Below are 57,671 nucleotides of genomic sequence, written 5' to 3'. Positions count from 1 at the left end.
AGACTGGCAATGAGGTCAGGGGGTACATTGGCGATGGCAGTCAGTGGGGTGTACGGACGCACTACATCGTCCAGGAGAGACCGGCAGGCCTTGCCCATGCGGTGCTCATGGCCAAGGACTTCCTGGGGCAGGACGACTTCGTGATGTACCTCGGTGACAATCTCCTCAGTCAGGGGGTACGGGAGGCCATCGGACGATTTAACAAGGGCAGACCCGATGCCCTTATCTTCCTCAAGGAGGTCGATGACCCCAGACGTTTTGGGGTGGCATGTCTGGATGCCGCGGGTAATGTCACAAAGTTGATAGAGAAACCACAGGAGCCGCCGTCAAATCTGGCACTGGTGGGGGTCTACATCTTTTCAAACAGGATATTCAGCGCCATTGCCCGTATAGAGCCTTCTCATCGGGGTGAGCTTGAGATCACCGATGCCATCCAGGAGCTTTTAAACATGGGATATCAAGTAGAGAGTCAGGTGCTCACCGGCTGGTGGCTGGACACCGGTAAGAAAGACGACCTGCTGAAGGCAAACACCATTGTCCTGGATGAGTACACCAAACACAGCATCAGGGGCAACGTAGACGCCATCAGTGACATAGAGGGACGGGTCACCATTGCCGAGGGTACCAACGTCATAAACTGCAAAATCAGAGGCCCCGTCAGGGTGGGCAGGGATTCAACCCTCGAAAACGCCTTCATAGGTCCTTTCACCAGTATCAGCGACGGTGTCTCTATAAAGAACTCCGGCATCGAACATTCGGTGATACTCAACAACTCCGTGATCGAGGGCATAGAGAGACTTGAGGACAGCCTGCTGGGCAGAAATACCAGGGTGGTCAAAAATCCCAACTGCCCCAATGCACTGAGGTTGTCGATCAGCGATGATTCCGTTGTCGAGGTGTAATTTGAGAGATGGCGTGGTGTTGTTTTTATGTTTAAAGTAAAAACCTTACAACTTACCCGCCACTGCCAAAGGCCGCAACGGCCAGGGATATCAAGGCAACAGCCGTTGTCCCTACGACGAACTGTGCGACATGTGCCGTAGTGAGCCTCACACATAGGGACTCTGCCACACCTATGGCAACGGCTGTCAGCAACATACCCGCCACATACAGGGAGATACCCGCAAGTGCAGATGTTGTCGGCGGCATCAGCATGGTAACTGCAAGAGAGGCGTATATGGTAAGTTTCAGGGCTGTGGCCATACGCATCATAGCCAGGTCAACGCCGCTGTAGTGTAACGGGGCGGAGTTGTTGAGGATGGTGAGTTTATCGGGGGTTGTCTGATCGTCAACCGGCATCAGGCCCGCCTCTACAGTGGCCGATACCATGAGGACTACCACGGCGCATATGGTGGCAACGGGGGCTGTGTTTTGGCAGAACTCAACAAAGGACACCCTGGCAGTGCGCATCGCCACAACAGCCATGATCATAAGAAATGCAGGCTCCATCAGTGCGGCAATGTAGACGTATCTGCCCGCTGTCAATGCCACGCTGTTGCTGTTGGTGTCAAGGGTGGCAAGGACGGCAAAAAACCTCCCCAGGGCAATAGTATAAGCAAAAAACAGGAAATCACCGTTAAAGGCCACCAATGCCCCGGTGGTTGCCCCACCGCTGCCAGTGGGCACCACGACAGCGGCAGACATCACCGTTGCAAGCGCCGCTGACGGGGCAAGTCGAAAGACCCATGAAACATCAGGATTGAGCAACCGGTGTGGTTGTCGCAGGAGCTTGACAATATCCCACACTGGCTGCAATACCGGCTCCCCATACCTGCCACAGTACATCGCCCTCACCTTGCCAATGACCCCAACAATGACCACCGACAGCAAAAGCATCAACACGTATCTGAAAAACTCTGTCATCGCTTAAAATAGCATATTAAATCCGACAATATCAAGAGGTATGCCCCCCAATCAGGGTACACCTGCTATCCATCGTGTCCTTATTTAAAAAGCATGGCAGAGGGGCAGTAGAAAATAATTATTGCAAAATATTTTAATAGGTGATAGACTGTTACATATGAATCAAAAAAAGCAATAAAATCAAAATTGGAGTGACTAAACATCGATATAGTTAATAACTATTACAACCAATATGTCTGATACTATTTTTCATCAAATTACAGATACTACAGGAGTCCCCCCCACGTGGATGAGTTAACACCGGAAGCGTATCGGATCAAGCTGGCGGTTTTTGAAGGCCCCCTTGATCTGTTACTATCGTTGATCAAGAAAAACAAGATAGACATATACGATATCCCGATAGCGTTTATAACCACACAGTACCTGCAGGAGTTGGAAGTCATCAGGGAGCTGAACCTCGACATAGCGGGTGACTTTCTGGTACTGGCAGCCACGCTGATCTACATAAAGTCACGGATGCTATTGCCCGTGCAGGAGCAGGAGGCCGCAGAGGAAGAAGACCCTCGCCTGGAGCTTGTACAACGCCTGATCGAGTATCAGTCCTTTAAGGAGGCCGCCTTCTCTCTGCGAGAAATAGAAGAGAAATGGGAATCCGTATTCATCAAGGAACCATTTGCCGGCTACAAAGAACCCACCCCGGGGGATGACGTCGCTGAGGGACAAGAGGCAACTGCCGGCTATACCCTTGTCAATCTTAACATATATGACCTGTTTGAAGCCTTCAGGAACGTATTTGAGACCAAACCTCCAAGGACCGTACACATTGCCAAAGACACCTTGACCATAGACGATAAAATTGCTATTATTATAAGAAGACTTGAAGATGCCGGTGGCAGACAGATAGAATTTAATGACCTGTTTGCCGGGGAAGTAACACGGTTAAACGTAATAGTGACATTTCTGGCGCTCCTTGAGATGCTCAAAGGGGGGTATATACACATATATCAAAAGATGGACTTTGGAGAGATATGGATAAAAAAACGACACGAGAGACAACAGCACGACGCACTTTAACGGCACCGTGGATAAGATTTAACGCCTGCCGCTTTAGGCGGTGCTTTATACGATACGGGATACTGTCATGCTTGTTTGCGGGGTTAATCGCCTCTGGCGCCTGTGCAACATCAAACAATGCAAAGCAGGTAAAGGCACACTTCAACATAGGTGTTGCCAAGTTACATGAAAACGATATACAGGGTGCATTTGTTGAGTTCAAGAAGGCCCTGGAACTTGATCCCAATGACAAGGAGTCACTCAACGCCCTTGGCCTTGTCTACCTCCAACTGGAGGACTACGATCAGGCACAACGGTCTCTGCTGAAGGCCATACGTTCCGATTCCAAGTACTCGGAGGCATATAACAATCTTGGCCTTGTCTACGTAAAACTCAACAAGTGGAAAGAGGCCTCGGAAGCCTTTTCGGACGCCCTTAAGAACCCCCTATATGCCACTCCCGATAAGGCCTACAATAACCTTGGATTCGCACAGTACAGGCAGGGAAAATATACCGAGGCCATTAGCGCCTTTGACGAGTCCGTCAAACGCAATGATACCAGTCAGACACCACTGTACGGGTTGGCATTGGCAAAAAATGCCATAGGCCACTACGGCGATGCCTCTGTGTACCTGTTCAGGGCAATAAAACTCGACCCCGTCTATGCAGGCAACGTGAAAAAGGCTCATGAGGACTTCACCAGAAAAAGCCTTAAGGCAAGCAAGCAGGAGCAAAAAGACTACACTGATTTCATAGAGATACTAAACTATTAAGAAATACCCTCAGTGGGCATTATGTTCAGCGTCAGGTACGAGGCGGCACTGAATAAAGGAGGCTTAAGTGTTAAAGAAGATAAAGGTCAATGATCTCAAAGTTGGTATGTATGTGGTACTGCCAACATCGTGGTTTAATCATCCATTTTTGAAGAGCAGCTTCGTCCTAAAAGACGAGGGGGATATAAGCAAGATCATCAAGGCCGGCATTGGTGAGGTCAACATAGATACGGCCAAGGGAGTGCCCGTTACCATTGTTGAGACCCTTAGTCATGACGCCCCGACTAGCTTTAAGGCGCCAGAGACTTGGGAGCCAGAAAAGCTGGTGCCAGATGAACTGAGGGAGGCGGTGAGGGATACCACGCTATCGGCAGATAAAAAGGCCAGGGTCGTCTACAGCTCGGCCACAACCATCATGGCACGACTGCTGGATGACCCGCGGGCAAAGAACATCTCCGCCGCAAAGGAGGGTATCAACCACATTGTTGACATAATAATCTCTGATGACCTGACCTCCCACAATCTGTTGCAGATCACCAGTCATGACTACTACACCTACACCCACTCTGTAAACGTCGGTCTGTTGTCAATCCTGCTGTCAAAGGCGCTCTTTAAAGGCTCTGACGCCCACAACATGCATGAGCTTGGCGCCGGATTCTTCCTCCACGACATTGGCAAGGTGAGGGTGGCCCCGGAGATATTAAACAAACCCGGCAAACTGACGGAAGAGGAAATGATGAAGATGCGCGCACACCCCTATCAGGGCTACAAGATACTGTCGGAGACCAATCAGCTTACGCAGGAGTGCAGGTACATCGTATTGCAGCACCACGAGCGGGCAGATGGCACCGGCTATCCCAAGCGCCTCAAAGCGGACGACATCCACCTCTATGGCCGCATCGGGTGCATCGCCGACGTCTATGACGCCCTGACCTCAAAGCGTTCCTATAAGCCATCCATGTCACCCTATGATGCCCTCAGACTCATGAAGGAACAAATGATTGACCACTTCCACAAAGAGCTTTTTGACAAGTTTGTCCTACTCTTTTTGTAGTTGTTAAGCAGAAGAGTATAAGTAGCTATAACAACAGAAGAAAAGAAGGAGGGCGGTTTACGGCAGGGGCGGGTGCGAAGAAGTCCCCTTGACCCCATAAAAATGCCGTGTGTTTTGTACTTAACCAAATCGAAACGCTCCATATATGTAACATTGACAAACGGTTATGAATAAAGTGTATAATTATGTATAGAATTCATCAAGGAGGCAATTAATTAATAATATGAGATTATATGACTATGTCGATATTGAAATAGAGGATGCGACATATATTGAAGAAAAGATAAGAGACTGGATAAACCGTTTAGAGTCATTATACCGGCAAATCGATACATGGTTAAAGGGATCCCCTGGCGTTAGAGTTGAGCGAGCTGAGATGCTTCAAATGGAAGAGGAGATGATGAGAAGGTATGGTGTTAAGCCACAGTTAATTCCTACCCTCAAACTTATATCAAAGAAGGGGTATGTATCTTTCTTCCCGGTCGCTCTATGGGTTGTAGGTAGCGATGGCAGGATTGATATCAACACTAAAAATAAGCATCTGATACTTGTTGATATGAGAGATAATAATACAGAAGAAAGCAATTGGCAAGTTACTAACATCGAGTATAAAAGAAAGGGGTTGGTTTCTTTTGATAAGCTTTTTTTTCTTAAGCTATTAAAAGAAATGGCTCTTTCTCAAAGTGAGTGGGTAATGGTACAATGAGGGTAAAACATGTAAGGAGAATAGAGTTATGGAAATGTTGGAGAATTTATTTGAGCAAGCACTAAATATACAGTTACCGTGGAAGGTAACATCTATAGATTTCAAGAAAGTGGAAAAGGTGATAGATATACATATTGATTTTACAAGAGGTAGTATATTCAAGTGTAGTAAGTGTGGAAACAATTCTAAAGCTTATGACACAACTGAAAAGAAATGGCGACATCTTAATTTTTTTGAATATGAGAGTTATATAATAGCAAGAGTACCAAGGACTGATTGTAATGAATGTGGAGTTTTACAGATAGAAATACCTTGGGCTCGTAGTGGTGCTGATTTTACATATTTATTTGATTCTCTAATGATGATTCTTTGTAGAGAAATGCCTGTAAACAAAGTGTCTCAAATTGTAAAAGAAGATGACAACAAACTATGGAGGCTCATGCATCATTACACATAGAATTAATGCCGTATCTGAATTTACAAACTATAAGAGCATTTCATATACGTGAAAATTTTCAATCAATTTATACAGAACAGACACAAGAAGAATTTGAATTAAAACTACATAAGTGGTATTTTTTGGGCAACTCATAGTCGCTTAAAGCCTATATATGAAGCAGCCAAAACAATAAAAAGGCATTGGTCAGGAGTAACGAGATGGTATGAAAGTAGAATAAACAATGGAATATTAGAAGGACTTAATAGTCTGGTACAGGCAGCTAAAGCAAAGGCAAGAGGTTATAAAACATTCAAAAACATAAAGACTATTATCTACATGCTAACAGGTAAGCTGGATTATACTAAGATTGGGCTACCCACTTGAAATGAAAAGGAACCACTATTTGAAGATAAAAACCAGCCTACATATTGGGGCAATCGTGTCTATCGTTACGGTGATACTGATTGCAGGCATACTCCTCCATGAGAGGACTCTGGATGATGAGATAACTAACAAAAGCCGTATAACCGAGCGTTTGGTTAAGGGCGTCTTTGAGATGAACATATTGATCTATGATTATCGGATATACGAGGGTCATACAAGAGAGCGGGTACGTATGCAGTGGCAGTCAAAATTCGCCTCTATCTCGGGTCTCCTTGATATATTGGAGTCCGGTAGCAGTCCCAATAACCTGCAGAAAAGGGGGCTTATAGGTGAACTGCGCGACAATATCAACAAGATCAAAATACTTTTCAACGACATGGAGGCAATTAATGGCAGCGAAGCCGGGGAAGGGGATAACTTCTTGTATTCCGAGATGAAGGATAGGATATTCTCCCAAATCATGGGCAGATCGCATACTGTAGTATCGCTCTCATCCCAGCTTTGCGATATGAACTATAAGACCCTGGACAATATTCATGACAAGTCGCATATTCTTATCATCATATCCATAACCTTCCTGATGTTGTTTGCAATAATTTTTTCCTGGTTGATCAATCGAGGGATCGGCAGACCCATAGCCAGGATCAATATGGGGCTGGAGAACCTGGGAACAGGCAACCTGGATTATAAGATTGGTATTGCAGGGGACAACGAGATAAGCCGGATAGCAGTCTCGATTGAGGCGATGGCTACCAAACTCCGGGAAACAACAGTCTCCCGCGACATACTCACCGCAGAGATAGAGGAACGTATAAAGATCGGCAACAGACTTAAGCGGCTCTCGGAGGCCACTACCGAGGGGATTGTAATAACGGACAAAGGACACATTGTGGACGTAAACGAGCAATTCGCAACGATGTTCGGCTACACAATCGAGGAGATAAAGGGAATGTCTGCCACAGACCTTGTCGCACCCGGGGAGCGCGACAAAGTCAGAAACGTTATATCCTCGGGCTATGAGCAGTTATATGAAACGACAGGGCTTAGAAAAGACGCAACGACACTCGATCTGTTGATATGTGGAAAGATGTTGCCCCTTGAGGGCCCTTACATGAGGATAACGGCCCTTAGTGATATAACCGAATTCAAGGCAAAGGAAAAGGCCATGATAAAGGCAAGAGACGAATGGGAGAGAACCTTCAACGCCATCCCTGATCTTATCATGCTGCTTGACCGTGACCACAGAATCACAAGAATTAATGAAGCAATGGCGAAAAAGTTAGGCTTTACCTCCGACAGAATAATAGGCAAGGCCTGCTACGAGATCATGCATGTACAGGATAAACCGATAGATGTATGCCCCTATCAGAGGTTGCTCAAAGACGGTCATGAACATACCGTGGAGATTTATGATGAGCACCTGGATGGCTATTACCTGGTCACCGCAACCCCGCTGTACAACCCTGACGGTATGTTTTATGGTTCGATACACCTTTCACGCGACATAACCGCCCTGAAGATCGTACAAAACGAGCTTGAGGTCAAGACCTACACCCTCGACCGCCTTAATAAAAATCTTGAAGAGCTTGTCAAAAACAAGGTCAACGAGATTAGACAGAAGGAGCAGTTGTTGATACAGCAGTCCAAGATGGCGGCCATGGGCGAGATGATGGCCGCCATAGCCCATCAGTGGAAACAACCATTAAACGCCGTGGCCGTCATTATCCAGGACCTCGAGGATGCATACCGCTATGGAGAGATCGATGAGGCTTATATCTCTGACACGGTAAAGAACACAATGGCACAGGTCAATTTCATGTCCAATACGATTAATGAATTCAGGGACTTCTTCAAACCGTCCAGGGAGAGAGAGACCTTTGATCTTATCAGGATCACGGCAGATGTGTTGTCGCTGCTGTCATACCAGCTCAAGGTCAATACGATAAACTACCGGATTAACTGTCACATACACAACAGGTCGTTTAGTCATTACACCGAGGTAGTCCCATGTGAGGCCACCACGGTGACAACATACAAGAACTATCTCGCACACGTTATCCTCAACATAATAAACAACGCCAAGGATGCCATCAACGAAAGAAAACAAAAAGACTTGCTATGTAAAGAGGGTATGCTCTGCGTTGATCTATACAAGGATGGTGGCACACTAAGGATGGAATTTAGTGACAACGGCGGTGGAATCCCCGATGGAATAATCGACAAGATATTCGATCCTTATTTTACGACCAAAGAAGGTGAAAAGGGCACAGGTATAGGATTGTACATGTCAAAGATGATAGTAGAGGATTCTATCGGTGGAAGGCTTTACGTCAAAAACATCGGAGATGGGGCCGTGTTTACAATAGAACTAAGCAGTGCTCCAGAGGGGTAGTGGTGGAGGATGCAGCAGATTTTAGACTATAACAACCCGGAGCTTATCTACGAGAGTTCAAATTCGCTGGTGTATCGGGCGATACACAAGGATACACGGCAGCCTGTCATCCTGAAGCGGTTGCGAGAGGACTATCCGCTGCCACACAAATTGGCAGGGTTTCAGCGGGAGTATGAAATTGCCCGGTCATTTGACGACCCAGGGGTTATCAAGGTCTATGCCCTGGAGAAATATCACAACACCTGGTTTTTGATCATGGAGGACTTTGGGGGGCAATCCCTCGATGGTATGATATCCTCCAGCGGGCTGGATGTCTCAGGGTTTTTGCCCCTTGCAGTGCAGATGGCCGATTGCCTGTCGGTGGTTCATCGCCGGAGGGTCATCCACAAGGACATCAACCCGTCCAACATCCTGTGTAATCCCGGGACCGGCCAGGTCAAACTGATTGACTTTGGCCTGTCCACCGCCCTTCGTAGCGAAACGGTGTGCCCTTTGAACCCCAATGTCCTGGAAGGAACTCTGGCCTATATCTCTCCCGAACAAACCGGCAGGATGAATCGTCCGGTAGATTATCGCTCTGACTTGTATTCCCTGGGGGCCACCTTTTATTTCATGCTATTTGGGACTTCACCATTTGTCAGCGCCGACCCCATAGAGCTGGTGCATTGCCATATAGCCAGGGAACATATATGTCCACCCAATGCCAATGTCCCCGACATGCTGGTGGGGATCATCGGACGATTGATGAACAAGACCGCAGAGGCACGCTATCAGAGCGCACTGTCGCTGAAACATGACCTGGAAATCTGCCGTGGGCAATGGGAAACCTCACAACGGATCACGCACTTTGTCCCGGGAGCAAACGACCACTTTGAACAGTTTCACATCCCCCACAAGCTCTATGGCCGGCAGAGAGAAATACGGGTTTTGCTTGATAGTTTTAAACGCACACAGGCAGGTAAGTCCGAACTGGTACTGGTAAGCGGATACTCAGGTATTGGAAAGTCCTCCCTCGTTGCGGAAATCCACAGGCCAATAGTAGAGAAACGTGGACATTTCATCTCAGGCAAGTTCGATCAATACCAACGCAACATACCCTACTCTGCCTTGATTGAAGCATTTCAAACCCTCCTGCAGCACATTCTGACCGAACCCGAGTCAGTGATAGTCTCCTGGAAAGAAAAAATACTCGCGGCGGTGGCAGACAACGGACAGTTGATCGCAGAGATAATCCCCGAGCTGGAACTGGTCATTGGCAAGCAAGAGCCACCGCTGCCCCTTCCCCCAACAGAGTCCCGGAATCGTTTCAACTGGTGTTTTCAACACTTTGTGGGCGTCTTTGCTACGCCCCAACATCCGCTGGTTCTGTTTCTGGACGACTTACAATGGGCAGATATGTCTTCGCTGAAACTGATCGAACTCCTGATGACCAACGAGGACAGTCGTCATCTTCTTATGGTGCTGTCCTGGCGCAGCAACGAAGTGGACAACGCCCATCCATTGACCCGAACCCTCCTGGAGATACGACAACGACAGGTGGCGATACACTCCGTGGTGCTGGATGCACTGGAGGAGGCCAGCGTCAATAAAATGCTTTCCGAAACACTACATCGTCCCGAGTCAGAAACCCTGCCGTTGGCACAACTGCTGCTTAAAAAAACCGGCGGCAATCCCTTCTTCCTCAGAAACCTGCTTACCTCCTTGTATGAGGATGGCCTGATTAAGTTTGCCCCCTCGGCATTGAGCTGGAGCTGGGATATGTCGGCAATATTACAGGCAAGCATATCGGAAAATGTCGTGGATTTCATGATAAAACAGATCAGGAAGCTGACTCCTGTCACCCAGGATATCCTGAAGTCCGCCTCCTGTCTGGGCAGTACCTTTGGTTTAAAGATGTTATCGCTGCTTCATCGGAAAGGTATGAAGGAGACATTTGGTGAACTGTGGGAGGCCCTTGAGGAAGAACTGGTACTCCCCCTGGATAATGCGTGGAAATTTATCTCCGACACGGAATCTCGGTGCATTCTTATGCGTTTTGCCCATGACCGTATCCAGCAATCGGCGGCATCACTCTTATCACCGCAACAGACTGCAGAACTCCACTTTACTATCGGTTCCCTGATGATACAACACATGGACAAGGAAAAAGAGGAAGAACACCTCTTTGAGATCGTCAACCACTTCAATCAGGCATTGCACCTTGCCACAACAGCGGAGGACAAGACCAAAATCCGCTTGCTGAACCTCAGGGCCGCCCGCAAAGCCAGACTGTCTCTGGCCTATGAGACCGAATTCCACTGCATGAAGTCGGCACAGTCGCTGCTGAATAAAGATGCCTGGAACACATCCTATCAGGAGACCCTGAGTATCTACACGGAGACCACCGAGGCGGCATTTCACATCGGGGACTTTGCCGGGATGGATGCCGCATCAGGGGAGGTTCTCACCCACGCAGAGGCATTTCTGGATAAGGTTCCGGTCTATCTGCTGCAAAGCAACAGGCGTATCGCAGAGAATCACCAACGTGATGCCATCGTAATGCTGCTGCCTGTGCTGGCAGAGTTGGGAGTGCATCTGCCTGCAAATCCGACAATGTCCGACGTCCAACAGAAAATGGCCGTGGTGACAACAAAGCTCTCCCGATATTCCCTCGATGCACTCCTTGAACTGCCTGTCGTCAACGAACCCCACAAACTGGCTGCCATACGGATCATGACCAACGTGATCCCCTCTGCGTGTCGTGTAGACCCTGTTTTGTTTTCCCTTATGACCCTGGAATGTGTGGAGCTGGCAGTCGCCCTGGGGAGTAATCCCTTGTCCTGTCTGGTGTATGGGGCCTATGGGATACTACAAACCGTGCTTGGTGATTTTGATTCAGGCTACCGGTTTGCCCTGCTGGCAAAACAGATGATAGAACGCTTTAATGACAAGACCATCAAGCCAATCGTGTTTAATGTCTGGTATGCCTTCATCCAGAATCACAAAGAACACCTGCGTCAGTCGGTTGCGGGATTACAGGAGGTACATTCGTTAGCGATGGCGGTGGGCAATTTTGAGTTTGCCGCCATCCCGATCCATTTTCTCTGCTGTCATAGTCTGTTTTTGGGGAAAAACCTGATTGAACTCAGAGATGAAATGGCCCATCACATCGATGTAATGCGTAAGATCAACCAGATACTATCGGTGCGTCACACACAACCCTGGCACCAGATTGTCCTAAACCTCATCGAGGCCCCGCAGGACCCCTGGCAACTCCAGGGAAGCGTCTGTAATGAGTCCGAATTCCTGCCGATGCTGCAACAGGTCGAGGACCTCTATGCCATGCAGTTGTTCTACTTTTCCAAGGCCATGCTGGCCTACTGGGGGGGACGCTATCAACAGGCACAAGGGCATATAGTCCTGGCAGAGCAATACCTGGATGCGGTGGCCGGCACGTTTCTGACCGATTCCATGTTCTGGTTCTATCGCTGCCTGATAACCCTGGCCCTTTACAACAAGACAACCCCTGAGATGCAGGCAAGAATCCTCTCAGACGTAAAGAGCTGGCAGCAGAAGGTACGCCATAGTGCCGACCATGCCCCCATGAACAACCTGCATCGCCGCTACCTGGTAGAGGCCGAAGTTGCACGAGTCCTGGGCAACATCTCCGAGGCCGAAGACGCCTACGACAACGCCATCGAAGAGGCACAGCTCAACGAGTACCTCAGCGACGAGGCAATGGCCAATGAGCTGGCCGGAAGGTTCTACCTCAAACGCGGCAAAAACAGGATCGCAAAGGTCTACCTGATGCAGGCCCGCTATCTCTACGAACTGTGGGGGGCAACCGCCATTGTGCAACGCATGGTGCGTCAATATGGCGGCCTGGTGGAATTACGAAACACCCCAACGCAGGACTTTAAATCTTCCGCTTCAAATTCCCCTGATAGTTCAACATCTTCGGAGAGTCACCCCCATTGCAGTGTCCTGGACATATACACCCTGTTAAAGGCCTCCCAGACCATCTCCGAGGAGATACATCTGGAGGGGCTGCTTGAGAAGATCATGCGGATCATGGTTGAAAACGCCGGAGCTCAAAAGGGCGTCCTGCTACTGAAGGAGGACACACGGTGGCAGATACAGGCACTTGTGGAGACGACATCCAATAAGGTTGAGATATTTCAGGGGATTGACCTGGAACTGGAAGAGGGGTTGCTTGCGCGTTCGGTCATTCAGTATGTCATTCGCACGGCACAGACGCTGTTGTCAATCAATGCCTCGCGGGATGTGCGTTTCATGCGTGACCCCTATGTGCGGCAACACTCGCTGAAGTCAGTCCTGTGCGAGCCAATCATGCACCAGGGGCAATTTAGCGCAATCCTGTATATGGAAAATAATCTGACCGTTGGCGCCTTTACCGAGGACCGCCTGGAGGTGCTGACGATACTCAGTGCACAGGCAGCTATCTCCATCGAAAACGCCAGACTTTATGCCGGCCTGGAAGAAAAAGTGCAACAGCGAACCCAACAGTTGCAGTACACCACGCGAGAGTTGGCCGAAAAAAATAAGGAACTGGCAAAGGCAAGTCAGTTCAAAAGTGAGTTCCTGGCCAATATGAGTCACGAAATACGCACGCCGATGAATGCGGTTATCGGCTTCTCCGGACTTGCCTTAAAGACCGCACTGACTCCGCAACAACATGACTACCTCGTTAAGATAGAGTCATCTGCGAAGTCCCTCCTTGGACTTATCAACGACATACTTGACTTTTCAAAGATAGAAGCAGGTAAACTAGAAATGGAAACCATTGACTTTGACCTTGAGGATGTTATCAAAACAGTTACGGACATTGTCTCCGTGAAGGCGGTAGAAAAGAATATAGCGTTTATCGGTAAAACGGACAGCGATGTGCCGGGCTGTCTGGTTGGCGACCCGCTTCGCCTGCGCCAGGTGTTGATTAATCTCTCCAATAATGCGATTAAATTTACGCCTTCAGGTCGTGTTGTCCTGAGCACGGAGTTGTTGACAAGGGATGATGTGCAGTGTCTGCTGAAATTTTCGGTGTCGGACACGGGTATTGGCATGACATCGGAGCAAGTAGCGCGTTTATTCACGGCCTTTTCGCAGGCGGATACATCGATAACCCGTAGGTTTGGCGGCACAGGGCTTGGTCTGGCTATATCCAGGACCCTTGTGGAGCTTATGGGTGGACGGATAAGCGTTGACAGCGAACCGGGAAAGGGTTCCACCTTTTCCTTTACCGCAACATTTGCATATAACCGGCGGGGACGTAAGAGAGACCGCTCCAGTGTCACCGACCTCAAGGGTGTGACGGATGCTGTTAAGGGTGCCAGGGTGCTGCTTGTTGAGGACAACGTGTTGAATCAGCAGGTGGCCGGAGAGATATTAAGGGCGGCAGGGGTGCTTGTGGAAGTGGCGGGTAATGGCAGGGAGGCGGTTTACGCCGTAAACCAGCGAACATATGACCTCGTCTTTATGGACGTACAAATGCCCGTGATGGGCGGATATGAGGCCACGACATTAATCAGGGAAAACGAAAGGCTAAAAGACCTGCCAATCATTGCAATGACTGCCCATGCCATCAGCGGTACCAGAGATGCATGTATTACGGCGGGCATGAATGATTATGTCAGCAAGCCGGTTGAACCTGAAGCGGTGTATCGTGCCATGTTGCGATGGCTCAAACCGACAATGCGGCAGTTGTCCCGGCAGACAACAGATACCCCGCAACAGCCACAAATACAAGTGGATGACGTTGATTTTCCAGAGACCTTGCCCGGAATCGACATCGCATCGGCACTGGTAAGGCTTAACGGCAACAAGCGGTTCTTCAAAGAGTTGTTGATGGATTTTGCCGAAATGTATGCCTCCATAACGCAAGAGATACAAGCCGAGATACACAAAGGCGATATCCCCAAGGCACAACGTCTGGCGCATACCATAAAGGGGACGGCAGGCAATCTCTCCGCAAATGGCATTTATGCGACGGCAGGGGAATTGGAAAAAGCCATCAGGGATGGAAGTGAGGCCCGGTATGTCGGGCTGTTATCGAAGTTTGACGCTGCCCTGCAACAGGTACTGGAGTCGTTAAAGGTCCTGAAGCGACCAGAGAGTAACCTTGCATCGCCTTCCGGCAGTACGCCCGGTGACATTGGCCAACTCAGGGCAACCCTGAAGGAACTCTATGACTTTATAAATAATGACAGTCCCGACGCCATAGAAAGTCTGGCCCGCTTAAAACAATGCCTTGATGTTTCACGTATCCCTGAAGAACTCAGGCAGCTTGAGGGACAGATAAGTAACTTTGACTTCCCAAATGCGTTGAATACTTTGAAGGACATTGAGCGTAAAATAAATCTTTCACCAAAATTACAAGAAGATGCATGAGGAATCTAAAAAACTATAGATATTTCGCAGAACCAGGAGGCAGTTAGCATGGAAATTGACATAAGTATTGACAAGGAATCGATGGCATTTGATGTTGCCAATCCCTATGATTTTGACGTTGTAAAGGCCAGGGACAAGATAGTTGGTTTTGCCAGTGGCATGGGGGTTGATGTGGGACAGTTGAATATTGATCATCTGTTGTCACGAATGATCCGCGGTGTGGCAGGTTGTGAGCATGGTTGTCCTGCCGATGCAAAGAGCCTTGTGCGCAGCGGGGTTGGGGCATTTAAGCTCGACTACATAGACGGCGGCATACTTTCTGCCAGGTGTGCTCTAAGGGACAACAAACACCTGGAGATAAAGGTGTTTCCGGGTTATTAATCCCATGGACGGCAAGTGGATATACGGCATAAATCCCGTGATGGAGGCGCTCAGGGCCAGTGCAAGGCACATGACCGTGTATGTCTCCGTCACGGGCAAGACCGACAGGATCAGGGACTTGGTTGAGCTGGCGCATCAGAAGGGGTGTCAGGTCAGGACGGTAGAGAAGGGCTTTTTTGGCCGGTTTGGTTCGGCATTGCACCAGGGTGTGTGTGCCGTGCCCGGGCAACAGCAACAACAGCGGCAACAACAGCAGTTTGAGGACGTAGAGGATGTCCTCTTGCGCGTATCGGTCCAACGAGAGCCTGGGTTGTTTGTCATCCTCGACGGTATCACTGACCCCGGCAACGTTGGCGCCATCCTGCGCAGTGCCGAGGCCACGGGTGTCAGTGCGGTTGTCTTTCAGAGTCATCGCAGTGCGGGTATCACCCCCACGGTGGTCAAGACCTCTTCGGGGGCAAGTCAGTACGTACCGCTGTGTGTGGTACCAAACATCAAGCACGCAATGCGGACTCTCAGCGACAACAACGTCCTGATCTGCGGGGCAGACTCACATACCGGGGTATCCCTCTGGGAGACAGACCTCAGCAGCCCTGTGGCCTTTGTCTTTGGCTCCGAGGGGGAGGGACTGCGCAGAACGGTCAAGGAGCACTGCGACCAACTCGTAAAGATTCCCCTCTATGGCAAGATAGACTCCCTAAACGTCTCCGTAGCCGCCGGCGTCTTCCTCTTTGAGTGCAGGCGCCAACGCCTTAAACGCTGACGCCTGGGCAGACATAAGCCGTTGCAGGTGTACAAATGAGGCATTGTCATCATCGCAGTCGTCATTGTCATCGTAGTCGTCGTTGCAGGCATCGTTGTCGTCATCGTAGTCATCGTTGCCGTTGCTGAATCCCTGGATGGTATTGCCAGAGGTATCTGCAACGTTGCTGTTGCCGTTGCCGATTTCCGACATTTCGTACAGGCAACGCATACGTTTCTGTAACCACTTTTTGACATAAGGTGGATCGAACTCTTCTTCCCCGTAGCCGTAGCTGTTCCATTTAGCGATGAACTTACCGTCGGCAGTGAACTTCTGGAGACGGGAATTACCCCAGTCAATGACGTAGACGTTGCTGTCACCATCTATCGCTATGCCACGAGGCAACGCAAACTGTCCGTCCTCACTGCCCTCACTGCCCCAGGCAGCGATAAACTTGCCATCAGCGGTGAACTTCTGGATGCGATGATTATCGGTGTCAGCGACGTAGACGTTGCCGTTGCCGTCTGCCGCTATGGCATTAGGATAAGAGAACTGTCCCTTACCGGTGCCTAAATTGCCCCACTTTGCAACGAATTTGCCATCAACGGTGAACTTCTGGATGCGGTGATTATATGTATCGACAACGTAGACGTTGCCGTAGCCATCTGCCGCTATGCCAAATGGCTCCCTAAAGCGGCCATCTTCGTTGCCCATGCCGCCCCAGTCGGTGATAAACTTGCCATCGGCGGCAAATCGCTGGATACGATGGTTTAGCGTGTCGGCGACGTAAACGTTGCCGTTGTCGTCCACCGCTATGCCACGAGGATAAGAGAACTGTCCTTCCCCTCTGCCCTCACTGCCCCATTGGGTGATGAACTTACCATCGGCGGTGAACTTCTGGATGAGGTTGTTGGCGCCATAGATGCCGCCGCCACCCGTATCGGCTACATAGACGTTGCCGTTGCCGTCTGCCGCTATGCCTTGAGGGAAAGTAAAACCCCCTTTACCCCTGCCATGGCCGCCCCAATTAGCGATGAACCTGTCATCCCTGGTACATTTCTGAATAAGATTATTATACCTGTCTGCAACGTAAATGTTATCACCACCATCTGACGCTATGCCATAGGGGGCATCAAACATGTTTTTACCCCTGTCGTAGCTGCCCCATACGGCGACGAGTTTCCCCTCAGCGGTGAATCGCTGGATGCGGTTGTTATGGCTATCAGCGACGTAGACGTTGCCGTAGCCGTCTGCCGCTATGCCGGAGGGGTCCTTAAACTGGCCATCTCCATTGCCCGTGCTGCCCCACTTTGCGATGAACTTGCCATCAGATGTAAATTTCTGGATGCGGTGGATACCGCCATAAACATCCATATCATGCCTGCGAACTATCGAGAAGGTACCACTTGTCGGCGCCTCCTCGGGGTGGTCAAACTCACCGACGCCATTGTCTGTAACGTAGACGTTACCGCTACCATCTACCGCTATACCGGATGCCTGATTAAACTGCCCATCACCATCACCGTAGCTGCCCCATTTAGCAACGAACTTACCATCGGAGGTGAACTTCTGGATGCGGTTATTAATACCACGGAAGCCCATGATGCCTGTATCTGCAACGTAGACGTTGCCGTTGGCGTCTACGGCTATGGCGGAGGGTTGATTAAACTGGCCGTCACCTTTGCCGTGATTGCCCCATTTTGCGATGAACTTACCGTCGGAAGTAAATTTCTGGATGCGACTGTTATTGGTATCTGCGACATAGATGTTGCCGTTGCCGTCTACCGCTATACCGGAAGGACTGCTAAACTTACCGTCATCTCTGCCGTAGTTGCCCCACTTAGCGATGAACCTACCATCGGTGGTGAACTTCTCAATGCGACTGTTATTAGTATCTGCAACGTATACGTTACCTCCGGCATCCACCGCAATGCCGCAAGGACGGTCAAATTGGCCATCGCCATTACCACGGCTTCCCCATTTGACGATGAACTTACCATCGGCGGTGAACTTCTGGATGCGATTGTTAGCAGAATCAGTGACGTATACGTTGCCTCTGGTATCTGCTGCTACACCAACAGGGTTGCTAAAATACCACGGTTGCTCAAGTTTCAGCCACACCCGCCTTTTACCCTCTGCCGCTGCACCGTCTACCACCCACGCAAACACAATAATACCCAACAACAACGCCATCCACGACTTACATCGTAACAGCTCTTCTCCCCCACGCATAATAATCCTCCTTTGGTTTCTCAAAAATACTTACATAATCCTCATATACTCACCCTAACACAATTATATAACCTCTGTCAATCGTTTTGGCAATTCGGACACGGCAATCGCATTTGAGAATTTTATGAGTTGTTAATTAGGTTACCTTGACTCAGGATGGTTTATTGTTTACAATAGACGAACTATCAATATTTAAGGAGTGTAGCAGGACATTATATCGAAAGTTGAATATAAAAGGGTTATTGTTGCCGGTTGCGTTTTTTCGGTTATGTTTCTCTATTTCTTGTTGCGCAATGGCTACTATCCTGCAGCCGGCCTGGAGATAAATGCAACCTTGGACAAGCGCATACAGGCCGTTGTACGCTGGGACACCGGCGATGGCTTTAACGACAACGAGGCACAGTACATCACCCTGGGCAAGGAAGCACCATTAACCGATACCTCTCACGCTGTCAGAATAGAGCGCATGGGACAACGCAATGACAGGGCCGGTGCCACAGACGTGCTTATAGCGCAGATAAAGACCGACAAGGGCAATGTTATCCCCCTGTCGGAAACACCTTCGCTGGCCGTTGTTGATCTGAGCAGCGGTGGCGGAGGCAGCTTTGGGAAGGCCTTTCTTTTCCGAAAAGACGGCGATTCCATTAGTTTTGACGCCGGGTTTGCCGCACTTGAGATAGTCTTTCTCTCAGGCATGTCGTCAGGAAAGGTACGGGTAACAGTCGATGAAGACCAACACGTCTTTGACCTGTATAGCCCCGTAAATACATTTAAGTCCGTTGTAACAGACAAACGGTTTGTCCCGGGACAGGACGTAAAAACCGTCACCTTGCCGCAGCTTAAGATCAAGGGATTGCTCCTGCACGGCATTGACCTCAGCCGGACATTTACCCTGAACTCCCTGGACGTAGTCTACTCCGACGGCAGGGTACCGTTGCAGTTTGACCGGAGCAAGTTCAGCTCAAGTATCGGATTTGGCAACATCCACCAAAAGAAGCAGAGGTTCCACCCCGTATTGATTTGCATCCAGCTTTCGTTGGCACTGCTGATAGCGTGGCTGACTTATGAACTGTCAGGATTGCCGCGGCGTCTGTCACTGTCGGGGTGGCGCTCTGTGCCGGCCTACGTGTTTGTACAACAGAGGCGCTGGGTATTCTGGGCGTTTTTTGTTGTCTCAACGACCGTGTTTTCCCTGTGGCTGATGGCCTATTGGCCCGCGGCCATGACAAACGATTCCCTTGACCAGTGGGTTCAGCAAAAAACACTAACCTTTAGCAATTGGCATCCCTACATATATGCAATGGGATTGGCTTTTCTTAGTCAGATATTTGATTCTCCGGCATCCGTTGCCATGTTTCAGTTGTTGTCTACGGCGGCGCTGGGCAGTTGCGTCTTTTACTTTGCAATAAGAGAGGGTGTGCGATTTTATCTCATCCTGCCATTCTTTGTCGCCTTTGTCCTGTCCATACCCGTGGGGGCTTATAATGTCACCATGTGGAAGGATGTTCCTTTTTCCGTCCTGACGTCCTTCTTTGCATTTGGCTTGTTTTTCCTGGCATACAACAAAAAAAAGGGCAGACCGGTAACGCCTGCATGGAAACCTGTCATTGTTGCCTCTGCGATGTTTGCCGCATTATGCCTTGTCAGACACAACGGGATCATATTTCTGTTTTTCTTACCCCTGGTTCTATGGCTTACGAGGCTTATACCGGGTAGGTGGGTACTGCGCTTTTCGATCGCTTCGTTAATTATCTTTGTGTTTATCCAGTACATAGTGGCAGGTGCCTTGTCCGTACATAAGCGCACCAACTATAACCTGTTAAACGTAACTTGGAAGATAGGTCCTATGCTGGCATTGTTTGCATCCAGGCTGCCTTATTACTCGGATGACTATGAGGCCGATGCCAGAATGATACAGAAGTATATGAGCGTGGAGGAGATAAGGGAAAAATATACATATCTTAATGCACCGCATATATTTTTCAGTAAGTTTTCAGACGGCAACGTATCCTATGACGACGAAAGGCGCCTGAATCGATTCTTTATCAGGCGGGTTGCCGATAATTTTCCAATGTTTTTTTTCAGAGCGGGCATTTCTGATATCCTCTGCCTTTGGCTACAAGTACGCAAGTCTGTGGGGAAACGAACTGTATAAGCCCCCCCGGGACAGGGACTTTATCAATCCGATAACGGCAAGGCTTAACCTTTCACCCAGGTCTGTAGGGCTGTTCACCACTGTCAATGACTTGGTAAACAGGAGCTTTAACTATGCAGGCGTTTTTAGCGCCCGGTTCTGGATATGGAACCCGCTTATGCCCCTGATGGTTATTACCGCAGCATTCTTGCTGTACAAGTGGCTGCCTGTGACTGCCCTGTCGTGTTCGTTTGTCTTGTTTCAGGTTCCGTTTCTGTTTTTGACAATACAGTCGCCGGATTTTCGATACATGTATTTTATTTATCTGTTTTCATATATGCTCTTTCCCCTGCTGCTTGTCGAACTACACGGCAGAAAAAACTATAATAGATAGCTTGTATCCTCTTTAAAAAGCAGGGTAATTTTTATTTCACGGTTAAAAAGGCATGGATTCCTGCTTTCGCAGGAATGACAGTCACAGCGGTTTTCCAAGTGTGCCTGCCCCTGGCTCGAACAGGGGTCATTCCTGGCTTGACCAGGAATCCAGGATACGTAACAGCATAGTTACCATGAAATATAAAGAGTATACGATAGCTTAAGCGCTGACTACCTGCACATTACGTTTGAACCTCTATCCTGAACTGGCAACCGTCGCTGGTGTTGGAGACCGTTATAGTGCCTTTCATCTTTTTCTCTACGATGACCTTGGCAGAGTACAATCCAAGCCCGGTACCCCTGGCCTTATCCTTTGTTGTGAAATACGGATCAAATATCTTCCCTATGATATCGTCACTTATGCCGCCGCCATTGTCGGTAATGGTCAATAAGACAATACCGTTTTCAGGATTTTGATGTGCCTCAATTTTAATAAGGCCGTTGGGCACTTTTCTTTCCTCAAAGGCATCCTTTGTGTTGCTTAATATGTTCAGGAGCGCCTGTGAAAACTCGTCCGGATACCCATACAGGGTTATCCGTTTATCCATATCCATATAAATGGTCGTGTTTTTACCCTTAAAATAATCCCTTATGATAGAGACTGCCTTGTTTACCGTATCAGAGAGATTAAAACGGCTCATATCCTTATTGTGTACGTAGAAACTCTTAAAGTTGTCTATGGTAGCTGATAATTCTAGGATTTCTTTCATCATGGCCTTTACGGAATCGTCTATGTACTGTTCATTTAGCTCATTGTAGCTATAGGCATCCTTGATGTCCTGTACCATCAGACCGATTGTACACAGCGGCTGACGCCAGTGGTGGGCGATGTTGACAAGCAGTTCCCCCAGGGCAGTGTGACGGGCCTGGTCATACATGATGAGGTCTTTGAGACGGTTCTTTTCCACCTCCTCGGCAACCCTGTCCTTGAGTGTCCTGTTTAGCTCCTCAAGCTGTTGAGTCGTCTGAAGGAGGCTGTTTTCATAGCGCTTTCTTTCGCTTATGTCACGGGCCACGGCCACCATATAATTGTTTATCTCACTATAGACGTACTTGACGTTTATCTCCACATCAAAGACAGAACCATCCCTGCGTCTGTGCTTGCTTTCAAAGACAAGGGCGGTGGCGCTCCTGAGTTGGATTACGTGTTCCCTCCAGGCCGCCTCCCCTGTTACTGCGGCATCAATGTCAAGGACTCTGAGATTGAGGAGTTCCTCTTTTGTATAATCCAGATTGGTGCACGCCTTCTCATTTGCATCCAACAGGCGAGCCGTCACGGGTTCTATTATGAATATGGCGTCATTTGTCTGATCTACGAGATATCTGAACAGATGCAAATGCTCCTGCGCCCTCACCCTCTCCGTAATGTCGTGGATCACCGAGCAGATGTACATCTTACCCCTTATCATCACCGGCCCTGCGTATATCTCTACATCCCTGATCTTACCACTTGCCAGCTTGTGACGCATGAAGAAGTGTTCAGTCTGGTGAGTCTTTAGTCTCTGTATTATGTTATAAATCTTATCCAGTGGTAGCATATTGATGTTTTGTATCGTCATGGTCCTGAGCGTCTCTCTGTCGTAGCCATAGAAGCGACATGCGGCATCGTTTGCATCCACAATGCTCAGGGTATCTGTCTCTATCAGGAGCATGACTGCCATGCTGTCATAGAACATGCCCCTGTAGCGCTCCTCGCTCTCTCTGAGCTGCTCCGTGCGCTGCAATACCCTCTCTTTCAACGCATCACGTGCCTTCTGGAGTTCGAGGTTGGCCTCCCTGAGGCTTTGCATGGTCTGTCGGTTTTCGATTGTCCTGGACAGGACGTTGCATATGTTTTTCAAAAACGGTTCGTAGTGGGTAAGTTGCCCCTGGTCTGTTACATCGAGTATGAGATAGCCGTGGAGGGCATTTATGGTCCTCAATGGCATCACCTTCATCCCATGTACGCCTTCTATGGCACATTCGTGTTCACCACGGACATCCTCCAGCCACTGTCCGGCCCCCCAGCAACATGGAAGTTCTACGTTTACCCCCAGGAACAGGCAGCCTCTGTGGCATATGTAGATTGCATCAAGTCCAGGCACCTCCAGCAGTGCCCGCTCCAGGAACTCTGCCATACCCTTTACGTCGGGCATGACATCGAGTGCCTCCTGGATTACAAGCAGCCTTCCTACAATGTCTGCCTGGATAAATCCTCCACCCATTAAAGTGAGTTAGTGCCCTTTTTTTGCCATGAACTCATCAGGCTGTACATAGTACGGGTTTCTTAGCACCTGTCCCTGGACGATCATCAACGGGTGGACGCTGAGGACATCAAAGATCGTTACCCCGTTGTACATCTTAGCGTCATACTGGCAGATAAGACCGCTGAAGGGATAGTCCAGGACGAGCTTGTTAAGCATAGCCTCATACTCTATCCAGTGCTCGGAGCCGGGCACGCCCCGTTGGGTCCACCACGTCTCACCGGTGGCGCGCATCGCTGCATAGCCCTCGCTCTGGCTGAGGTTATAAAAATCCTTCCAGATCTGCATCATGCGTCCAATATCGAAGTAGCCGTTGGGACAGTAACCCCGCATGGCCGTATCCATCACAAGCTGGCCGCTGCCTCTTGCCTGGTCAACATCCAGCTCCATAGCCATGAGATAGCCATCTATGTCGTCTGTTGTGGCTACATCAACGAGGTATACCACCTTTTCCCTTGCCAAAAGACCACTCTCCACAAACTTTCTCATTACCTTCCTGCGCTCTGCATTGTCGTTATACACATAGCATATATGTGTGCCAAGGGGGAATGTCTCCTTAGTAAAACCATAGTTGGCCTTATAATCATTTGTTGCCATTTTAACCTCCTTTCAGGTTTTGAGTTGTCTTACCTGTTCAAAAAAAACACCTGCATCTTTATACTTAGTATAACAGAAAGACCAGCGAATTTTGTATTTATTTGGATATGTAAGAAATGTAAGACATAGAATCATCGTAAAAAAACGTATCCTCTTTAAAAAGCATGGTAAAATTAATTTTACGGCTTAAAGACATGGATTTCAGCTTTCGCTGGAATGACAATTACAGGCGTTTTCCAAGTGTGTCATTCCTGGCTTGACCAGGAATCCAGGATGCGTAAAGGTATAGTTACCATGAAATATAAAGAGGATACAAAAAAACTGTCATAGACGGTGAGGGGGAGTTTTGTGTCTTAACTTAAGCGGAAAGATGCCTTTGATGTAGAGCTTGTCATCGTCATCCAGAATGCCGGCCTTTGCTGCCATTAGCAGAAACGACCCCTCCAGAGTCAACAATGCCGCCGGTTGATTGATCCCCCTCACTGTGACACAGACAAACGCTATAACCACGGACAGGCCAAGTACTCTTAAGGTCTGCCGCAGGGGGATTGTAAAGACGTACCGGTTTGTCATATACAGCGAAATGACAAAGTTCGCCGCATAGGCAGACAACGACGCAATGGCTGCCCCCTGGTAGTCATACCTGTGGACAGCCAGGGGCAACGTCAGCACTAATACACCCGTTGAGACGGCGTTGCACAGGACAAATTGCCTCTGCAGCTTCATGGAGATCAGAAATATGTGACACACACCCGTTAACGATATAAACATGAGCGAAGGGGAGAGTGCCATCAGGACAAAGCCGCTTGAGATATAGCGTTGACCATATAGCAACCCTATGATCTCAGCGTGAAAGACGAAAAATATGAGGGTCACATTTATGAACACCAGCATCAGTATCTTAAATAGCCTGATGCCCATTGTCTGTATCTGTGCATGGTCACTGATTGGTATGAGGGCGGAAAGCCTGGGTAACAGGACGGTGATAAAGACCTCGTTGATGATGAGGGTCTGTAGTATAAGTCCGTGTGCGGCCTCAAAGATGGCAACGTCAACCCCTCCGCGCAATTTTTTAAGAACCAGGGTTGGGGTACGCCAGATGAGCTGTGCGCAGAGCGCTCCAACCCCGAGACTGAACGCATCCCTGATAAATCCGCGCATGATCGCAGACTCCACCGTTGCATCAGGGACAACGAAGTGCCTCAGCATGACCCTGACACCGACAAAGAACTGTACCAGGTTGGCACAGCAGAGCGCCACTACAATCCACACCATTGTAGCGTTGAAGTAAATGGCCACTGCCACCATTGCAATGACGAGGGCAGAGTACAGGGTTGTCAGCAAGGTGTCATACTTCATGCGTTCAAAGGAGCGGTAGACCTCCTTTGCCAGGTCAGAGAACGACCGGAACACCTCCGATACAGCCGCTATGACCAGTGCTATGAGTATCCGGTCACGTATATCCATGAAGATGCAGACAGCAACAAGCACGACAACGGAGGCAAGCACAAGGTAACTTCTGAGCTTAAAGGCCGCTCCAACGTACTGCGCAGCCAACGTCCTGTCGGCAGAGACGTCCCGCACCATAGCCTGACCAATGCCGTAGAAGGCGATTGTCATCACACTGGCTGCGAGGTTTATGACAAACAGGAAGTCCCCAAACTCCACCACCGGCAGGTACCTGGCAACACCAAACAGGAGCAAAAGTCCCACGCTGATGCGCAACACCCTTGCTATCAGTATAAAGGCATAATTCCTGAGGAAAAGCCCCGGCGGTCTCATTCAGGCAGCGCCACACTCAACCGTGCGTGTTCAGGAGCATACCGGATTCACACGAGTTTGTCCTGAACTGTTTTGTCATGCTTATGGACGGCATAATGCGAATGCCTGTGCTTATGGTTTACCTGGCCGTGATAGTGGATATGTTCGTGGATGAGGTTTACCTTAAGCAACAACTCTTCATCTTTCAGGATGTCTTGGGCAGTACCAATATTTTCAACCATATGCTGTTCAGACAGAATGGCTACATTCATGTTTAATTCATCGACTATTGACAGGTCATGTGTTGCTATCACCAGCGTCTTTCCCGCTTCACTCAAGGCATACATGAGTTCGACGATAAAACATTGAGTCCTCGGATCAAGGCCGTTTGTCGGTTCATCGAGAAGCAATATCTCAGGATTCATTGTTAAAACGCAACCAATAGCGACCCGTTTTTTCTCACCTCCGGACAACATGTAAGAAGACCTGTCTTTCAGATTCTCTATGTTCAGCATCCGCATTACCTCAAAAGCCCTGTCGAGTGCTTCCTGTTGCGTTATTTCCAACTGAAGGGGGCCATACAGTAAATCGTCCATCACGGTGGGACAGAACAACTGGACGTCGGAGTCCTGAAACAAGTACCCTACACACCCCCTGAAGTATCGCAGGAACCCCTTATCTCTTAAACTCTGCTCAGATACTTCATGCCCTCTGAAAAAACACCTCCCGGCATGTGGATGTATCAGGCCGCTCATGATCTGCAAGAGGGTAGACTTGCCGCTGCCATTTGCCCCGATAATTGCAAATCGTTCTCCCTCTTTTATGGCGAGCGTTACGTCACAAACAGCGTGAATCTTATCGTAATAGTTATAGCTGATTCCCTCAAGGCTTATGATATCTCCGACACTCACATCACATCCACAAAAATACAACAGCAATCACGCAAAAGGCAATTGCCGTAGTCCAATCCCGTGCCTGGAGCCTGCTGACCCCGTAAATCTTTATGTCGTTGGAAAACCCCCTGCTACACATAGCCTTGTAAATGTCTTCACACCGCAGCATGGTCTTTTTAAACACAAATGCAATTCTGCCTGCAATCCATCTTCTGGCATCGGCATTACTGACGTGTCCTGCCAATCTGCTCTTTTTGGCAAGGTGCATATCTTCAACCGTCCTGGCAAAAATGAACATGTATTTATAAGAAAGCGTTATGATCATGAGAAAGCTGTCGGGGACCTTCAGTACCTTCAGAGCCTTAATGATTTCGGGAAATGAGGTCGTGTATAAAACAAAAAACGAGAGCGACAAAGAGTTCATAACCCTTGAGGTGAGCATCATAACTCCATAAATCCCTTCCCTGGTAATGCCGATTTCTTTTGGTATATGGTAGAACCAAAAATCATATGACCTTGCAAGGTGCAGAATATGAAAGACAATTTCTCCCCTGGTGATGAGATTGAAAGCAGATGGCACGGAGATTAGAAAACCAAAGATGAAACCCAAGAAAATTACACGCCTGTAAAGACTAAAAACATTGACTCTGGATAGAATTATCAGAATGAAAATAAATGCTCCGATTAAGGCTTCCGACATTATGTCTTTTTTCAGGTTTATAATAATCACATAGCAGAGAAGAAAAAGGACTTTTATCCGTGCATCGATTCTCTGAAAATAGTTATCGGTTGAAGCGCTTTCCCACTGGATGTATCCTGTTTTGATAACATCCGCCAGATGATGAATGCCCTTTTCGATAAAGGATGTGTTCAGTCCTCGCCCTCCCTTGCCCGGCGTAAATGGGACAGAGGATGGCCTTTCTAAGAGGAATGAGGGTAGCTTACTTTTCACTCTTTGCTATGAACCGTGAAATTATATACATCACAAGACTGATTGCCAGTATGCCTATAAGTCCGGAGGCGGTGTATGATATCACCTGGAGAGCCATAGAGGCATTTTCGCCGCCAAGATTATAGTCGGGGATTGGGGCATCCCATAGAGCGGACAATCGATTCATCCCGTCGGGAACGTATCCAATCAGTTTTTCGAGTGTCTCCGGCCCCCATTCGCCCCAGGCATCCCCTGCATTGAACGCCTTGGGGAGGATGACCCCAAGGGGAGTAAGAATCGCCAGAATAAACAGACCTGTCCAGAGTTTCTTCCGTGATGTCATCATTTTATGCCTCCTTGACTGTTAGCGCATAGACCAAACCGGAGTCATGCCTTATAAGATATTTCAATAACAAAACCGTGACAACACCCTCTACGACGCCGAACAAAAACATATGCTCCAAAACCATTACAGGAAGAGCCACCAACAACGGATAAGGCGCATAAAGAGGTCTTCCGTCAGGCCCACTGGCAATCAGCGGTTGAATCCCGAATTCAACGCCTGTAAGTGCTGCAGCAACGGACAGTCCAACGTAACCGGAAAGAAATGCCGCTACGTGTAGCCTTGTGTCGTCACTTGATTTACCTCTCAAAAGTTTAAACACCCAATAAGATACAAATGGCATTGCCACAGCCATATTGAAACAGTTCGCACCAATTGCGGTGATCCCGCCGTCGCCAAAGACTATCGCCTGAATTATCAATGCAACTGACACTGCTATCACCGCTGTCCATGGCCCCAGAAGTATGGCAATAATGCCGGAACCCACTGCATGACCTGTAGTTCCACCAGGGATAGGCACGTTAAACATCATAATGATAAAAGAAAAGGACGCCGCCATAGCCAGATAGGGAACGTGTTTGGCGGAAAGCCCTTCCTTCAATTTTTTGAGGGCAACAGACCAAAATACAAAAGACGCCCCATAAAGAGGTATGTACGTTTGAGGACTCAGGTAGCCATCAGGTATATGCATTTAAACCTCCATTTTGTTGTTTTCGTATGGAACGCTGATTATGTTTTTTCATATAACTGTCCTTTTCAGGAGAAATAAAAAAAGCCACCAAGGTTTTTTAAAGACTACAATCCCTAATAAAAACCTTCGTGGCTTAATATGACTACAGTCATACTGTGATAGACTACCACATCTGGAGGCATATGTCAAGAAGAAAAAAAAAGGGGCGGCTCCGCTTCTTGGCACTCCAGGGGGTGAGGCACCCCTGCCGTAAAAAGTCGCACCCGCCCCGGGCACGAAGAAACCCCCTTGACTCTATTTTACCATACTTTTTTAAGAGGATACGGAAAATATTTACATTTATGACGTCTTTGTTCTACTATAGACACTAAAACAAACTTTGTTCAACAGGAGGGGCAAGTGGACAATCAAACGGTTTACAAGATAGCTATCGCCAGTTATTTACATGATATCGGTAAGTTCGCTGAAAGGGCGGGGTTTCCCGTAGAACCAGGATACAAAAACGGCAATGCGGGTCTGTATCAACCGTATTACAACAATCATTACACCCATAGCCATGCACTCTATACGGCGGCATTCATTGAATACATCGAGGAGTATCTGCCAACGAGGTTTAATAAGGGCAATTGGGGGACAGGTGATTCTTTTATCAACCTTGCCGCAGGGCACCACAATGCAAAGACCCCTATGCAGTGGATCATAGCGGTTGCCGACAGGGTAAGCAGCGGTATGGACAGGAAAGAGTTTGAGGACTACAGTAACGAGGTGAAAGTCAAGGACTACAAAAAAACACGGATGCTCTCTATCTTTGAGGGGATCGCCCTGGATGGCAAACCAAAAGAGGACGATATAAGCTCTTACACATTCAGATACCCGCTAAAGAGACTTTCGCCTAAAGACATTTTTCCGATAGAGGGTGACGAGTACAGCGCGTTAGACAGCAAATCAGCAACGAAGGAGTATACCGAGCTGTTCGAGGATTTTGTAGCGTCACTTGGCAATATTTCGCACAAAGAAGAACCGCTGTGGTTTGAACACTTTGATAGCCTCTTCATGACCTACGCCTCAAACATCCCCTCTGCTACCGTGGGCAGGACAATACCCGATATCTCACTCTATGACCACTCCAGGACAACCTCTGCCATTGCCTCGGCCATTTATCTGTATCACCAACAGACCGACAGTATGGACATAGAGAGGATCAAGGATTACGAGGATAAAAAGTTCTTGTTTGTAACAGGGGATTTCTACGGCATCCAGGACTTCATCTTTGCCGAGGGTGGCAGCACAATGCAGGCCGCCGCCAAGCTCCTGAGGGGGAGGTCGTTTGCGGTTTCGCTCCTGTCAGAGCTAGCCGCCCACCTGCTATGTACGAACATAGGGCTAACCCCGTCCTCGATTATCTTAAACGCCGCAGGTAAGTTTACCGTCATGGCCCCCAACACGACTGAGACCGTAGAAAGAGTCCATGAGACGGAGACACAAATCAATGAATGGTTTATGGACAACTTTCTCGGAGAGTCATCTATTGGGCTATCATGCTGTGAGGTCTCATGCAACAACCTTATCTCCAAGGGGTTTTCTGAGTTTTGGGATAGGTTTACTATGCAGTCTCAGCGACGCAAGTATAAGAAGATCGACCTTGACAACTACGGCGGCCCTGTCAAGGGCTATCTCAAAAGGTTTAACAATGCTCTGGCCAAGGCGTTGTGTCCCTTCTGCGGTAAGAGGCCGTCAAGCCCAAAGGCTGAAAACGATCCCCTCTTAGGAGATGAGGAAAAGTCTGCCTGCAATATCTGCAGGGACCATATATACTTAGGCACAAAACTTGTCAAAAAAAACCTTATAGCGGTTACCACCAAAGAGGCAAGCCTCGAAAATAGCCTGTTGGAACCCATCTTTGGCGTCTATCAGGTGTCTTTGGATGTAACAGGGCAGCTCAATGAGCTTGTCCGCAAGAGGCAACTCGTCAAAGACTGGGACATATCTATCTCAAAGGATGGAGATATAACCACGGATAAGACGGCCAGGTTCCTCAACGGTTACGTGCCAACTGATGTCAGGCATGTGCCAAAGTCGTTTTCCGATATTGCCAAGGTGGCCCTGAAGGTGGATCCGTTGGAGGATGGGGAAAATACTGGGACTGAGGCCCTGGCAGCGCTCAAGGCCGATGTGGATAACCTCGGAGTTGTGTTTGGTTGTGGGATCAGAAAGGAACGCATGAGTATCTCACGGATGGCGACATTGAGCAGGCAGTTGAACCTGTTTTTTACGGTGTACCTGCCACACCTCCTAAGCACGGATGACAGGTTTAAGGATATCTACACCGTGTTTGCGGGTGGAGACGACCTGTTTGTCATTGGACCGTGGAACCGTATTATTGACTTTGCCGGGTTTATGAGAGATAGGTTCAGGGAGTATGTGTGTGGCAACAGGCATATTACGATATCCGCCGGTATAAGCCTCAGCAAGCCTAACGATCCGGTGTTGTCGCTTGCCAAGAGGTCTGAGGAGGCGCTTGAGAAATCCAAGTCTGTTGAAGCCAAGAATGCTATAACCATATTTGGAGAGACGGTAAAGTGGAAAGGGCTTGAGACATTGAACTCTTGCAGGAACACAATTAATAAGTGGTTAGACAGTGGTTATATCAATAGCGCCATGCTATTTAAGTTAAACGCCTTTATTGAGATGTCAAAGAAGACCAATAGGCTGTTGGAGATGGGGCAGGTTAGCATAGACGATATAGAGTGCCTGAAGTGGAGGGCAATGCTCAGATACACCCTTGTCAGGAACGTGGGAAGGAGACTTAAAGATGATGAACGAGCCGTGGCGCTAAAGGAAGTGGAACAGAGCGCTCAATGGCTTGAGGAGCACGGTGGAGGATTAAAGATACCGCTGTGGCAGATAATCTATAACCGTAGATAAGGAGGAAATGAAATGGACGCAAAGAGCGGAGGTAAAGGTACAAGCAGTACTGAGAAGGTAAACTTCTGGAAGGATAAGGAAAAAGGATTGATTAATCCTGATCTCTTTTCCAATAATGCCGATAATATTGCCAAGAAATTAAGCAATAACGAAGGAAAAAACAAAAGCTCTCAGACACGAAAGTTTTATGATGAGGTCATAATGTTTAACAGGAGGGTAAAGGAAAAGCCATCGGAATTTGAAAAAATCCTGCCTTACCTGAAGATGTTAAACGCAAAGGCGGCATATGCCGAGGGTAGAAAGCTGATATCAAGCGATTTTAAGGATTTCATCAAAGGACAGATAGATCAGATTAATGACGAAAGAGACCTTGACGTCTTTGCAAGCTTCTTTGAGGCCATTATGGGATATTATAAACACTATAATCCAAAGGACTAAGACACGGAGGTAAGACATGGAATTAAGACTCAAAGAAATCAAGAAACTTGAGGGCAAGATAACACTTAAGAGTGGTCTTCACATAGGCTCTGGCAATACGGAGATGCACATCGGCGGCACGGACAGCCCCGTGATCAAGCACCCCCATACCCGTCAACCCTATATACCCGGGTCCTCGCTAAAGGGAAAGGTGCGAGCCCTTCTTGAGATGGAAAGTGGCCTTATGGTTTACACAGGCGGAGACGTTGTATCGGGCAAGACGCTGGACATGGTAAAAAACGACAAGGATTTAAAGGCCAAGTGTACCGGCTTGCTCAAGGTCTTTGGGGTGAGCGCTGATGCTGCCTCTGAGGAAATTGGACCGACGAGGGCGTCGTTTGCCGACTGCTATCTCGATAGCGAGTGGCTTAAAAAGGCGCAGGACAACCGGTGGCCTCTTACGGAGGAAAAATCGGAAAACGTCATAAACAGGATCAAGGGTACAGCCGAAAATCCGAGATTTATCGAGCGGGTGCCGGAGGGGACAGTTTTTAACTTCCTGATTACCTTCAAGGTATTGGCTGAGGACGATGAGGTGCTATTTGAATCAGTACTTAAGGGACTCAAGCTGCTTGAGATGGATGCCCTTGGTGGAAGTGGAAGCAGGGGGTATGGAAGGATAAAGATATCGTTTAACGACGAGGGGATAAACAGCATGTTTGAGGGGCTGAAGCCCTTTAAGCAGGGAGGCGGCAGTTGAAGACATATGAGATTACCATAAAGCCACTTAGCGGATTTGCAACCCCTCTCAAGGGAGACACCATCTTTGGGCACTTCTGCTGGCAGCTAGCCTACGATAAACAGGAGCTGCCCGGTGAGCAGTTATACACCCTGATTGCCCGTTATCCGGAGGCTCCCTTTGTGGTATTTTCATCCGCTTTTCCAAAGCTCTATGTGAACCGAAGTTACACATATGCCCTACCCTCGCCGAACCTGCCACCTGATTGCATGTTTGACCTCCCGCAGGACACAGTGCAACGCATAAAAAAGCGCAAGGAGGTTAAGTCAAAGAAGTGGATGCTTGTACCGGAAGGCAAGAAATTCCCGTCGTTTAAGGACTTGAAATTCTGCAATGACAAGGAGCTGTTTGATGAATTTAAGGCAGCGCTGAGTGATACAGAAAGGCAGCAGATACACAAGAGGGGCGATGGCAGTTGTATCGCTGATTTTCTTCAACCTCACAACACTATCAACAGGTATACCGGCACAACCGGAGAGGGTCGCTTTGCACCATTTTCAGTGGAGCATGGGGTGTATTATCCTAACACTGAACTGGCGCTGTTTGTAGGCATGGACGAGGATGTTGTTACAATTGAGCAGGTCGTTATGGCCATAGAGAGGATCGGGGATATGGGCTTTGGCCGTGATGCCTCAAGCGGCCTGGGCAGGTTTTGTCTGGGGGAGTGTATGGAGATAGACCTCGCCGGCTTGGGCAGCGATAATCCAAATGCCTGTTACACCCTTGCCCCATGTGTCCCTGAGAGGGGTGTCTACGGTGATATGTTTTTTACGCCGTTTACGAGGTTTGGCAAGCATGGCGATGTGCTGGCCAGGTCAGGCAATCCCTTTAAGTGCCCGGTTGTCATGGCCGATGAAGGGGCCGTCTTTATGCCAAAGAATAAAGATATACCTAAGAAACCGTATATAGGGGTTGGTGTCACTGATATATCGCTTGCGCAGGATAAGACCGTGGCACAGGGGTATTCGCTCTACATACCGGTTAACATACCGGTTAGCGTGGAGGCTTAAGATGGAAAAACCTATACATGCCCGGCTCCACGTAATGTCTCCGGTGCACATAGGCTGCGATGACATATATGAGCCAACGTCGTTTGTGATACTCCGCAATAAAAGTAATGAACTGAACCTGGCAGCCTTTGATCCAATGGTTTTTGTCGATTCCTTGTCGAAACCGGACAGGGAGGAGTTCTTAGGCATATGTGACAAGGGCAGTGTTGCATCTATTGTCGAAATGATGAATTTTGTTGCCGGCAAGTTTAAGCCCGACAAGCAGAAGATCATTGTCAGGGTTTCGTGTAACAACGCCCTGCTGGAGCATTTCAAAAAGGTTAAGGTTAAGGATACAAAAAATGCGGAAAAGGAACTCAATCAATTTCAAATTGCCAGAACCGCATACAATCCACATAACAATCTGCCGTATATACCAGGCTCCTCGATAAAGGGGGCAATGCGCACGGCCTATCTGAATAAGCTGGCAAAGGAAAGCAAGCGATTGAAGTGTGATGATAAAGACGCAAAGAAAGTCCTGGAAAAACAGCTCCTTGGCGGACAATTTGACACTGACCCCTTGCGACTGCTCAAGGTATCAGATTTTATACCGGAAGGGGAGGCAAAATGCAAGATATTCTACGCCGTTAACCGAAAGAAGGACGAAGGTCAGGCCGCTAAGGGGCCATATCAGATATTAGAGACGATAGGGGTTAATACGGTCTTTAGCGGTACCATAAACATTGATCAACCGTTAAAGTCAGGTGTTATAACCAATCCTGTTCAATCTGGTATCTTGTTAAAGGCCGTCAATGACTTCTACAACAGTATATACGATGAGGATAACAAGGTCATAGCAAGAATCAAGGCAAGTCCCTCCGTGATGCCTTCGCAGTTCAAGGACAAATGGGGGAAGTCTGCCTTTTTGATCAGGATAGGCAGGCACTCCGGGGCAGAGGCCGTAACCATTGAGGGATATAGGCGTATAAAGATTATGCATAAAAGAGGTGAACCGTCTACTTATGAGCCTCATGCCACTACCCTGTGGTTTGCATCCGAGGAGCCCGAGCCAGAGGCCAACAGCAGTCTCAAGCCCTTTGGATGGGCAGTGTTGGAGATTGTGAACAATGATCAACAATAGGGAGGAATAATCGTGGAAGAAAAGAAGTACAAGGCAATGATCATATCAGTTGGTGGAACACCGGAACCTATTGTAAAGTCCATTTCACACTATAGACCTGAATTTGTCTCGTTCTTTGCATCCCAGGACACGTGCGACAAGATCGCTGATATTAGAAAAAGCATTAAAGACACTGATGGGTTGGATATAAAAAGCGAAGTAACCCTGGCAGACAATGCGGATGATTTACGGCACTGTTTTGTCCTGGCAAAGCAATCAGTTAAAAGGGTAATGGATAAGAACTACGGGAAGGAGGATGTGATCGTTGATTACACTGGTGGGACAAAAAACATGTCTGTAGCCCTTGCCCTTGCCTCAATTACGGATGGCTTTTGTTACTCATACGTTGGTGGAACGCAGAGGACTAAGGACGGTGTTGGCATTGTACAGGACGGACACGAAACGATCCGCGATTGTGTAAATCCGTGGGATTTATTGGCAGTAGAGGAGAAGAAAAAGATTTCGCTACTTTTCAATCAATATCAGTTTAAGGCCGCAAAGGACTTGTTAGACGGTCTGGTGCAGAAGGGGGTAGAAGGCAGTTATCACTTTAAATTGCTGGCGAGCCTTGTAGATGGTTACTACAAATGGGATTTGTTCAAACACCGGCCGGCCAAAGACTCGTTCACAAAAGGAAGGGTAGACTTATTACAAGAATTCCATGATAATGGCATCAGGGCCTTTGCTGAGGCCACAAAGAAGAACCTGGAGATTGTCAACGTGTTATCAGAGGCAAAAGGGCGTTGCTCTCGTGCCCATGTCCTTGACATGTATGCAAATGCACTCAGAAGGTTTGAGGAGGGAAAGATTGATGATGCCATACTCAGGCTATACAGACTTGTGGAGATGATTGCACAGGAGAGGCTCCTGGACAAGTACAACATAAACACCTCTGATGTAGAAAAGAAGCAGTTACCAGAAAAAATCAAGGACGACTTTGTCCAAAAATATGGGGATCGTGGTAAGATCAAGCTGCCACAAGATGCCTCCCTGCAATTGCTTCTTGAACTTAACGATGAATTAGGGCAGGCTTACTCGTTGAGTAAGGATAACTTCAGGGACTTACAAGAGGAAAGAAATAGCTCTTACCTTGCCCATGGTTTTAATAGTTCAAAGGAACAAACATATGACAAGCTAAAGAAGTTTATCCTTGACCTAAAGAGTTTTAACGAGTCAGACGCCCCCGTTTTTCCAAAGCTTAAGTTTGACGATTAAGGATACCTGTGGTCTATGACAAGGACATTGTATCTCATAGCCTATGATATTACGGAAGATAACCGTTTGCATGACGTGCGTTATCTCCTTAAGGGGTACAGCACAGATTGCAGACAGATAAGCAAGAGAGCATAAACATGTATAACAATAGTTCATCTTTAGTTTAATGAGGGAGTTGGGGGCATGAAATCAAACTATCTATTGTGCTATGATATAAGGGATGCTCGCAGGCTTGCAAAGGTATACAGGTATATAAGAGGCAGAGGGCTTCATTTGCAGTATTCTGTATTTTTTTGCAGGTTTACATGGAACGAATTGACACTGGTAAAGGAGGAGCTTGGTCGTATTATAGACCCTGCTGAGGACGATATAAGGATATACCCGTTACCGTCTGACTCAAGACCCATAGTCATGGGTTGTGGGGACAGGATACCTGAGGGTGTGGAAATCTTTTTGGAATGACGATTCAATACCGTAGATATAGTTTAACAATAGAGGCATTAGATACCCTGTCGTTGCCACCGTATAAGGGTTCTACAATGCGCGGGGGGTTTGGCAATGCACTCAAGCGTATTGTATGTGCCCTTAAAAGACAGCAATGTACAGGGTGTGTCCTAAAGGCAAGTTGTATCTATTCTTACATATTTGAGACCTCTCCCATGGAAGATACAAATGTTATGAATATGAACAAGTACGAACAAATCCCTCATCCATTTATAATAGAGCCACCCGATGAATCCGGGAGGGTATTTAATCAATCTCAACGACTAACTTTTAACCTGATATTGATAGGCAACGCAGGGCAATACCTGCCATACTTCATCTTGGCATTTATTGAGCTTGGCAAAATTGGTCTTGGCATGGGCAGAGGCAAGTACAGATTAATCAATGTAAGTGATGATAAAAGGACAGTTTACAATATTGATGATGGTCAGATAATTCCTGGCCTGCCGGAGGAATTACATATCTCTGAGACCTTCGAGTTCGATAAGTCCTCTCATAGGGAGCTTAAATTGAGACTTATAACTCCTGTCAGGATTCTATTTAACAGAGATATGGTGGTCAAGCTGGAGTTTAACATATTGCTAAGGGCCTTAATGCGCAGGATATATCTCCTTCATTACTTTCACTGTAAAGAGTCGGAATTATTGTGGAATCACAAGAATATAATAGACAATGCGGCATATGTTTCAATTCTGGAAGATAAGTTAGAGTGGTGGGATTGGCAGCGGTACTCAAGCAGACAGAAAACGCATATGAAGATGGGTGGCCTCACAGGCACTATAATATACAGAGGGGACATAGAGCCTTTCTACTCAATAGTTAAGGCAGGTGAGGTACTGCATGTAGGAAAGGGTACAAGTTTTGGCCTTGGAAAATACACTATTGCAAACCAACTATAAAAAATGTTATCTTAGCTTTATTCTTTGAAAATGATGATAGTCTACAGAACAAACTTAACAGTAACTTATAGAGAAGGGATAAAATTGTGCAACCCTGTCTCTAAGTCATTGCTATTGTTAAATAAATTCATGGAGAGTAAAAGAATTAAGACCTCATTTAGAAGGGATTACGACCTCATAATCACAACCTAAACAATGCTTATTTCTAAAAGAATTAAGACCTCATTTAGAAGGGATTACGACTCTGTGAGATCGTGTGCTATCATGTTAAGAAAAAGAATTAAGACCTCATTTAGAAGGGATTACGACGCTGAACTTGACGGACGTTTGCTCATTCTGTGAAGAATTAAGACCTCATTTAGAAGGGATTACGACTTATACCTACTGTGACAATGTTGTCTGAACCAAGATTGACTACTTTGCTTCCTACGGTCGCAGGCGTGGTTCAGACATCTTTAATTGCATAAATTGGAATATGACATTGTCAAATTAAAGAAGCATGGTAAAATGGGGTCAAGCGAAGAAGCAGAGCCACCCTCCTTACTTTCTTTATACTTCCGGTCAAATGTGATTGCCCTGCCTTGGGGCGCTACCCGTTAGACTTTGACGAGACAGAAGTGATACAATAACCTGACAGTGAAAGAATCTCTTTATGGATATTGAAATAGGCTTATCAAAGACGTTCTTCAAGAGGATTAACGTTGGGCTTATTGTGGCGATTGTCCTGTGCATGACCGCAGTTACGGCGGTGAGGGTGCATCAGTACGCACAGTGGAAAAAGGCACCCGCCAACTACTTTGTCAACGACAACACGCCCATTATGACCACCCTCGACGCCTTCTACTGGCTCAGGCTGGCCAGGGATTACAAGACCGGCGCTTACTCCCCGGACCCTGCCGATCGCCTCAGAAATTACCCCGATGGCATACCAAATCCCGCACGTCTGCCCCTGCTGTGCATCATGATTGCCAAACTCTCCGTGTTCTTCGACGACAACCTCTATGTAACCGGCGTGTATCTGATCATGCTCCTGGCGGGATTGTTTCTGATACCGTTGCTGGTCTACTTCTTCAGGTGTGGATACCCGGCGGCAGGCATTGTTGGCTCTGTGATCGGGTCATTGAGCGGCGTGTACTTTGCCAGAAGCTCCGTGGGTTGGGTGGACACGGACGCACTGAACCTGTTCTTCCCGTTTCTGACGTCGCTGTTCATACTCCTTGCCTCTGAGGCCGCACACAAGAGATACACTTATATCCATTGCGCACTTGCCGGGTTGACGATGTTTGTGTTTTCACACTGGTATACGTCGTGGCACTTTTTTGTTGCCTACCTGCTAACGCTCGTCCTGTCCCTGGCTGTCAACAGGACGCCCGCAAAGGACATCCTGATTGGCACGATAGTCTTCCTGTTGCTTTCGGTGTCGGGGGTCTTTGGGGACAGGTTGCCTGTTGCGTATCTGATAGCTGTGTTTGTGGTTGCCGGGGGTATGGTCTTTGCCTTCTCCACCGATATGGTCAAGGGCAGGTGGATACAGTGGGCGCTTGTTGTTATCATCGTTGCGGCGTTGCTATATCAGTTCAGCAGGGTAGACAGGGCTGCCATGTCGGGTATAATCTCTAACGCAAAGATATTTGTGTCAAACTACATCCTGCGAAACCTCTCCAGCGATCAGCCTTCCCTGGAGCAACCCACCAGATTCAGCGTGGGCGTGGCATCCGTGGCAATACGGGAGGTCATACGGGAGCCGCTCAAGGACATCCTATCCTACATCCTGGGCAATCAGTGGTTGAGTGCTGCGGGTATTGTGTTGTTCATCCTCTTTGCCATCCTGCACGTGAAAAAGGCAATACCGTTGACGCCAATCGCCTTTGTTGGACTGATGTCGCTGTTGGGTTCCAACAGGTTTGTGATGTACCTTGCCCCGCTGGTGGGGATTGGATATGGGTATGCCTTGACGGCCGGTGCGGGCTTTGTCCTTGGAAAGTTGCACGTCAGGCGACCACGTCTTAAGGAGCTGCTGCCATATGCCCTGGTCGTTGTGTTTTGCCTGGTCGTCCTGGGGCAGACCGGCTATGATTACGTCCCCGCGCCATCGGTAACTCCACAGACGTATACAGACCTGTTGTATTTGAAAAGCCGTCTGCCGTTGAACTCGGCTGTCCTGTCGTGGTGGGACAACGGCTATGCCATAGAGGACATTGGCGGATTTGCCACCTTTATAGACGGCGGTGCACAGAGAGGCAACAAGACCTATCTGATCGCTCATGGGCTTACGTCCAAAAGTCAGGTCGAGCTGTACAACGTCATAGGCCTGTTAAACGGTCATGGTTCCTCTGTGACCCCTGAGGCCATCCTGGATGGTCGCACCGTTAATTCCGTCCTGGACAACGTTAGAAACGACAGGTTGTATCTGTTGTTTACGCGGGATATGATCCTCAAGTTTTCGTGGATATACTCTATCCGCGGGGTTGATCCGGTGCGTCATTCTGCCAGGAGTGAGCTTGTCCTTGTGTACTTGCAGTGCAACACGTTTGTAAACAGCGTCTATGGTTGCAACAAGTATCAGGTGGACATGGTCAGGGGGATTGTCAACAACGCCTATCCCATAAAAAAGGCCGTCTACGTCCGTGATGGTGCGGTCATCAAGCAGGTTGATTATCCCCGCAGTGACGGCCTGTATCTTGAGTTGTTCGTGCGAGGGCGGGATGTCTTTGCGCTCTATCTGCTCAACGAAGAGGTCTATGCCTCAAATTTCAATCAGATGTACGTCCTGGGCAACTACGACAGAGGGTTATACGAAGAGGTATACAACGACTTCCCCGTCATGAGGCTCTTCAGGGTAAGAGAAGACGGGAAGGAGAAAGAGAGAACGGAGGCCCCTAACAATGAGCCATAATCGATTAAAGAGTGAAAAGAGTCCGTACTTGTTGCAACACGCAGACAATCCTGTTGATTGGTACCCGTGGGGCGCTGAGGCATTTACGGCGGCACAGACGCAGGACAAACCCGTGTTTGTCTCCATCGGCTACTCAACGTGCCATTGGTGTCACGTCATGGCGCATGAGAGCTTTGAAGACAACAACGTTGCGGCCATCCTCAACGACGCCTTCATCTGCGTCAAGGTTGACAGGGAGGAGCGTCCGGACGTTGACAGCGTATACATCAACGCCTGCCAGATCATGACCGGCACGGCAGGATGGCCGCTGACTGTTATAATGACCCCCGACAAGAAACCCTTCTTTACCGGAACATACATCCCCCGGAGTACTCGTAATGGCTACCTGGGGTTGATTGAGATTGCCGCCAGGATCAGTGACCTCTGGCAGACCAGGAAAGCAGACCTGCACGCCATGGCCAACAAGGCCATAGACGCCATGAAGGCATCACTGACCACCAACAACATCAACCCCGATTACGCACCCGATACATCGCTATCCGATAAGACATACCAACAACTATCGGGTAATTATGACCCTGAAAATGGCGGATTTGGCACAGCCCCCAAATTCCCCGCCGCCCACAACCTCATGTTTCTGATGCGGTACTTCAGGCGCACCAACGACTCAAATGCCCTGGAGATGGTTGAAACGACCCTGAGCAAACTGAGACAGGGTGGCATATTTGATCAGCTCGGATTTGGCTTTCATCGCTACAGCACGGATGCGCAGTGGCTGGTGCCTCACTTTGAGAAGATGCTGTATGACCAGGCAATGCTGACCATTGCCTATGCCGAGGCCTTTCAGCTCACCGGCAAACGGGTGTACGAAACCACCCTCAGAGAGGTGCTGACATACGTGTTGAGGGATATGCGGGATGCACGAGGTGGGTTTTACTGCTCCGAGGATGCCGATAGCAATGGTGTTGAGGGGCTGTTCTATCTCTGGCGCTACGACGAAATCACGGAGGCCCTGGGTGAGACCGGCACGGCTGAACTTGCCATTGACGCCTTTAATGTGCGCAGAGAGGGCAACTTCCACAACGAACTGACCAAGACCACTGATGGCCGAAACATCCTCCATCTCAGAGATACACGGCCAGAGTCAGGCGTCAACACTGTCTTTGATGCGGTGGTGACGGAGCTGCTCAAAAAGAGGCGTCAGCGCATTGCCCCATTTAAGGATACAAAGATACTGACCGACTGGAATGGTCTTATGATTGGCGCCTTGGCAGTGGCTGCAAGGGTCGTGAATGAGCCGCTATATCTGGAGGCAGCCAAAACCGCCGCCGACTTTGTACTCACTGCCATGTCGGCACCGGATGGCCGTCTGAGGCATTGCTACAAGGACGGTAACAGTTCCATAGATGCAACGCTCGATGACTATGCCTTCCTGGTGTACGGACTGACGGAGTTATACGAAAGCAGCCTCAATGCCGATTATCTGCATGAGGCAGGCAGGCTTAACAAGGTCATGATAGAGGATTTTCATGATACATCCGGCGGTGGATTCTATATGACCCCATCAGGCAGCACGGAGCTACCCGTGCGTCCCAAGGACGTCTACGACGGGGCATACCCATCCGGCAACTCCATTGCCCTTGTCAATCTCGTGAGGTTGAGCCGCTTAACGGCAGACAACGAGCCGAGGTCAAAGGCACACCGGTTGATCAGCGCATTTGCTGCCAAGGTGCAACAGGCCCCCCTTGCCTATACGATGTTCCTCAACGGCGTTGACCTTTTTCTGGAGTTGTAAGCTCCTCTGTCACCTTCCCCCTCTCACGGTGATATGTGTTTGATTACCTGACAGGGGGACATCATCCGTCTTAATCTATCAGCTTATTTTCCTTCAGTCGGGCGAGGAGCTTTTTGGTATCAATGGGTTTTGTGAGGTAGTCCGTACATCCGCCGCGATAGTAGGCTTCTATGACGTTTTTGGGGGAGTCAAGGGCGGTTGTCATAAACACCTTTGCCTCTTTCTGGGGTGTGACGCCCAGCTCCCTTTCCTTGGCACGAATGGCCTTTAACACCTTTATGCCATCCATCTCCGGCATCATGATATCCAGACAAATAAGATTGTATGGCTGCCCCTCGTCTATGGCAAGCATAAAGGCCTCCAACGCCTCATTGCCATTGACCGTTACGTCACAGTCCCCATATGGAGACAGGAAGTGCTGCAACAGCGTGCGTGATGTGAAATCATCCTCTGCTATCAATATTCTCATTGCTTCCTCCTGTTTTTTATATATATAATAGTGTTGTTAGCCGGTTTTTTCAATGGCCTCTATGAGCCTGTTCATCTCCCTCTGGAGTGACTCAAAGCGTAGCATTGCCTTTGAGAGGTTTAATTTTCTGGCGGCTATTTCCATGCGCATGGCCTCGTTCTTTGTCAGTATGCCACCAACGTTGGCAGCCATTCCCTTGATGCTGTGCGCCTGTCTCTCTACGACTGTGGCATTGTTGTCATCGAGGGCCTGTTTGAGTATCTCCATCTGGCGTGGGGCATCAAGCATAAAGACCTCAAATATCTTTTGCATAAGTTCCTCGTCGCCATTTAGCCTGTTAAAGACATCCTCGCGATCAAAGACCTTGTCACGGTCTGCTGTTTCATCCGATGACGGGGGATGCGCAATGGTATCGGGCTGTCTCTGTGGTGGTGTAATCCCCGACGGACCTGCCGATGGTGCATGTTGTTCAATCGTCTCTATGAGCGAGGCAATGGAGATGGGCTTTGAGATATAGCCGTTCATACCGGCATCGAGACAGCGCTCCTTGTCGCCCTTCATGGCATGAGCCGTCATGGCAATTATCGGTATCTGCGGGTCAAAGTGTTTGCCCTCTGCCTGCCTGATAGCCCTGGTGGCCTCAAAGCCGTCCATTTCGGGCATCTGGATATCCATAAACAGGATATCGTAGTGTCTTTTGCTCAGGGCCTCGATGGCCTCCTTGCCGGTGGTTACGGAGACGACCTCGTGTCCCAGGTTTTCTATTACCTTGGTGGCCAGTTCCCTGTTTATGTAGTTGTCCTCTGCGAGTAAGACGGAGAGTTTTTTGTGGATTTTTTTGTGTGTAATGTGTGTCTGCATCAGGGAGGTTTCGCTGAGGAAACCACCCGTGGCAAGGTATATGGAGTCTATCAGCGTGGAGCGTTTGACGGGTTTGTGTACCACCCCCCAGATGGTTGAACCCTTGTAGCGATAGGTTAAGCGTGTTTCACTTGCACGCACCAACATTATAATCTCCGTTTCGCCAAAGACGGTGTCGTTTTTGATCTGGTTTGCCAGCTCAAAGGCGTTACCGACAGACAGGTTCGAGTCTATCAGGGTAACGGCAAAAGGCTTGCCGTTAAAACATGCGTTGCTGAGTTGCTCTATGGCCGCCTGTGGGGAATCGGCCTGCGTCACTATCATGTTGTAGTCATAGAGCATATCCGTGATGATACGACGGCTGAGTTTGTGTGAGTCCACCACAAGTACGCGTTTTCCCGCCAAGGCTGACCAATGTTTGGAGGCATCCCTGTCAATGACCTTATCGGTACCCTTGACCTCAACGGTGAAGCGAAAGGTAGTGCCCTTGTCCTTTTCGCTTTCTACAGAGATGCTGCCATTCATCAGTTGCACCAACTGCCTGGATATGGTTAGTCCCAGGCCGGTGCCGCCATATTTTCTGGTTACGGAGCCATCGACCTGCGTGAAGCTGTCAAAAATGGTATCGATCTTATCTGCGGGGATGCCAATACCCGTATCACGGACAGCAAAGTCCAAGATAACCTTTCCCGGTTCTCCATCTGTCTGTCCCCTGCGCAGGTACAGGACTACCGCACCACGCTCTGTAAACTTTATACCATTGCCCACCAGATTTACAATTATCTGTCGTATGCGCGTCGGGTCGCCCCGCACCGTGGTGGCAACGTCCGGGGCAATGTGACACAGGAGTTCCAGGTCCTTTTTCTCGGCCTGCGGCGTGACCGACTCTATGGCAGACTCGAGGACCTCCCTGACATTGAAGTCGATATCTTCCAGTTCGAGTTTTCCGGCCTCTATTTTTGAAAAGTCCAGGATGCTGTTTAAGAGCGTCATCAGGGAATTGGCCGAGTCTCTGACCATCTCAAGGTACTTTTTCTGGTCTGCGGTCAGGTGGGTATCGAGTGTGAGTTCGGTCATGCCAATGATGCCGTTCATGGGGGTTCGCAGTTCGTGACTGATGTTGGCGAGGAATTCGCTCTTGGCCTTGTTGGCGGCAATGGCCTTTTCCTTGGCCTTGTTCAGTTCGTTTTCGGCCTTTTTTCTGACGGTCATATCAAAGGACACCAGCAGGAAAGACGTCAGATTGCCTTCATAATCAAAGACAGGGTCTCCGTTTGTTATAACGTTGATGAAACTGCCATCGGCCATTTTTAATCGGTATTCGCAGTTGCGCAGGTGGGCAATCCTTGCTCTGTTCAAGGGGCACTTTGCCATGAAGTTCTCTACATCATCGGAGTGGATGAGGGATGCGTAGTTGACCCCTGTTATGCTGTCGATACGATACCCCATGCTTCTGGCAAAGGACTTGTTGACGAAGAGTAAAACGCCATCAGGGTCTATTTCCACGACAAATTCGTGCATGTTTTCAACGAGGTTTCTGTAGCGGTGTTCGGAGCTCCACAGGGCATCCTCGCCCCTGCGTTGTTCCGATATGTCGCGCGATATGCCCATGAAGCCAACTATATCGCCATTGATATTGCGCATCACTGAGGCCGAAATAAATGCCGGGAAGATATCGTTGTCCTTGCGGCGGTTGTGGACAACTCCCATAAAGACCCCTGTCTCTGACAGTAACTTATGTGTGCTGAACAACTCCGTATCATCACAGTAGAGCATATTTATGTCTTTGCCGATGACCTCGTCTGCCTTATACCCGAAGGTGGCCTCCGCTGCCCTGTTGAACTCCACGATCCTGTGGTTTGTGTCAACGGCTATGATCATATCCAGGGAGCTGTTGATGATTTCTTTCTGGTACAGTTGTGCATTGAGCAGTTGTGCCTGCTGCACCCTGGCCTCTGAAATTGCCTGGTTAGAGCGCACGGCGTGGTTTATCAGTGTCGGCAGAACATTCAGATAATAACGCTGAGGGTCTCTGGCAAGACATTCAAAGTCTGCCTTGAGTGCCATGCTTGCCGTTTCAGCGTCGTCCGTTATCAGTATCACGGGGGTATCGCCCAGGTAATCACGCAGCGCAAGCGCATCGGAACCCCTCAGATTGTTGTCAAGTATCACTACGTCATGCCTGTCTCTGGCCAGTTTGACCCTCGCATCAGCGACAGACCCTGCCGCCGTATAGCTACAGGTGAGTCCTTTACCCTTGCAAGACTGCATGATGGCCAGTTGTTCTTGTGCATCATCGAGGATGAGCAGTATTTTTATTTTCGGCATACTTCCCTTTTGTCGTTTTATCATTACGTTTATATTTTACAGTATTTTTCTATAAAATAGAACTATATTTTTCTGTAGCTTTTTTGCCCGGCACGTTATAAATATGCCTAAGACGTTATAAACTTAATAATGCCAAGCATGCTTATCAGTATCACACAGACAGCGATTATGCCGATAAAGATCACCATCCATTTGAGTATGCTTACCAGTTTTGTCAGGGCAGAGTTTTGGGCGCTTGTCAGGGCATGTATAACGTTTAGAGCTGCCGCAGCGGTGACAAAGAAATCGTCGATCCATCCCACAATGGGCACATCGGGGACGACGTCAACGGGGGAGACGTCATAGACAAGGGCCAGGAGCATCAGCAACAACGCCAATTTCAATGACTTGCCATCTCCCTTTTCGGGTGGTGTCCCCTGAGGGGTACCATCCGTGCCGGGATGACCCTCTGCTCCTTTTGGAAGCAGTTTGCCTTTGAGTTCCTTTAATGTATCAGAAGGTAGTTTCATCGTTCCTGTCTTCTATTGTAACATTAAACACTGAAAATAGACCATACCAATTTACAATTGAGCAAATTGACTGAGAACAAATGTTTGTGCTTTAATAGCTGATGCAATCAGGTCATACACGGAGATAAGGCATGAGCAGGGTAATAAACATCCTCATAAATAAGGTGACCTTTCAGGTGTTGACAATTGCCCTGGCTGGTTTTCTGGTATACTCTAACAGCTTAAACGTTCCGTTCTTTTTCGATGATATACAGGTAATCGACACTGCATCTTCAGGATACTCCTATGATTGGTTCGGTGATAACAGATATGTCGCCAACCTTACCTTTGCTCTAAACTATAAGCTGCATGGCGAAGACGTCAGGGGATATCATATTACCAATATAGCAATCCATATCGTCAATGCCATGTTGGTATACCTGTTGGTGATCTACCTGCGCAGGGCCGGAGGTCTGCGGTACGGCAATAACAGTAGCACCGCAACAGGTAATCCCAATCGGTTATTTAAACACGAGGTTGCCTTTTTTACCGCCCTATTGTTTGTGGTTCATCCGTTGCAGCATCAGGCCGTGACATTGGTCGTTCAGCGATATACCTCTCTGGCTACGTTGTTTTACTTGCTTACAATCCTGTTATACCTGAAGTGGCGATTCCTGACCGATAAAACCTTCAAATCCAAAGAGCAATATCTGCACGGCGGCAAGACTGCTTCAACTGGCAGGCTCAAGGGCGTTTCGTTTTACATGACAGCCGTTGTTACGGCATATCTTGCATCAATAACAAAGCAGATCGTCATCACCTTGCCTGTTACTATAACAATGATCGAGTTTATGCTTTTTTCGGGAAAACCACTGAAACGTCTATTGTGGTGTGTGCCATTTTACTTCATGATACCGTATATTCTCAACTTCAATCTCGGTTACGATATACCAATAATATCGGCAACGATGGGCAACTTATCTTATGATTCCGGCCATGTCCTGACTCGCCGGCAATACCTCTTTACAGAGTTCAGGGTTATAATCACTTATATCAGGATGTTGTTGTTTCCCGTGAATCTGACGCTGGTCTATGACTATCCGATATACTCGTCGTTCTGGCAACCTGATGTATACATATCCTTTATTGTGTTGAGCTTAATCTTTATCCTTGGCATTTACCTGTTCTACCGTGCAAACGGGTCAAGTAACACCAGTGGTAAGGGCATGGCACTCATATCGTTAGGGATACTGTGGTTTTTCGTGGTCATATCGCCCCAATCCAGCATAGTTCCGATCCTGGACTGGGTGATCCTGGAGTATAGGGTGTATATGGCCTCGGTGGGATTCTTTGTTGTTATCGTTGTGGGGGTGTTTATGGCATCTGATGTCGTGGGTGCAAAAAGGGTGCGGATTGCGCTGACGATTGCTCTTTTAGTCGTATCGGCTGTGTTTGGTGCCGGTACGTACAGGAGAAACGCCATCTGTCAGTCTGCCATAACGGCCTACGAGGATAATGTCATGAAGTCTCCGCACACGTTTGTCCGGATTTCGCTGGCGGCGGCATATGCACGCAAGGGGCTGTACGACAAGGCGGCAGAGACGCTCAGTTATATCCTGACCTATGAGCCGGACAATCCCGAGGTACATGCACGTCTTGGCTTTGTCTACTACAGGCAAGGTCGTCCCGACGACGCCATAGGGCAGTACAAGGCCGCCGTTGCCATTAAAGGTAATTATGCCGATGCGTATAACAATCTGGGGACAATTTACATGGAACAAGGGCGATTTAACGAGGCAGTTGAGGCATTCAGGGCCGCCGTTAAGTACAGACATAACATCGCCGGCCATGTCAATCTGGGGGATATTTATCTGCGTCAAGGGCGCCCTGAAGAGGCCATGAACCAATATCTCTATGCCCTGGATGTGGGAAAGGGCAATCCCAAAATACACACCGTGCATTATCGTCTTGGGCGTCTGTATGAGGGGCTGGGTAATCTGGAAAAGGCCGCAGACCAATATGCCACGGCTATCAGGCTCAATCCCGGCTATGCAGAGGCATATAACAACCTGGGAGTCGTCTTAGGAAAACAAGGAAGGATAGGCGATGCCTGTGATGCTATCAAAAAAGCGGTTGACCTGCGTCCCGATTATGCCGATGCGCACAACAACCTTGGCATCTGCTTAAAGCTACAGGGCAAGGCAGAGCAGGCAAAACAGCAATTCAAAATCGCCATAGACCTGGACCCGGGACATCGAAATGCCCAGGACAACCTCAAGGCGATGCCCTGAATGACAATTGCCGTATGCGTCACAGCTTTCTTGACAAATGTCCCGTAAGTAATGTTAGCATATATCTATGGATATCTTAACTCAAGCACATAACGACACACTAACAGCTTCTTTACTGCGGCGGGACACTCCCGCCCGTGACCTCTATGAGGTTGATTTTTATCAATGGGCGTTTCATAATGCCAACCTGTTGCGGCAGGGCAGATTTACGGAGATAGACCTGGAAAATATAATAGAGGAGCTGGAGGGCATGGCCAGAAGAGATAGACGAGAGCTTTTGAGTCGATTAAAGGTACTAATAATGCACCTGTTAAAGTGGCAGTACCAACCAAACCGGCGTAGTGAAAGTTGGAGTACAACAATACGAACTCAAAGGGACGAGATTAAATTTTTGCTTGAGGACAGCCCAAGCCTGAAATATAGTATAGAAATAGTTATAGCTAAAGGATTTATAGCAGCCAAAAAAGATTTTGAAGATGAGACGGGAATTAGCGCCAATATATTACCTGAGACCTGTATCTATACCTTTGAGCAATTAATGGATCGTGGTTTTTGGCCCCAATAACATGGATACCTTAACTCAAGCACATAACGACACACTAACAGCTTCTTCACTGCGGCGGGATTCTTGTGGCCGGGGTGCCTCACCCCCTACCGCCCGTGACCTCTATGAGGTATCGTAGCCACCTGATAGCCTCTGTTGTTTATGATTGCCCTTATGTTACAATAAACTACGATGGAATTTGATCTTAAAAATAAGTTCAGGCAGTTATCGTTTAATACGTTCATACCCTTTTTCTATCCAGTGATGATGTTGCCGCTGAGAAGCTGGAGAAAGAAGGCAATACAGATGTGTAGTTTCAAACCTTCAGACAGGGTGATTATACCGGGAGTTGGCAGCGGTTACGACTTGCCGTACCTGCCCGATGACGTCGTGGTGGATGGCGTTGACATCAGTGAGGTCATGCTGGGCATAGCGGCAGCAAAACAGAGGCTCAACGGTAACAACAAAAACATCCGGCTGACCATCATGGATGCAGAACACCTGGACTTCCCCGCAGATACCTTTGACAAGGCAATCCTCGACCTCTTCCTCACCTGCGTCTATGACCCGCAGAGGGCCTTTGCCGAAGTTGTGAGGGTCATGAAACCCAACGGCGAAATACTAATCTACGACCACCTGATCAGAACCAACAAGTGGACCGGCACTATGATGTCCTACATGGACACCGTGATGAAGTACAACTTTTGCAGCATAATAAGGCCATTTGAAGACATCATACAGGGGCAACCCGTGGAAGTGATCAAGGAGATAAAAGGCGACCCCCTGGGTTTTATCAGAGGCTTCCTGTTGCGCAAAACCCAAAAAAAGGCCGGCAAGTGGTGGTGGTGGTCAAAGAAATAATAAGGCGCCGCCCTTGGGTTTTATCAGAAACTTCCTGCCTGTTGCGTAAGACCACAAGTTTGTGCTAAAATGATCCTATGGAAGATTTAATAACAGATGATACCACTGCTTACAGAGAGTATATAAAAGCAGCAACAGTCCAACTTTCCCCTGAGTCGATTCTTGTCCTGCAAGATTTCGTGGCCTTTCTGGTCGAAAAAGAGCGCAAACATGACGCGTTTGTTCAACGTGTATTGGAGGCAGAGAAAGAACCACTCATATGTTTTGACTCTGCAGAAGAGGCGTTCAACGCTATTTTTGATGATGCGTAAAATACGATATCCAAAGTCTTTCTCTAAGAAAGCATCGAAACTTGTTGAGAAAAACCCTGAACTAAAAGAGTCATTAAGGAAGATTATTCATACACTTGAGAGAGATGTCTTCGAACCATTTCTCAGAACCCACGCTCTTTCAGGTAAACTCAAAGGACTATACTCTTGTTATCTGAACAAAGAGATACGGGTTATATTCAAAATAACTGATGATACTGTTAGTCTCTTTGACATAGGTACTCACGATGAGGTGTACAAAACGTCATTATGAGTATCAGGGGTAAGGAACATGCGGACAAGGTAGTGCTGGTCACGGGTGGCAGTCGCGGCATTGGACGTGCCATTGCACTACGGTTTGCAGCCGCCGGGGCCGACGTCGTTATCAACCACCGCAGGGCTGAGACGCCAAACTCCCCCAGAGGAGGTGCGCTCCAGGCACTCTGTCAGGAGATTGAGGCCATGGGATGCCGCGCCTACCAGATCCAGGCTGACATATCATCCAGGGAAGCCGTAAAACAGTTGATGGCCGAAATAGCAGATAAGTGCCAACGACTGGACTTCCTCGTCCTCAATGCCGCAATGGCACCATTTAAACCCATCGAACGCCTGCTTGAAAGGGAGTTGCGACAGCTAGTGGACGTCAACTACCTCGGCAACATCTTCTGCATCAAGGAGGCCCTGCCGCTGCTGGAGAAAAAAGACAACCAGGAGCGTCCTGGAGCGGAAAAGAACCAGGAGCGTCCTGGAGCGGAAAATAGCGATAACCAGGTTGCAGGCAGGATTGTATTTATATCGTCGCTTGGTAGCAAATTCTACAACCCAGCCTATCCCCTTGGCAGCATGAAGGCGGCCATGGAGAGCGTTGTTAGGGACCTCAGCCAGTCACTGGGGGAGCGTGGCATAATTGTCAATGCAGTATCGGGGGGATTGGTCAAGACGGACTCATTCAAGGTGCTGAGGCAGTACATGGACGGTGTAGACAAGCTGCCGGATGAACTCTTCGTCCAACCGGAGGAGATCGCCGACGTGGTGATGTTCCTGTGCAGTGATGCAAGCAGAGCCATTGTCGGTCAGACCATCATCGTTGACAGGGGACTGAGCAGCCGCCTCTATCGCTCTGCCTTGCCCTGATAAAACATCAATCCATGATGTTAGCACAAAGTATTGACAACATTTTTATCTCCATGTTATTATTTTATTATGCTAGTTTTAAAGCTAACAGTGTATAGCACAATGAGGGATGAATTAAACGAGGAACTCTAAAGGTGGACTAATAATAGATGCTTCCTGTCATAAATATTATAATGTGTGTTCTATAATAGCTTTTGTAGAGAATAACAACAGGGGTGATATTAGTTTACTAAATAAGATATAGGAGGTTGCGTTTATGAATAAGAATACTGAAGAAAATGATTTGAAATGGGAGGAGTTTTGTAAAAAGGCAAAGGGTGCAACTAACGAGGACCAGATTTTTAATTATATACCAATGGAGGAATATTACAATGAGTTAAGAAGAATCGCACTGGAAGAGGCAGAAACCTATGAACGTGCTAAACATTATTATGTTGTTCAGCAATAAAGTGTTAACTCTTACATGATAAACATACACTTAAAAGCACACAACATAGGTTTGGATTCTTATATCCTCTATACTACGCATACGAAGTAATGTAGTGTCATAAAAGGGGGTAATGCCCTGTAATCTTATACACTGTGCGTAGGTGAGAAACTAAAATAAATGGAGATCGTATGACGCAGGAATTTATTGATGACAGATTTATTGATGACACTAGGGTCATGGATGAGGTCAAAAAGGCCATCGCCCAGACCCTCAGTATTGATACGGAAAAGATAACGCCGGAGAGTTCACTGGTACGGGACCTGGGAGCGGAGTCGCTTGACTTCCTTGATATTAACTACCGCCTGGAGCAGGTGTTTGGGATAAAGATGGCACGCCACTTCATCCTTGAACACATGGAAGAGATGTTTGGCGAAGGTTCTGCCATTGATGAAAACGGTCAACTCACGGAAAAGGCCGTCAGACTTATGCGCATAAGGCTCGGCGATGAGACAGAGGCCCTGCAGGCCGGCATGGATATGGACCAGGTGCCCCCGCTGATCACCGTTGCCACCATCGCCAGGGGAGTCAAGGAGATATTGGCCACGCTGCCTGAGAAATGTACCTCGTGCGGAGCTGCCCAGTACAAGTGTAACGATGGCGCCCTTGTTGAGTGTTCCGGATGTGGACAGGGTGCCGCCTACAGCACGGGTGATGACCTCATCAAGGACTGGCTCACCAAAGTGCAGCAGGAGCATAAGATATTCTGATGCCACAGAGACGCGTGGTAGTTACCGGCTATGGCATGGTAACCCCCCTGGGACGCAATGCACAGGAGACCTTCGACAACGCCTGCCAGGCAACCTCGGGGATCAGGACTATAACGTCCTTTGATACCCGTGGCTTGCCCACGGACATCGGCGGTGAAATAGACACGGCCTGGCTTGCCGCCATCAAAGAGACCCTCTGTGAGGCACACGTCAGATACGATGGTCGCATGGAGAAGTTCATCACCCGCAGCGATACCCTGATGCTGGCTGCCACCCTTGAGGCCGTTGGGATGGCCGGGTTGCAGATGCAACATCAACAGCCCCGGCGCATTGGCGTATCGCTGGGCAACCACGGCCAAAATCCCACAATTGAGGATATGACGTTCCTGCACAGGTTCTACGACGGCAAAGGCAATTGGGACGTTAGGGCGTTGGAGCGGACGGGGGGATATCCCATCTTTAACTTCTTCAAGAGAAAGCCCGATGTGGCTTCTGCCCTTATAGCGGCGGCCTTCAGATTCAGCGGTCCAAACCTTTCGGTTGCCAGTGCATGTGCTGCCGGAGCGCAGGCCATTGGCGAGGCCGTGTGTCTGATCAGGGAGGGCAGGGCAGGGGTCATGATAGCCGGAGGGGCCGAGTCCTGTCTGGACTACACGGGGTTTGTGGGGTTTGTCCTAATCAAGGCCCTGGCACAGAAGTACGCATCACCCCAGAAGGCCTCCCGCCCGTTTGACAGACGCCGCAACGGCTTTGTGATGTCCGAAGGCGCCGGTGCCCTGGTTCTTGAGGACATCGAACACGCAATGGCAAGAAATGCCACCATATATGGAGAGATACTGGGCTATGGCTCATCGGCTGACGCATACAGGATCACGGATACGCATCCCAAGGGCGAAGGCGCCATCCTTGCAATGCGTGCTGCCCTCAGAGACGCCAACCTCCTTGAGCCGGATTCAACAACCCCCCTGCCCGGCGCTATCGACTACATAAACGCACACGGCACCTCCACCGTACAGAACGATCTGACCGAAACACTGGCCATCAAACAAGTCTTTGGCTCCACGGCCAAGGATATCCCGGTCAGCTCCAACAAGTCCATGTTAGGTCACACCATAGCCGCCGCCGGGGCCATCGAGGCAATCCTGTCCATCATGGGCATAAACCACTCCGTGCTCCTGCCCACGATCAACTACGAACACCCCGACCCAAAGTGCGACCTCGACTATGTCCCCAACCAGGCACGACACAAACAACACAGGAGGGTTCTAAGCAATTCCTTTGGCTTTGGCGGACAAAACGCCTGCCTCTGCATAGGAAAATTTGAGTAAAACAGACGGTTTTTTCAAAAGCAGTTCCCTCTTGTTTGCCGGCATGATGGCTGCCAACGTCATCAACTATCTGTTCCAGCTCACACTGGGCAGGATGTTGGATATCACAACCTACGGGGAGATGAATACCCTGATGTCGATCATCATGCTGTTGAGCTTTCCTGTGTACAGTGTCACGGTGTTTCTAACAAAGCGTCTGTCACATAACTTTGCCCTTGGGCGCTACGATTTAATCAGGGGGATAATTGCAAGAACCTACAGGGGTGTCTTAATCCTGGGTATTGTAACGTTTTTTATCGGGGTCATGTCTTCAAGCCGACTCGGTAGTATGTTAAAGATCGATGATGTGTTGCCGATCATTTTGTTATTCATATCTATTACCATATACGTGATGGTTCTGATAAACTCTGCCATCCTGCAGAGTCTTCACCGGTTCAGCATGTTGTCTTTTACGGTGGCAGCATCGAGTTTTTTAAAGTACGCCCTGTGCGTGGCACTTGCCGCGGCGGGAATGGGACTCAACGGAATCATGGCGGGATTAATGTTATCGTATGTCTTAACGGTTTACGTCTCTGATATGTCGATAAGGGCGGAGCTGAAAAACACCAAATGCCCTGTGAGCAACCACCGCGAGGATGTCTCCGATGTGTCATTGTCATTTTTACTGCCGGTGACCGCGGCAAATCTGGCATTTTCGCTCTTTTCACAGATTGATCTGGTGCTTGTCAAGTATTTCTTCTCCCCCGCCGATGCAGGCATTTACAGCTCTGCGGCAATCATAGGCAAGTCGGTAATACATGTACCTGCTGCCATTGTCACATCTCTCTTTCCGATGGTTGCCTCCAGCCGGGCAAGGGCCGAAAGTACCATAGTCTTAATCGCAAAGGCACTGGGCTTAACCCTCGTCCTGTCAGGGGGTGGAGCCATTATTCTTTATAGCGTTCCGGAGCTGATTATATCGCTCTTTTTTGGAGCGAAGTTTATGCCGGCGTCAAAGCTGATTGGCCTGTATGCCATGGCCATGCTCCCAGTGGCACTGATCATGGTGCTGCTCAACTACAACATCGCCAGAAACAAGACCGGCGTTGCATACGTGACCCTGCTGTGTGCCATTGGACAGGTGGCAGGGATATTTGCATTTCACTATACACTGATCAGTGTGCTGAGGGTTATGTTACTGTCAGGGTATGTGTGTGTAACGCTGCTGTCAACCTTAATGGCGGGTGAATATCTTTCGAAAAAAGTAAAAACAGCACAACCCTGAGCTATACCCTCTGAAGACATCAGGCTTATTCCTGCTTTGTGAATTCCCGCAGCGTAGGCAGCTCTGAGAGGTCCTTGAGGCCAAACGACACCAGAAACTCTCGTGTGGTGGCAAAAAGCAGTGGTCTGCCTGGGGCGTCCTTTCTACCGGCGATCTTTATCAGCTTTTTCTCAAGGAGGTTCTTTAATATCCAGTCGGCGCTGACACCGCGGATGTCCTCGACCTCGACCCTGGTAATGGGTTGCTTGTAGGCCACTATGGCGAGCGTCTCCAGGGTTGGAAGCGACAGTTTGCCCACGGGCCTCGACTTCTTGAGGTTCTTTACGTAATTGGCATAGGCCGGATTGCTGACCATCTGATACCCCCCGGCAAGCTCGACTATGATAATGCCACCGTTTCTTTGGCGATATTGACTGAGCAGTTGCTCCATACACATAGCTATATCTTCCTCAGACAGACCGGTCAGCTTCTTGAGGTCGGCAACCGACAACGCATCCCCGGAGATAAACAACAGCGCCTCGATAACCGCCATCCACTGACAGACACCGGGGCGATCCTGCACAGTCCCCTCTGCCGCCTCACCATCATTGCCCGCACCCACGGTTGCCAAACTGTCCTCGTAGTTTTCTGCCATATTTTGGTATTATATAGGGAAGCAGCTTGAGTTGACAATGTCAGGACAGGAATCTTTTTTTTGGTGCGATCAAAAATTCGAGCAAAAAGGGTGACTGATTGTGTATAATGTCTCTGAGGCAAATGCGCAGACAATTGTACACCAAGACGGTATGAAGGCGATAGTAACTGGCGGGACAGGTTTTATAGGCAGCCACCTGGTGGAGGAGCTTGTGCTCAGGGGCTACTCGGTAACATGCCTTGTCAGAAGCACGTCGAACCTGCAATGGATCGAGGGGTTTCCCGTGTGTATACTGGAAGGGGATTGTATGAAGGTGGACACCCTTGAGGGCCTCTTGAGTGATTGCGATTACGTCTTTCACCTGGCCGGACTGACAAAAGCCGGCAACGCAGATGACTTCTACTGCACAAACACCTCCGGTACGGAAAATCTGATCGAGGCGGTGTACAAGTACGTAAAGGGGATCAAGCGGTTTGTTCATATAAGCACGCTTGCCGTTGCCGGACCAAGCAAGAACGGTACACCATTGAGTGTCGATACACATCCTGCACCGGTGTCAGACTACGGCAAGAGCAAACTGGGCGGAGAACTCGCCGTGCAGGCATACAAGGATAGACTTCCCATCACGATAATCAGACCACCGGCAGTATATGGTCCCCGCGACAGGGACATGTTCATGCTCTTTAAAATGATCAAGCAGGGGGTCCTGCCCTACTGGGGCAAGTCATACTACTCGCTCATATACGTGGAGGACCTTGTCAAGGGGATTGTCAGCGCCGCAGAAGCGAATAAGACCATAAGTGGCACATATTACTTGTCAGACCTGGAAGTGCATACCAGCGACGACATTGCAGACGCTATAGCACAAGAGCTTGCCTGTCGCTACGTAAAGGTAACAATACCAAAGGGCGTTATGCCGGTAGTTGCTGCCATAGCCTGCAAGTTAACGAATAAAGGTATAATAAATCCGGATAAAATAAAGGAGTTGATTCATCCCTACTGGCTGTGCAACAGTGACGCGGCTGTCAGGGACTTCGGATTCGAACCAAGGACAAAATTAAAGGACGGTATTAGATGGACGGCAAACTGGTACAAGATACACAAATGGCTGTAGAAGATACGAAAAAAGATATATTCAACAAGTGCCTGAGATTTGACAAGGTGCAGCAACTGATGTCGGCGGGTCTGTATCCGTATTTTAGGGTCATAGAGAGTGCGCAGGAACCGGAGGTCTTCATTGGTGGTCGCAGGATGATCATGGTCGGCTCCAACAATTACCTCGGACTGAACAACCACCCAAAGGTAAAAGAGGCCGCCCTGGCTGCCCTGGACAAATACGGAACCGGTTGTGCCGGCTCCCGCTTCTTAAACGGCACCCTGGACATACACGTGCAGTTGGAGGAGAAACTTGCGCGATTTATGAGAAAGGAGGCCGCACTGATCTTTACCACCGGCTTTCAGGTCAATCTGGGTGTTATATCGGCGCTGGTTGGCAGGGAGGACGCCGTTATCCTTGATAAACTCGACCACGCAAGCATTATAGATGGCTGTCGCCTCTCCTATGGCGAGGTGAAGAAGTTCAGACACAACGATATCAAAGACTACGAACGAGTCCTCTCCGAAACCACAACGCGGGCAACCCTGACCGTTGTCGATGGCGTCTTCAGCATGGAGGGAGACATCATAGACCTGCCCGCCCTGATACCGATCGCCAGGAAATACAACTCAAAGGTTATGATTGACGACGCCCACGGCATAGGCGTCCTGGGTAAAACCGGCAGAGGCACGGCAGAGTATTATGGTCTTGAGGATGAAGTTCATCTGGTCATGGGAACCTACAGCAAGGCCCTTGCCTCTATCGGTGGCTTTATCGCCGGTGACAAGGACGTCATACATTATATCAAGCACATGGCC

Annotated in this window: 47 protein-coding genes and 1 pseudogene (2 of these 48 cut by a window edge); 35 read left to right on the top strand and 13 right to left on the bottom strand. The window is 48.6% G+C overall.

Annotated features, from left to right (window positions below; all coding sequences use genetic code 11):
* Positions 1–902: the 3' portion of a glucose-1-phosphate thymidylyltransferase gene (locus Mcas_RS04385; protein ID WP_040334285.1), read on the top strand. The gene continues 166 nt to the left of window position 1, outside the view; only the last 902 of its 1,068 coding nucleotides appear in the window; its start codon lies beyond the left edge, outside the window; the stop codon is at positions 900–902.
* A 52-nt stretch (positions 903–954) separates the two neighbouring features.
* Here Mcas_RS04385 and Mcas_RS04380 read toward each other — a convergent pair whose 3' ends face one another.
* Positions 955–1,863, bottom strand: a complete 909-nt coding sequence (locus Mcas_RS04380) for an NADH-quinone oxidoreductase subunit H (RefSeq protein ID WP_040334284.1) — start codon at positions 1,861–1,863, stop codon at positions 955–957.
* A 285-nt stretch (positions 1,864–2,148) separates the two neighbouring features.
* Here Mcas_RS04380 and Mcas_RS04375 point away from each other — a divergent pair, with 285 nt between their 5' ends.
* The 10 genes and pseudogenes from Mcas_RS04375 (at position 2,149) to rlmB (ending at position 16,192) form a co-directional block, all read left to right on the top strand.
* Complete coding sequence (locus Mcas_RS04375; RefSeq protein WP_040334283.1) at positions 2,149–2,937, top strand: segregation and condensation protein A; 789 nt, start codon at positions 2,149–2,151, stop codon at positions 2,935–2,937.
* Positions 2,892–3,689, top strand: coding sequence for a tetratricopeptide repeat protein (locus Mcas_RS04370; RefSeq protein ID WP_081853604.1), 798 nt, complete (start codon positions 2,892–2,894; stop codon positions 3,687–3,689). Before Mcas_RS04375 ends, Mcas_RS04370 begins: the two co-directional genes overlap by 46 nt.
* Positions 3,690–3,756: 67 nt before the next feature.
* Complete coding sequence (locus Mcas_RS04365; RefSeq protein ID WP_040334281.1) at positions 3,757–4,743, top strand: cyclic di-GMP phosphodiesterase; 987 nt, start codon at positions 3,757–3,759, stop codon at positions 4,741–4,743.
* 223 nt (positions 4,744–4,966) lie between these two features.
* A complete protein-coding gene (locus tag Mcas_RS04360; RefSeq protein WP_040334280.1) occupies positions 4,967–5,449 on the top strand; it encodes a hypothetical protein in 483 nt (160 codons plus the stop codon).
* A gap of 28 nt (positions 5,450–5,477) precedes the next feature.
* Positions 5,478–5,906 carry an ISL3 family transposase gene (locus tag Mcas_RS18660; protein WP_040334279.1) on the top strand — a complete coding sequence of 143 codons (429 nt, stop codon included), beginning with the start codon at positions 5,478–5,480 and terminating at the stop codon, positions 5,904–5,906.
* A gap of 126 nt (positions 5,907–6,032) precedes the next feature.
* Positions 6,033–6,272: pseudogene (locus Mcas_RS18655) on the top strand (transposase); the annotation flags it as partial.
* A 19-nt stretch (positions 6,273–6,291) separates the two neighbouring features.
* Positions 6,292–8,664 carry a PAS domain-containing protein gene (locus Mcas_RS16260; RefSeq protein ID WP_052566852.1) on the top strand — a complete coding sequence of 791 codons (2,373 nt, stop codon included), beginning with the start codon at positions 6,292–6,294 and terminating at the stop codon, positions 8,662–8,664.
* A 9-nt stretch (positions 8,665–8,673) separates the two neighbouring features.
* Positions 8,674–15,048, top strand: coding sequence for an AAA family ATPase (locus tag Mcas_RS04345; protein ID WP_052566851.1), 6,375 nt, complete (start codon positions 8,674–8,676; stop codon positions 15,046–15,048).
* Positions 15,049–15,096: 48 nt separating this feature from the next.
* Positions 15,097–15,429, top strand: a complete 333-nt coding sequence (locus tag Mcas_RS04340) for a hypothetical protein (protein WP_040334278.1) — start codon at positions 15,097–15,099, stop codon at positions 15,427–15,429.
* 4 nt (positions 15,430–15,433) lie between these two features.
* Positions 15,434–16,192 (top strand): 23S rRNA (guanosine(2251)-2'-O)-methyltransferase RlmB, encoded by a 759-nt coding sequence (gene rlmB / locus Mcas_RS04335; protein ID WP_040334277.1) that lies wholly within the window; start codon positions 15,434–15,436, stop codon positions 16,190–16,192.
* Here rlmB and Mcas_RS04330 read toward each other — a convergent pair.
* The gene (locus Mcas_RS04330; protein WP_052566850.1) at positions 16,127–18,403 is read right to left on the bottom strand and encodes an SBBP repeat-containing protein; all 2,277 of its coding nucleotides are present in this window, start codon (positions 18,401–18,403) and stop codon (positions 16,127–16,129) included. The two genes, rlmB and Mcas_RS04330, sit on opposite strands and share 66 nt — an antisense overlap.
* Positions 18,404–18,671: 268 nt before the next feature.
* On the opposite strand from Mcas_RS04330, the gene Mcas_RS04325 reads away from it, so the two are divergent.
* Both Mcas_RS04325 and Mcas_RS18010 read left to right on the top strand, forming a co-directional pair.
* Positions 18,672–20,558 carry a hypothetical protein gene (locus Mcas_RS04325; protein WP_040334276.1) on the top strand — a complete coding sequence of 629 codons (1,887 nt, stop codon included), beginning with the start codon at positions 18,672–18,674 and terminating at the stop codon, positions 20,556–20,558.
* Positions 20,458–20,931, top strand: coding sequence for a hypothetical protein (locus Mcas_RS18010; RefSeq protein ID WP_156033126.1), 474 nt, complete (start codon positions 20,458–20,460; stop codon positions 20,929–20,931). Before Mcas_RS04325 ends, Mcas_RS18010 begins: the two co-directional genes overlap by 101 nt.
* Positions 20,932–21,154: 223 nt before the next feature.
* Here Mcas_RS18010 and Mcas_RS16255 read toward each other — a convergent pair whose 3' ends face one another.
* The 7 genes from Mcas_RS16255 to cbiM form a co-directional block, all read right to left on the bottom strand.
* Positions 21,155–23,176: a PAS domain-containing sensor histidine kinase gene (locus Mcas_RS16255; RefSeq protein WP_052566849.1), complete on the bottom strand. Its 2,022-nt coding sequence runs from the start codon at positions 23,174–23,176 to the stop codon at positions 21,155–21,157.
* A 9-nt stretch (positions 23,177–23,185) separates the two neighbouring features.
* Complete coding sequence (locus Mcas_RS04310; protein WP_040334274.1) at positions 23,186–23,812, bottom strand: MEDS domain-containing protein; 627 nt, start codon at positions 23,810–23,812, stop codon at positions 23,186–23,188.
* 324 nt (positions 23,813–24,136) lie between these two features.
* Positions 24,137–25,594, bottom strand: coding sequence for an oligosaccharide flippase family protein (locus tag Mcas_RS04305; protein WP_040334273.1), 1,458 nt, complete (start codon positions 25,592–25,594; stop codon positions 24,137–24,139).
* 47 nt (positions 25,595–25,641) lie between these two features.
* Positions 25,642–26,484 (bottom strand): energy-coupling factor ABC transporter ATP-binding protein, encoded by an 843-nt coding sequence (locus tag Mcas_RS04300; RefSeq protein ID WP_040334272.1) that lies wholly within the window; start codon positions 26,482–26,484, stop codon positions 25,642–25,644.
* A 1-nt stretch (position 26,485) separates the two neighbouring features.
* Positions 26,486–27,418, bottom strand: a complete 933-nt coding sequence (cbiQ, locus tag Mcas_RS04295; RefSeq protein WP_040334271.1) for a cobalt ECF transporter T component CbiQ — start codon at positions 27,416–27,418, stop codon at positions 26,486–26,488.
* Positions 27,408–27,743, bottom strand: a complete 336-nt coding sequence (locus Mcas_RS04290; RefSeq protein ID WP_052566848.1) for a PDGLE domain-containing protein — start codon at positions 27,741–27,743, stop codon at positions 27,408–27,410. The genes cbiQ and Mcas_RS04290 overlap by 11 nt, the downstream gene beginning before the upstream one ends.
* A 1-nt stretch (position 27,744) precedes the next feature.
* Positions 27,745–28,431, bottom strand: coding sequence for a cobalt transporter CbiM (cbiM, locus tag Mcas_RS04285; RefSeq protein ID WP_040334270.1), 687 nt, complete (start codon positions 28,429–28,431; stop codon positions 27,745–27,747).
* 399 nt (positions 28,432–28,830) lie between these two features.
* On the opposite strand from cbiM, the gene cas10 reads away from it, so the two are divergent.
* The 10 genes from cas10 to Mcas_RS04235 all read left to right on the top strand — a co-directional run bounded on the left by cas10 (position 28,831) and on the right by Mcas_RS04235 (position 42,050).
* Positions 28,831–31,356 carry a type III-A CRISPR-associated protein Cas10/Csm1 gene (cas10, locus tag Mcas_RS04280; protein WP_040334269.1) on the top strand — a complete coding sequence of 842 codons (2,526 nt, stop codon included), beginning with the start codon at positions 28,831–28,833 and terminating at the stop codon, positions 31,354–31,356.
* A gap of 12 nt (positions 31,357–31,368) precedes the next feature.
* Positions 31,369–31,794 carry a type III-A CRISPR-associated protein Csm2 gene (gene csm2 / locus Mcas_RS04275; protein ID WP_052566847.1) on the top strand — a complete coding sequence of 142 codons (426 nt, stop codon included), beginning with the start codon at positions 31,369–31,371 and terminating at the stop codon, positions 31,792–31,794.
* A 16-nt stretch (positions 31,795–31,810) separates the two neighbouring features.
* Complete coding sequence (gene csm3 / locus Mcas_RS04270; RefSeq protein WP_040334268.1) at positions 31,811–32,533, top strand: type III-A CRISPR-associated RAMP protein Csm3; 723 nt, start codon at positions 31,811–31,813, stop codon at positions 32,531–32,533.
* Positions 32,530–33,582 (top strand): type III-A CRISPR-associated RAMP protein Csm4, encoded by a 1,053-nt coding sequence (gene csm4, locus Mcas_RS04265; protein ID WP_040334267.1) that lies wholly within the window; start codon positions 32,530–32,532, stop codon positions 33,580–33,582. The genes csm3 and csm4 overlap by 4 nt, the downstream gene beginning before the upstream one ends.
* Position 33,583: 1 nt before the next feature.
* On the top strand, positions 33,584–34,702 hold the full coding sequence (gene csm5 / locus Mcas_RS04260) for a type III-A CRISPR-associated RAMP protein Csm5 (RefSeq protein ID WP_040334266.1): 1,119 nt from the start codon (positions 33,584–33,586) through the stop codon (positions 34,700–34,702).
* Positions 34,703–34,714: 12 nt separating this feature from the next.
* Entirely contained in the window at positions 34,715–35,956 is a 1,242-nt protein-coding gene (locus Mcas_RS04255) for a TIGR02710 family CRISPR-associated CARF protein (RefSeq protein WP_200873626.1), read from the top strand.
* A gap of 183 nt (positions 35,957–36,139) precedes the next feature.
* Entirely contained in the window at positions 36,140–36,418 is a 279-nt protein-coding gene (gene cas2, locus Mcas_RS04250) for a CRISPR-associated endonuclease Cas2 (protein ID WP_040334265.1), read from the top strand.
* Entirely contained in the window at positions 36,415–37,359 is a 945-nt protein-coding gene (cas6, locus tag Mcas_RS04245) for a CRISPR system precrRNA processing endoribonuclease RAMP protein Cas6 (RefSeq protein WP_040334264.1), read from the top strand. The genes cas2 and cas6 overlap by 4 nt, the downstream gene beginning before the upstream one ends.
* 652 nt (positions 37,360–38,011) lie before the next feature.
* Positions 38,012–40,255, top strand: a complete 2,244-nt coding sequence (locus Mcas_RS04240) for an STT3 domain-containing protein (RefSeq protein WP_040334263.1) — start codon at positions 38,012–38,014, stop codon at positions 40,253–40,255.
* A complete protein-coding gene (locus tag Mcas_RS04235) occupies positions 40,245–42,050 on the top strand; it encodes a thioredoxin domain-containing protein (RefSeq protein ID WP_052566845.1) in 1,806 nt (601 codons plus the stop codon). Before Mcas_RS04240 ends, Mcas_RS04235 begins: the two co-directional genes overlap by 11 nt.
* A 70-nt stretch (positions 42,051–42,120) precedes the next feature.
* On the opposite strand, the gene Mcas_RS04230 is transcribed toward Mcas_RS04235, so the two are convergent.
* From Mcas_RS04230 to Mcas_RS04220, 3 genes are all read right to left on the bottom strand, one after another.
* On the bottom strand, positions 42,121–42,519 hold the full coding sequence (locus tag Mcas_RS04230) for a response regulator (RefSeq protein WP_040334262.1): 399 nt from the start codon (positions 42,517–42,519) through the stop codon (positions 42,121–42,123).
* A 36-nt stretch (positions 42,520–42,555) separates the two neighbouring features.
* A complete protein-coding gene (locus Mcas_RS16250) occupies positions 42,556–45,708 on the bottom strand; it encodes a response regulator (protein WP_052566844.1) in 3,153 nt (1,050 codons plus the stop codon).
* 107 nt (positions 45,709–45,815) lie between these two features.
* Positions 45,816–46,217: a DUF1232 domain-containing protein gene (locus Mcas_RS04220; RefSeq protein ID WP_052566843.1), complete on the bottom strand. Its 402-nt coding sequence runs from the start codon at positions 46,215–46,217 to the stop codon at positions 45,816–45,818.
* Positions 46,218–46,348: 131 nt separating this feature from the next.
* Here Mcas_RS04220 and Mcas_RS04215 point away from each other — a divergent pair, with 131 nt between their 5' ends.
* From Mcas_RS04215 to Mcas_RS04170, 10 genes are all read left to right on the top strand, one after another.
* Positions 46,349–48,487, top strand: a complete 2,139-nt coding sequence (locus tag Mcas_RS04215; protein ID WP_040334261.1) for a tetratricopeptide repeat protein — start codon at positions 46,349–46,351, stop codon at positions 48,485–48,487.
* Positions 48,488–48,554: 67 nt separating this feature from the next.
* Positions 48,555–49,052 carry a DUF29 domain-containing protein gene (locus tag Mcas_RS04210; protein WP_081853599.1) on the top strand — a complete coding sequence of 166 codons (498 nt, stop codon included), beginning with the start codon at positions 48,555–48,557 and terminating at the stop codon, positions 49,050–49,052.
* A gap of 171 nt (positions 49,053–49,223) precedes the next feature.
* A complete protein-coding gene (locus Mcas_RS16245) occupies positions 49,224–49,892 on the top strand; it encodes a class I SAM-dependent methyltransferase (protein ID WP_052566842.1) in 669 nt (222 codons plus the stop codon).
* 77 nt (positions 49,893–49,969) lie between these two features.
* Positions 49,970–50,203 (top strand): hypothetical protein, encoded by a 234-nt coding sequence (locus Mcas_RS18460; RefSeq protein WP_040334260.1) that lies wholly within the window; start codon positions 49,970–49,972, stop codon positions 50,201–50,203.
* Positions 50,103–50,474, top strand: coding sequence for a type II toxin-antitoxin system RelE/ParE family toxin (locus Mcas_RS19140; RefSeq protein WP_081853598.1), 372 nt, complete (start codon positions 50,103–50,105; stop codon positions 50,472–50,474). The genes Mcas_RS18460 and Mcas_RS19140 overlap by 101 nt, the downstream gene beginning before the upstream one ends.
* The gene (locus Mcas_RS04190) at positions 50,471–51,334 is read left to right on the top strand and encodes an SDR family oxidoreductase (protein ID WP_040334259.1); all 864 of its coding nucleotides are present in this window, start codon (positions 50,471–50,473) and stop codon (positions 51,332–51,334) included. The genes Mcas_RS19140 and Mcas_RS04190 overlap by 4 nt, the downstream gene beginning before the upstream one ends.
* Positions 51,335–51,590: 256 nt before the next feature.
* Entirely contained in the window at positions 51,591–51,782 is a 192-nt protein-coding gene (locus Mcas_RS04185) for a hypothetical protein (RefSeq protein ID WP_040334258.1), read from the top strand.
* Between the two features lie 170 nt (positions 51,783–51,952).
* A complete protein-coding gene (locus Mcas_RS04180) occupies positions 51,953–52,531 on the top strand; it encodes a phosphopantetheine-binding protein (RefSeq protein ID WP_040334257.1) in 579 nt (192 codons plus the stop codon).
* Positions 52,531–53,859, top strand: coding sequence for a beta-ketoacyl-[acyl-carrier-protein] synthase family protein (locus Mcas_RS04175; RefSeq protein WP_040334256.1), 1,329 nt, complete (start codon positions 52,531–52,533; stop codon positions 53,857–53,859). Before Mcas_RS04180 ends, Mcas_RS04175 begins: the two co-directional genes overlap by 1 nt.
* On the top strand, positions 53,852–55,123 hold the full coding sequence (locus tag Mcas_RS04170) for an oligosaccharide flippase family protein (protein WP_040334255.1): 1,272 nt from the start codon (positions 53,852–53,854) through the stop codon (positions 55,121–55,123). Before Mcas_RS04175 ends, Mcas_RS04170 begins: the two co-directional genes overlap by 8 nt.
* Before the next feature lie 25 nt (positions 55,124–55,148).
* Here the strand turns inward: Mcas_RS04170 and scpB are convergent, their stop codons facing one another.
* The gene (gene scpB / locus Mcas_RS04165) at positions 55,149–55,757 is read right to left on the bottom strand and encodes an SMC-Scp complex subunit ScpB (protein ID WP_052566840.1); all 609 of its coding nucleotides are present in this window, start codon (positions 55,755–55,757) and stop codon (positions 55,149–55,151) included.
* Positions 55,758–55,857: 100 nt separating this feature from the next.
* Here scpB and Mcas_RS04160 point away from each other — a divergent pair, with 100 nt between their 5' ends.
* Positions 55,858–56,871, top strand: coding sequence for an NAD-dependent epimerase/dehydratase family protein (locus Mcas_RS04160; protein WP_040334254.1), 1,014 nt, complete (start codon positions 55,858–55,860; stop codon positions 56,869–56,871).
* Positions 56,862–57,671, top strand: partial view of an aminotransferase class I/II-fold pyridoxal phosphate-dependent enzyme gene (locus Mcas_RS04155; protein WP_052566866.1) — the 5' portion only. It continues 390 nt past the right edge of the window; 810 of the gene's 1,200 nt are visible here — the first part of the coding sequence; its start codon is at positions 56,862–56,864; its stop codon lies beyond the right edge, outside the window. The genes Mcas_RS04160 and Mcas_RS04155 overlap by 10 nt, the downstream gene beginning before the upstream one ends.

This window comes from Candidatus Magnetobacterium casense, assembly GCF_000714715.1.
Taxonomy (GTDB): domain Bacteria; phylum Nitrospirota; class Thermodesulfovibrionia; order Thermodesulfovibrionales; family Magnetobacteriaceae; genus Magnetobacterium; species Magnetobacterium casense.
This window is presented reverse-complemented; position numbering and strand designations above follow the sequence as displayed.

Coding starts and splice junctions, on each gene's coding strand:
- Mcas_RS04380 (WP_040334284.1), bottom strand. CDS start 1,863: ATGACAGAGTTTTTCAGATACGTGTTGATGCTTTTGCTGTCGGTGGTC.
- Mcas_RS04370 (WP_081853604.1), top strand. CDS start 2,892: ATGGATAAAAAAACGACACGAGAGACAACAGCACGACGCACTTTAACG.
- Mcas_RS04360 (WP_040334280.1), top strand. CDS start 4,967: ATGAGATTATATGACTATGTCGATATTGAAATAGAGGATGCGACATAT.
- Mcas_RS18660 (WP_040334279.1), top strand. CDS start 5,478: ATGGAAATGTTGGAGAATTTATTTGAGCAAGCACTAAATATACAGTTA.
- Mcas_RS04345 (WP_052566851.1), top strand. CDS start 8,674: ATGCAGCAGATTTTAGACTATAACAACCCGGAGCTTATCTACGAGAGT.
- Mcas_RS04340 (WP_040334278.1), top strand. CDS start 15,097: ATGGAAATTGACATAAGTATTGACAAGGAATCGATGGCATTTGATGTT.
- rlmB (WP_040334277.1), top strand. CDS start 15,434: ATGGACGGCAAGTGGATATACGGCATAAATCCCGTGATGGAGGCGCTC.
- Mcas_RS04330 (WP_052566850.1), bottom strand. CDS start 18,403: ATGCGTGGGGGAGAAGAGCTGTTACGATGTAAGTCGTGGATGGCGTTG.
- Mcas_RS04325 (WP_040334276.1), top strand. CDS start 18,672: ATGTTTCTCTATTTCTTGTTGCGCAATGGCTACTATCCTGCAGCCGGC.
- Mcas_RS16255 (WP_052566849.1), bottom strand. CDS start 23,176: ATGGGTGGAGGATTTATCCAGGCAGACATTGTAGGAAGGCTGCTTGTA.
- Mcas_RS04310 (WP_040334274.1), bottom strand. CDS start 23,812: ATGGCAACAAATGATTATAAGGCCAACTATGGTTTTACTAAGGAGACA.
- Mcas_RS04305 (WP_040334273.1), bottom strand. CDS start 25,594: ATGAGACCGCCGGGGCTTTTCCTCAGGAATTATGCCTTTATACTGATA.
- Mcas_RS04290 (WP_052566848.1), bottom strand. CDS start 27,743: ATGATGACATCACGGAAGAAACTCTGGACAGGTCTGTTTATTCTGGCG.
- cbiM (WP_040334270.1), bottom strand. CDS start 28,431: ATGCATATACCTGATGGCTACCTGAGTCCTCAAACGTACATACCTCTT.
- csm2 (WP_052566847.1), top strand. CDS start 31,369: ATGGACGCAAAGAGCGGAGGTAAAGGTACAAGCAGTACTGAGAAGGTA.
- csm3 (WP_040334268.1), top strand. CDS start 31,811: ATGGAATTAAGACTCAAAGAAATCAAGAAACTTGAGGGCAAGATAACA.
- csm5 (WP_040334266.1), top strand. CDS start 33,584: ATGGAAAAACCTATACATGCCCGGCTCCACGTAATGTCTCCGGTGCAC.
- cas2 (WP_040334265.1), top strand. CDS start 36,140: ATGAAATCAAACTATCTATTGTGCTATGATATAAGGGATGCTCGCAGG.
- cas6 (WP_040334264.1), top strand. CDS start 36,415: ATGACGATTCAATACCGTAGATATAGTTTAACAATAGAGGCATTAGAT.
- Mcas_RS04240 (WP_040334263.1), top strand. CDS start 38,012: ATGGATATTGAAATAGGCTTATCAAAGACGTTCTTCAAGAGGATTAAC.
- Mcas_RS04235 (WP_052566845.1), top strand. CDS start 40,245: ATGAGCCATAATCGATTAAAGAGTGAAAAGAGTCCGTACTTGTTGCAA.
- Mcas_RS04230 (WP_040334262.1), bottom strand. CDS start 42,519: ATGAGAATATTGATAGCAGAGGATGATTTCACATCACGCACGCTGTTG.
- Mcas_RS16250 (WP_052566844.1), bottom strand. CDS start 45,708: ATGCCGAAAATAAAAATACTGCTCATCCTCGATGATGCACAAGAACAA.
- Mcas_RS04220 (WP_052566843.1), bottom strand. CDS start 46,217: ATGAAACTACCTTCTGATACATTAAAGGAACTCAAAGGCAAACTGCTT.
- Mcas_RS04215 (WP_040334261.1), top strand. CDS start 46,349: ATGAGCAGGGTAATAAACATCCTCATAAATAAGGTGACCTTTCAGGTG.
- Mcas_RS04210 (WP_081853599.1), top strand. CDS start 48,555: ATGGATATCTTAACTCAAGCACATAACGACACACTAACAGCTTCTTTA.
- Mcas_RS16245 (WP_052566842.1), top strand. CDS start 49,224: ATGGAATTTGATCTTAAAAATAAGTTCAGGCAGTTATCGTTTAATACG.
- Mcas_RS18460 (WP_040334260.1), top strand. CDS start 49,970: ATGGAAGATTTAATAACAGATGATACCACTGCTTACAGAGAGTATATA.
- Mcas_RS19140 (WP_081853598.1), top strand. CDS start 50,103: ATGACGCGTTTGTTCAACGTGTATTGGAGGCAGAGAAAGAACCACTCA.
- Mcas_RS04190 (WP_040334259.1), top strand. CDS start 50,471: ATGAGTATCAGGGGTAAGGAACATGCGGACAAGGTAGTGCTGGTCACG.
- Mcas_RS04185 (WP_040334258.1), top strand. CDS start 51,591: ATGAATAAGAATACTGAAGAAAATGATTTGAAATGGGAGGAGTTTTGT.
- Mcas_RS04180 (WP_040334257.1), top strand. CDS start 51,953: ATGACGCAGGAATTTATTGATGACAGATTTATTGATGACACTAGGGTC.
- Mcas_RS04175 (WP_040334256.1), top strand. CDS start 52,531: ATGCCACAGAGACGCGTGGTAGTTACCGGCTATGGCATGGTAACCCCC.
- scpB (WP_052566840.1), bottom strand. CDS start 55,757: ATGGCAGAAAACTACGAGGACAGTTTGGCAACCGTGGGTGCGGGCAAT.